This is a genomic window from Rhodococcus sp. 05-2256-B1 (assembly GCF_002258465.1).
GTDB lineage: Bacteria > Actinomycetota > Actinomycetes > Mycobacteriales > Mycobacteriaceae > Rhodococcoides > Rhodococcoides fascians.
In genome coordinates this window covers 403701-461371 of sequence record NZ_NOZA01000015.1, presented here as the reverse complement: position 1 = coordinate 461371, position 57671 = coordinate 403701, and the positions used below count along the sequence as shown (strand labels likewise).

Annotated in this window: 50 protein-coding genes (2 of these 50 cut by a window edge); 31 read left to right on the top strand and 19 right to left on the bottom strand. The window is 65.4% G+C overall.

Going from position 1 to position 57671, the window contains the following annotated elements; translation table 11 throughout:
• The 5 genes from CH285_RS08130 to CH285_RS08110 all read left to right on the top strand — a co-directional run.
• On the top strand, nt 1–1184 hold the 3' portion of the coding sequence (locus tag CH285_RS08130) for an aldehyde dehydrogenase family protein (RefSeq protein WP_032392338.1). It extends 505 nt beyond the left edge of the window; 1184 of the gene's 1689 nt are visible here — the last part of the coding sequence; its start codon lies beyond the left edge, outside the window; its stop codon occupies nt 1182–1184.
• Nucleotides 1185–1226: 42 nt separating this feature from the next.
• Entirely contained in the window at nt 1227–2813 is a 1587-nt protein-coding gene (locus CH285_RS08125; RefSeq protein WP_094643575.1) for a GMC family oxidoreductase, read from the top strand.
• A gap of 155 nt (nt 2814–2968) precedes the next feature.
• Nucleotides 2969–3667 carry a hypothetical protein gene (locus CH285_RS08120; protein WP_032367076.1) on the top strand — a complete coding sequence of 233 codons (699 nt, stop codon included), beginning with the start codon at nt 2969–2971 and terminating at the stop codon, nt 3665–3667.
• Between the two features lie 102 nt (nt 3668–3769).
• Nucleotides 3770–4240, top strand: a complete 471-nt coding sequence (locus tag CH285_RS08115) for a hypothetical protein (RefSeq protein ID WP_027495403.1) — start codon at nt 3770–3772, stop codon at nt 4238–4240.
• The gene (locus CH285_RS08110; RefSeq protein ID WP_032367078.1) at nt 4237–4902 is read left to right on the top strand and encodes a methyltransferase domain-containing protein; all 666 of its coding nucleotides are present in this window, start codon (nt 4237–4239) and stop codon (nt 4900–4902) included. The genes CH285_RS08115 and CH285_RS08110 overlap by 4 nt, the downstream gene beginning before the upstream one ends.
• On the opposite strand, the gene CH285_RS08105 is transcribed toward CH285_RS08110, so the two are convergent.
• A complete protein-coding gene (locus CH285_RS08105; RefSeq protein ID WP_255032225.1) occupies nt 4889–6172 on the bottom strand; it encodes a hypothetical protein in 1284 nt (427 codons plus the stop codon). The two genes, CH285_RS08110 and CH285_RS08105, sit on opposite strands and share 14 nt — an antisense overlap.
• 112 nt (nt 6173–6284) lie before the next feature.
• On the opposite strand from CH285_RS08105, the gene CH285_RS08100 reads away from it, so the two are divergent.
• The 5 genes from CH285_RS08100 to CH285_RS27825 all read left to right on the top strand — a co-directional run bounded on the left by CH285_RS08100 (nt 6285) and on the right by CH285_RS27825 (nt 9773).
• The gene (locus tag CH285_RS08100; protein WP_094622571.1) at nt 6285–7082 is read left to right on the top strand and encodes an S-methyl-5'-thioadenosine phosphorylase; all 798 of its coding nucleotides are present in this window, start codon (nt 6285–6287) and stop codon (nt 7080–7082) included.
• Entirely contained in the window at nt 7079–8137 is a 1059-nt protein-coding gene (locus CH285_RS08095) for an NAD-dependent epimerase/dehydratase family protein (RefSeq protein ID WP_094643576.1), read from the top strand. The genes CH285_RS08100 and CH285_RS08095 overlap by 4 nt, the downstream gene beginning before the upstream one ends.
• A complete protein-coding gene (locus tag CH285_RS08090) occupies nt 8130–8783 on the top strand; it encodes a glycosyltransferase family 2 protein (protein ID WP_167328660.1) in 654 nt (217 codons plus the stop codon). The genes CH285_RS08095 and CH285_RS08090 overlap by 8 nt, the downstream gene beginning before the upstream one ends.
• On the top strand, nt 8780–9436 hold the full coding sequence (locus CH285_RS08085; protein ID WP_032374823.1) for a TIGR04282 family arsenosugar biosynthesis glycosyltransferase: 657 nt from the start codon (nt 8780–8782) through the stop codon (nt 9434–9436). Before CH285_RS08090 ends, CH285_RS08085 begins: the two co-directional genes overlap by 4 nt.
• A gap of 175 nt (nt 9437–9611) precedes the next feature.
• A complete protein-coding gene (locus tag CH285_RS27825; protein WP_167328661.1) occupies nt 9612–9773 on the top strand; it encodes a hypothetical protein in 162 nt (53 codons plus the stop codon).
• 5 nt (nt 9774–9778) lie between these two features.
• On the opposite strand, the gene CH285_RS08080 is transcribed toward CH285_RS27825, so the two are convergent.
• Nucleotides 9779–10213: a MarR family winged helix-turn-helix transcriptional regulator gene (locus CH285_RS08080; protein WP_094643578.1), complete on the bottom strand. Its 435-nt coding sequence runs from the start codon at nt 10211–10213 to the stop codon at nt 9779–9781.
• Between the two features lie 144 nt (nt 10214–10357).
• Here CH285_RS08080 and CH285_RS08075 point away from each other — a divergent pair, with 144 nt between their 5' ends.
• The 3 genes from CH285_RS08075 to CH285_RS08065 all read left to right on the top strand — a co-directional run bounded on the left by CH285_RS08075 (nt 10358) and on the right by CH285_RS08065 (nt 14019).
• Nucleotides 10358–11458, top strand: coding sequence for a DUF4185 domain-containing protein (locus CH285_RS08075; protein WP_255032224.1), 1101 nt, complete (start codon nt 10358–10360; stop codon nt 11456–11458).
• Between the two features lie 22 nt (nt 11459–11480).
• Entirely contained in the window at nt 11481–12104 is a 624-nt protein-coding gene (locus CH285_RS08070; protein WP_094643580.1) for a class I SAM-dependent methyltransferase, read from the top strand.
• A 79-nt stretch (nt 12105–12183) separates the two neighbouring features.
• A complete protein-coding gene (locus tag CH285_RS08065; RefSeq protein ID WP_027495393.1) occupies nt 12184–14019 on the top strand; it encodes an acyl-CoA dehydrogenase in 1836 nt (611 codons plus the stop codon).
• 350 nt (nt 14020–14369) lie between these two features.
• Here CH285_RS08065 and CH285_RS08060 read toward each other — a convergent pair whose 3' ends face one another.
• From CH285_RS08060 to CH285_RS08045, 4 genes are all read right to left on the bottom strand, one after another.
• Nucleotides 14370–15356 (bottom strand): hypothetical protein, encoded by a 987-nt coding sequence (locus tag CH285_RS08060; protein WP_141214954.1) that lies wholly within the window; start codon nt 15354–15356, stop codon nt 14370–14372.
• Between the two features lie 528 nt (nt 15357–15884).
• Nucleotides 15885–16376 (bottom strand): flavin reductase family protein, encoded by a 492-nt coding sequence (locus CH285_RS08055; RefSeq protein ID WP_032369483.1) that lies wholly within the window; start codon nt 16374–16376, stop codon nt 15885–15887.
• Nucleotides 16377–16546: 170 nt separating this feature from the next.
• On the bottom strand, nt 16547–18790 hold the full coding sequence (locus CH285_RS08050; RefSeq protein ID WP_094643582.1) for a VanW family protein: 2244 nt from the start codon (nt 18788–18790) through the stop codon (nt 16547–16549).
• A gap of 229 nt (nt 18791–19019) precedes the next feature.
• Nucleotides 19020–20324, bottom strand: a complete 1305-nt coding sequence (locus CH285_RS08045) for a PucR family transcriptional regulator (RefSeq protein WP_303396238.1) — start codon at nt 20322–20324, stop codon at nt 19020–19022.
• Between the two features lie 184 nt (nt 20325–20508).
• Here CH285_RS08045 and CH285_RS08040 point away from each other — a divergent pair, with 184 nt between their 5' ends.
• The 5 genes from CH285_RS08040 to CH285_RS08020 are packed head-to-tail and all read left to right on the top strand — an operon-like array spanning nt 20509 to nt 25272.
• On the top strand, nt 20509–21294 hold the full coding sequence (locus CH285_RS08040) for an ABC transporter ATP-binding protein (protein ID WP_052073988.1): 786 nt from the start codon (nt 20509–20511) through the stop codon (nt 21292–21294).
• A complete protein-coding gene (locus CH285_RS08035) occupies nt 21284–22006 on the top strand; it encodes an ABC transporter ATP-binding protein (RefSeq protein ID WP_027495389.1) in 723 nt (240 codons plus the stop codon). Before CH285_RS08040 ends, CH285_RS08035 begins: the two co-directional genes overlap by 11 nt.
• A 26-nt stretch (nt 22007–22032) precedes the next feature.
• Nucleotides 22033–22911, top strand: a complete 879-nt coding sequence (locus CH285_RS08030; RefSeq protein WP_032374817.1) for a branched-chain amino acid ABC transporter permease — start codon at nt 22033–22035, stop codon at nt 22909–22911.
• 1 nt (nt 22912) lies between these two features.
• Nucleotides 22913–23956 (top strand): branched-chain amino acid ABC transporter permease, encoded by a 1044-nt coding sequence (locus CH285_RS08025; protein WP_094643583.1) that lies wholly within the window; start codon nt 22913–22915, stop codon nt 23954–23956.
• Complete coding sequence (locus CH285_RS08020) at nt 23953–25272, top strand: ABC transporter substrate-binding protein (RefSeq protein ID WP_027495386.1); 1320 nt, start codon at nt 23953–23955, stop codon at nt 25270–25272. The genes CH285_RS08025 and CH285_RS08020 overlap by 4 nt, the downstream gene beginning before the upstream one ends.
• A 149-nt stretch (nt 25273–25421) precedes the next feature.
• On the opposite strand, the gene CH285_RS08015 is transcribed toward CH285_RS08020, so the two are convergent.
• Entirely contained in the window at nt 25422–26720 is a 1299-nt protein-coding gene (locus CH285_RS08015; RefSeq protein ID WP_032374814.1) for an acetyl-CoA C-acetyltransferase, read from the bottom strand.
• A 139-nt stretch (nt 26721–26859) separates the two neighbouring features.
• Between CH285_RS08015 and CH285_RS08010 the strand changes: the two genes are divergently transcribed.
• Both CH285_RS08010 and CH285_RS08005 read left to right on the top strand, forming a co-directional pair.
• Nucleotides 26860–28206 (top strand): 3-oxoacyl-ACP reductase, encoded by a 1347-nt coding sequence (locus CH285_RS08010; protein WP_094643584.1) that lies wholly within the window; start codon nt 26860–26862, stop codon nt 28204–28206.
• Complete coding sequence (locus CH285_RS08005; protein WP_032367093.1) at nt 28203–29060, top strand: MaoC/PaaZ C-terminal domain-containing protein; 858 nt, start codon at nt 28203–28205, stop codon at nt 29058–29060. The genes CH285_RS08010 and CH285_RS08005 overlap by 4 nt, the downstream gene beginning before the upstream one ends.
• A 115-nt stretch (nt 29061–29175) precedes the next feature.
• Here CH285_RS08005 and CH285_RS08000 read toward each other — a convergent pair whose 3' ends face one another.
• Both CH285_RS08000 and CH285_RS07995 read right to left on the bottom strand, forming a co-directional pair.
• A complete protein-coding gene (locus CH285_RS08000) occupies nt 29176–29778 on the bottom strand; it encodes a TetR/AcrR family transcriptional regulator (RefSeq protein ID WP_027495382.1) in 603 nt (200 codons plus the stop codon).
• A 62-nt stretch (nt 29779–29840) separates the two neighbouring features.
• On the bottom strand, nt 29841–31016 hold the full coding sequence (locus tag CH285_RS07995; protein WP_027495381.1) for a glycoside hydrolase family 3 N-terminal domain-containing protein: 1176 nt from the start codon (nt 31014–31016) through the stop codon (nt 29841–29843).
• A gap of 154 nt (nt 31017–31170) precedes the next feature.
• Here CH285_RS07995 and CH285_RS07990 point away from each other — a divergent pair, with 154 nt between their 5' ends.
• From CH285_RS07990 to CH285_RS07980, 3 genes are all read left to right on the top strand, one after another.
• Complete coding sequence (locus CH285_RS07990; RefSeq protein ID WP_027495380.1) at nt 31171–31638, top strand: universal stress protein; 468 nt, start codon at nt 31171–31173, stop codon at nt 31636–31638.
• 103 nt (nt 31639–31741) lie between these two features.
• Entirely contained in the window at nt 31742–31912 is a 171-nt protein-coding gene (locus tag CH285_RS07985; protein WP_072692026.1) for a DUF2613 domain-containing protein, read from the top strand.
• A 22-nt stretch (nt 31913–31934) separates the two neighbouring features.
• The gene (locus tag CH285_RS07980; RefSeq protein ID WP_094643585.1) at nt 31935–36182 is read left to right on the top strand and encodes an alpha-(1->3)-arabinofuranosyltransferase; all 4248 of its coding nucleotides are present in this window, start codon (nt 31935–31937) and stop codon (nt 36180–36182) included.
• Here the strand turns inward: CH285_RS07980 and CH285_RS07975 are convergent.
• Nucleotides 36160–37305 (bottom strand): acyltransferase family protein, encoded by a 1146-nt coding sequence (locus CH285_RS07975; protein ID WP_176458491.1) that lies wholly within the window; start codon nt 37303–37305, stop codon nt 36160–36162. The genes CH285_RS07980 and CH285_RS07975 overlap by 23 nt on opposite strands.
• A gap of 167 nt (nt 37306–37472) precedes the next feature.
• Here CH285_RS07975 and CH285_RS07970 point away from each other — a divergent pair, with 167 nt between their 5' ends.
• Nucleotides 37473–38597, top strand: a complete 1125-nt coding sequence (locus CH285_RS07970; protein ID WP_027495378.1) for a DUF3068 domain-containing protein — start codon at nt 37473–37475, stop codon at nt 38595–38597.
• A gap of 101 nt (nt 38598–38698) precedes the next feature.
• Here CH285_RS07970 and CH285_RS07965 read toward each other — a convergent pair whose 3' ends face one another.
• From CH285_RS07965 to CH285_RS07955, 3 genes are all read right to left on the bottom strand, one after another.
• Entirely contained in the window at nt 38699–40417 is a 1719-nt protein-coding gene (locus CH285_RS07965; protein ID WP_094643586.1) for a nitrilase-related carbon-nitrogen hydrolase, read from the bottom strand.
• Nucleotides 40414–41856: a purine-cytosine permease family protein gene (locus tag CH285_RS07960; RefSeq protein WP_094643587.1), complete on the bottom strand. Its 1443-nt coding sequence runs from the start codon at nt 41854–41856 to the stop codon at nt 40414–40416. Before CH285_RS07960 ends, CH285_RS07965 begins: the two co-directional genes overlap by 4 nt.
• 169 nt (nt 41857–42025) lie before the next feature.
• Nucleotides 42026–42463 carry a MarR family winged helix-turn-helix transcriptional regulator gene (locus tag CH285_RS07955; RefSeq protein WP_032367431.1) on the bottom strand — a complete coding sequence of 146 codons (438 nt, stop codon included), beginning with the start codon at nt 42461–42463 and terminating at the stop codon, nt 42026–42028.
• A 103-nt stretch (nt 42464–42566) separates the two neighbouring features.
• Between CH285_RS07955 and CH285_RS07950 the strand changes: the two genes are divergently transcribed.
• A complete protein-coding gene (locus CH285_RS07950; protein WP_094643588.1) occupies nt 42567–43643 on the top strand; it encodes a substrate-binding domain-containing protein in 1077 nt (358 codons plus the stop codon).
• Here CH285_RS07950 and CH285_RS07945 read toward each other — a convergent pair.
• Nucleotides 43612–44838 (bottom strand): polysaccharide biosynthesis protein, encoded by a 1227-nt coding sequence (locus CH285_RS07945; protein ID WP_176458490.1) that lies wholly within the window; start codon nt 44836–44838, stop codon nt 43612–43614. The genes CH285_RS07950 and CH285_RS07945 overlap by 32 nt on opposite strands.
• 25 nt (nt 44839–44863) lie before the next feature.
• On the opposite strand from CH285_RS07945, the gene CH285_RS07940 reads away from it, so the two are divergent.
• Entirely contained in the window at nt 44864–46591 is a 1728-nt protein-coding gene (locus CH285_RS07940; RefSeq protein ID WP_094643589.1) for a hypothetical protein, read from the top strand.
• Here CH285_RS07940 and CH285_RS07935 read toward each other — a convergent pair.
• Nucleotides 46526–47758: a glycosyltransferase family 4 protein gene (locus tag CH285_RS07935; protein WP_094643627.1), complete on the bottom strand. Its 1233-nt coding sequence runs from the start codon at nt 47756–47758 to the stop codon at nt 46526–46528. The genes CH285_RS07940 and CH285_RS07935 overlap by 66 nt on opposite strands.
• A gap of 83 nt (nt 47759–47841) precedes the next feature.
• On the opposite strand from CH285_RS07935, the gene CH285_RS07930 reads away from it, so the two are divergent.
• Together CH285_RS07930 and CH285_RS07925 are read left to right on the top strand one after the other, a co-directional pair.
• Nucleotides 47842–48648, top strand: a complete 807-nt coding sequence (locus tag CH285_RS07930; RefSeq protein WP_230591706.1) for a class I SAM-dependent methyltransferase — start codon at nt 47842–47844, stop codon at nt 48646–48648.
• Nucleotides 48649–48657: 9 nt separating this feature from the next.
• Entirely contained in the window at nt 48658–49536 is an 879-nt protein-coding gene (locus CH285_RS07925) for an ROK family protein (protein ID WP_032392103.1), read from the top strand.
• 66 nt (nt 49537–49602) lie between these two features.
• On the opposite strand, the gene CH285_RS07920 is transcribed toward CH285_RS07925, so the two are convergent.
• The 4 genes from CH285_RS07920 to CH285_RS07905 form a co-directional block, all read right to left on the bottom strand.
• Nucleotides 49603–51432 (bottom strand): phosphoenolpyruvate carboxykinase (GTP), encoded by a 1830-nt coding sequence (locus CH285_RS07920; protein ID WP_032392102.1) that lies wholly within the window; start codon nt 51430–51432, stop codon nt 49603–49605.
• Between the two features lie 308 nt (nt 51433–51740).
• Entirely contained in the window at nt 51741–52043 is a 303-nt protein-coding gene (locus tag CH285_RS07915) for a DUF6802 family protein (protein ID WP_052057394.1), read from the bottom strand.
• Between the two features lie 58 nt (nt 52044–52101).
• On the bottom strand, nt 52102–53652 hold the full coding sequence (locus CH285_RS07910; RefSeq protein ID WP_094643590.1) for a hypothetical protein: 1551 nt from the start codon (nt 53650–53652) through the stop codon (nt 52102–52104).
• Nucleotides 53649–54734, bottom strand: coding sequence for a hypothetical protein (locus tag CH285_RS07905; protein WP_141214953.1), 1086 nt, complete (start codon nt 54732–54734; stop codon nt 53649–53651). The genes CH285_RS07910 and CH285_RS07905 overlap by 4 nt, the downstream gene beginning before the upstream one ends.
• Before the next feature lie 226 nt (nt 54735–54960).
• On the opposite strand from CH285_RS07905, the gene trmB reads away from it, so the two are divergent.
• The 3 genes in view from trmB to CH285_RS07890 are tightly spaced (at most 14 nt apart) and all read left to right on the top strand, a layout consistent with a single transcriptional unit that may run on beyond the window.
• Nucleotides 54961–55737, top strand: coding sequence for a tRNA (guanosine(46)-N7)-methyltransferase TrmB (gene trmB, locus CH285_RS07900; protein WP_370878763.1), 777 nt, complete (start codon nt 54961–54963; stop codon nt 55735–55737).
• Nucleotides 55738–55751: 14 nt separating this feature from the next.
• Entirely contained in the window at nt 55752–56438 is a 687-nt protein-coding gene (locus CH285_RS07895; RefSeq protein ID WP_228139387.1) for an NYN domain-containing protein, read from the top strand.
• A protein-coding gene (locus tag CH285_RS07890; protein ID WP_094643592.1) for an MMPL family transporter crosses the window boundary here: on the top strand, nt 56439–57671 show its 5' portion. It continues 2178 nt past the right edge of the window; only the first 1233 of its 3411 coding nucleotides appear in the window; it begins with the start codon at nt 56439–56441; its stop codon lies beyond the right edge, outside the window.

The following is a 57671-nucleotide window of genomic DNA, read 5'->3' as shown; positions in this document are numbered from 1 at the left end:
CGCTCGACGCCCTCTACGAACTGATCGCCTTCAACCGCGTCGTCGCGCTCAAGCTCAACCCCATCATGGACCCACTGCTGCCGGTCTTCGAGAAGATCCTCGCCCCACTGGTGGACATCGGCGCGCTGCGTCTGCTCACCGGTGGAGCCGACGTCGGCACCTACCTGGTCAACCACGATCGCGTCGACCACGTCCACATGACGGGCAGCGCAATCACCCACGACGCCATCGTCTTCGGCCCGGGACCCGACGGTGCCGCCCGTAAGGCGGCGAACCGGCCGATCCTGACCAAGGAGATCTCCAGTGAACTCGGTGGCGTCTCGCCCACCATCGTGTTGCCGGGCGAGTGGAGCCGCGCGGACATCGAGTTCCAAGCCGAACACGTAGCCACCCAGCGACTGCACAACAGCGGATACAACTGTGTCGCTTCGCAGGTCGTCGTGCTGTCCTCGGAATGGAAGCAGCGCGACGAGTTCATCGCAGCCCTGCGCGCCGCACTCGACCGGGCACCGGCCCGCGCCCCGTACTACCCGGGCAGCGACAGACGAGTGTCCGACGCCACTGCCACGTACCCGTCGGCCGAACGGCTCGGCGACGGCGGTGGCCGGGTGCTCATCACCGACCTCGATCCCGGCGAGTACGCACCGCTTCTGCAGACCGAGTACTTCGCACCCGTGATGGGCGTCATCGAGTTGCCCTACACCGGAGCAGCATTCGCCGCCAAGGCCGTCCAGACGGCCAACGAGGAGTTCACCGGCACCCTCGGCATCAACATCATCGGCACGCCGAGCACCATCAAGGAACTCGGTGAGAAGTTCGACTCCATGCTTGCAGACCTGCGGTACGGCACCATCGCCGTCAATGCCTGGACCGCCCTCGGATTCCTCACCGCATCGGCCACCTGGGGCGCGTTCCCCGGCCACACCGTCGACGATGTGCAGAGCGGAATCGGCATCGTGCACAACGCATTACTGATCGACGGTGCCGAACGAACCGTGGTACGCGGACCTTTCCGCCCACTGTCGAGGTCGCTGATCAGCGGAGAGATGTCCATCTCCCCCAAGCCGCCGTGGTTCGTCACCAACAAAACCGCAGCATCGACCGGGAAGCTGCTCACCGCATTCGCCGGAGCACCGTCCTGGACCAAACTCCCGGCAATATTCGCCTCCGCCCTGCGCGGCTGAGCAGCGTCCAACGACAGCTGCCGACGAACCCGAAGGACAATCATGAGCACACAGAACACAACCGCCGACTACATCGTCGTGGGCGCGGGCTCGGCCGGCGCAGTGGTGGCCAACCGGCTCAGCGCCGATCCCCGCAACAGCGTGATCCTGCTCGAGGCAGGCCCGGAAGACAAGAACAAGTTCGCCCACATCCCCGCCGCGTTCTCCAAACTCTTTCGTACCGAGGTCGATTGGGACTACCTCACCGAACCCCAGCCGGGGCTACGCGACCGCAGCATCTACTGGCCGCGCGGCAAGATGCTCGGCGGCTCGTCGTCGATGAACGCCATGATGTGGGTACGCGGATTCGCCGCCGACTACGACGAGTGGGCGGCCAATTCCGACGACTCGTGGTCGTTCCGCAACCTCGTCGGATACTTCCGCAAGATCGAGAACATCGAGGGCACAACAGAACTGGACGCCGGAACCGGCGGGCCGCTGATCGTCTCCCACCAGCGCAGCTCACGCCCGCTCACCTCGTCCTTCCTCTCCGCCGTCGAGGAAGCCGGCTACTCGGTGGAAACCCCCAACCTGCCCGAACCCACGGGCTTCAGCCGCACCATGGTCAACCAGAAACGCGGCGCCCGCTGGAGCACCGCCGACGCCTACCTTCGCCCGGCCAAGAAGCGCACCAACCTCACCGTCCTCACCGAGGCACAGGCCACCCGGGTTCTCTTCGAGGGCAGCGCCGCCGTCGGCGTCGAATACACCTCCGACGGCGTCACCCATACGGTGCGCGCACACAAGGAAGTCGTTCTGTCCGGCGGAGCCATCAACACACCGCAGCTGCTGATGCTCTCCGGCATCGGAGACAAGGAGCAGCTCGCAGCCCACGGCATCACCGTCCGGCACCACTCGCCGGACGTCGGGCAGAACCTCCTCGACCACCTGGCCGCCCTCATCGGATGGAAGACCGAGAAGGACTCCCTCTTCCATGCCGAGAAGATTCCCGAACTCATCAACTATCTCGCGCGCCGACGCGGCATGCTCACCTCCAACGTCGCGGAGGCATACGGCTTCATCCGGAGCCATGAGGATCTGCCGCTGCCGGACCTCGAACTCATCTTCGGACCGGCCCCGTTCTTCGACGAAGGCCTGATCGCCGCCGACGCACACGCCGCGGTCATCGGCACAGTCCTGCTGCAACCCAAGAGCCGAGGCGAGATCACGCTCCGGTCCGCCGACCCCCTGGCCAAGCCCATCGTCGAGCCGCGTTACCTCAGCGACCCCGACGGAATGGACCGCAGGGCCATGATCGAGGGACTGCGCGTATGCGTCGCGCTGTCGGAGACCCCGTCCCTGAAGGGCCAGCTCGGGGACGTCGTACGCCCCAGGGTGGCGTCGAACATCTCCCCGGCGGATCTACTCACCGAGGCCCTGGAGCAGAACGCGCACACTCTGTACCACCCGGTGGGCACCGCGCGGATGGGCAACGATGCCGGCAGCGTCGTCGACGCCGCGCTGCGGGTTCGGGGTGTCGACCGACTCCGGGTCGCCGACGCATCGATCATGCCCAGCATCATCCGCGGCCACACCCATGCACCGTCGGTGATCATCGGCGAACGAGCCGCGGATCTGATCCTGGGCTGAGCCGAACGTGAACATGTCTGGTTTGACCGTTCACACCGTGGGGTAACAGGTCGGCACCGCTTCAATGCAGGCATCGCGATGAAGACCCATCCGATCGGCAAGCAGCGCCGAATAACCCACAACGCTCGAGAGACGAGCACGGAAGGTTGACCGACATGTTCACTGTTCGTAAAGCTTTGGCCGCCACCGCAATCGGTGCACTCACCATCGTCCCGCTCGCCGCGTGCTCCAGCGACGACGCATCCAGCACCACCGACGCAGCCACCTCCTCGGAATCGTCGGCCATGGAGACCACCGAGAGCACCCCCGAGCCCGCAGCCGAGGTCGCCGACCTCAGCAACGGCGTCGACACCGCAGTTGCTCTCGACCCCGGCTTCCTGGGCGCACTGACCACCCTCGGCCTCACGCCGGGCGTAGTCGGAACCGCAACTCTCGCAGACGGTTCCATTCGCTTCCCGATCACCGGTGGCGACGTCAAGTACTGGGAGCCCGGCACGGTCGACCCCTACGTGCAGGGCGAGATCAACCACGACGGCAGCGGATTGTCGCTGACCGCAGGCGAGACCGTGGTCGAGCTGACCAACTTCGACATCGACCCGGGCACGTCGCTGCTCACCGGTGACGTCACGGTCAACGGCGAAGAGGCTGCTGCCGACGCCGTGCTGTTCGACCTCGACGGCCGCACCCTGCAGCCGTTGGCAACCGGCCCCGAGAACACCGCCATCCTGCAGGGCACGCAGGTGAAGATCTCGGAGACCGCAGCCGGACTGCTCAACGACACGTTCAAGACCGACGCTGTCACCCCGGGACTGCTCGTCGGCGTTGCGACCATCACGGTCAAGACCGCCGCATAATCAGCTCCTGAACCCGTGCGCGGGCAGTCACCGACGACGTCGGTGCTGCTCGCGCTCTGGTGCTTTCACAGACGTTTCGTAAAACGCGACAGGGGACCGGGAATGAGAGCCTTCCGACGGATATACGGTGGCCACCCTCTGCATGCCGTCGGCCTGCTGCTCTCTTTCGCGCTGGTCGGCTACGTCGTCCACATCGCCGGGCCGAAAACGTTGTGGAACAGCGACATCTGGTGGCATTCCATCGCCGTCTGGTTCTTCGGATCGGTACTGCTGCACGACGCGGTCCTGTTCCCGCTGTACTCGGCGGCCGATCGCCTTCTCACCGGGCTCGGACGACTACAGCTGACCGTCTCGCCCATCAACTACATTCGCGTCCCGGCCCTCGGCACAGCGCTGACGTTCTTGATGTTCTTCCCCGGAATACTGTCCCAGGGCGCGGAGACCTATCGTGCGGCAACAGGTTTGACCCAAGACCCCTTCTTGGAACGATGGCTGGTTCTGACAACGGTGTTGTTCGCCGCCAGCGCCGTCGTCTACTTCATTCGCTTCACCGTGGTACGGAGCCGAACATGAGCGTCACCGCAGACACCCTTTTCCACCGCGCCGCCGCTGGATTGCCCTGCTGGATCGGCGATTCCGACGGCTCGAGAGAACGTCTGCCCACGGCCCGCTGGATGGGCGGAAGCGCATCCTCGGAAGAGGATCGCCGAGCCGACCACGCCATGATCAGCCGATGTACCGGGTCCACCATCGATCTCGGATGCGGACCCGGCCGGCTGACCGAAGCTCTTGCCCGACGTGGACTCTCGGCGCTCGGCGTCGACACGTCGAAGGCTGCCGTCGACCTGACCATCGGCCGCGGCGGAAACGCCGTTCTCCGTGACCTCTTCGAGCCTCTGCCCGGCACCGGCACGTGGTCGTGTGTGCTGCTCGCCGACGGCAACATCGGCATCGGCGGGGATCCGGTGCGCCTGCTACGCCGAGCCGCCGATCTGCTGGCACCACACGGAGCCATCATCGCCGAGGTGGACGAACCGAGTGACTCCGGTATTCGGCACCGCACCGTTCGCTGGGAAACCGACACCATGGTCGGCGATTGGTTCGCCTGGTCGAGTGTCAGCGCCGACGCCACCGCCGACCTCGCCCGCGCCGCCGGCTTGCAGATGGTGGACGTGGCTCCGATCGACGGCCGTTGGTTCGCGCAGATGACTCCGGCTCCACTCACCAATTCGTGAACAGCAGATGATTGACGGCCAAGGCCCCGATCACCTGCAGCGCCAACCAGAATCGATGTGTTCGACGCGGCAGCACCGCCGGGGCGATCAACATCCACATCGCGAACGGCAGCCAGATCCGCTCCGTCTCCGCTTTGCTCAGCTGACTCAGATCGGCCATCACCACCGCCGCGAGGCCGCCGAGCACCAACAGGTTGATCGGCTGCACCCGCGCGGCGATGCGTGGGAAGGCCGCGGGCACAGCGACGCCGAGCGCGCAGAACAGTGCAGCGAAGTTCGCCCAGCCCCAGTACTCGAACGGACGATCCTTGGCGATGCCCTGGTAGTACCGCTCCTGTACCAGCTCGTACCCGTCGTACCACCAGAATCCGTACGCCGTGAAGATCCCCGCAACGAGCAGGGCACCGATCACTGCACCGACGAACGGCAGAACCTTTCGGCCCGCTATCAGCACCGCGACCGCGGGCAGACCCATCAACACCAGGCCGTAGTTCAAATAGATTCCGAACCCGAGAAGTACTCCCGCACCGATGGATGCGGGCCACAGCCAGCGCTTCGTCGAGACCGCCAGCAGCGCGATACCCCACGCCGCGACCCCGGCATAGAACGCGTCGGCGGAGACGGCGACCCAGATCGCTGCCGGTGCGATCGCCACGAACGGTGCTGCGCGCCTGGCCATGTCCTCGTCGCCCAGAACACCCAGCGTGAGAACCACGGCAACTGCGGCACTGGTTCCCACCAACACGCACAGCGTTGCCGCCCAGGCCCCGCCGCTCAAACCGAGACGGTCGAGCCAGACGAACGTCAGCAGCGCACCGGGAGGATGGCCCGAGACGTGAGTGGTCCACGAATCCGCCTGGTAATCCAGAATGCGCTCGGAGAATCCGCGCAGTGTCGCGGGGATGTCGGTGATGCCGGGCACCTCGTGCAGGTACTCGTCCGTCGAGGCCAACCGGTCGACGAACCCACGCTTCCATCCGTCGACCATCGCCAGCGCCATCGTCCACGCCGCCGACGCACCCCAGACGACGAACAACAGCCGCGTCCAGGACAGGCGTCGAGCCACGGTCGGTCCCCACAGCACGGTCGCCACCGCGATGAGGACGGCGAACGGCGTTCCCCATCCGACATGAACCTCACGAAAACCGAACAGCGGTGCGGCGTCGGCGAAATCGCGCACCTGCTGCGGTGTTCTGTTGATGATCGGGGTGACGATCTCGTTGCCCAGATACGGAACGACGAACGCGACGGCAACGAGCACGACGGCCAGCGCACCGGCGACGGCTTCTCTCCAGTAACGGATAGTGTTTTCTCCCTGCGGACTTGAAGACGAACACGGTTTCGGACCAGCATATCGACCGACGGTGATGGAGGATGGGTAGATGAACACGCACGCGGGGTTACAGGCCGAGATCGCGGTGATCGGCGGCAGTGGCTTCTACTCGTTCTTCGCCGACGACGCCGAAGAGATCGAGCTGGACACGCCCTACGGATCACCGAGCGCGCCGATCACCGTCGGGGAGGTGGAAGGACGACGAGTTGCCTTTCTACCTCGACACGGCCGCGCTCACGAATACTCGCCGCACACCCTGCCGTATCGGGCCAACATGTGGGCGCTGCGCATGCTCGGTGTGAGCCGCGTGTTCGCCCCGTGTGCCGTGGGATCGTTGGTGGCCGAATACGGTCCGGGAACCGTCGTGATTCCGGATCAACTCGTCGATCGGACGTCCGGCCGCACCCAGACCTACTTCGACAACGGCGGCATCCACGTCGAATTCGCCGATCCCTACTGCGGGGAGTTACGCAGCGCGGCCGTCCAGGGGTCCGCGGTCGACGGCGGTGTCATGGTGGTCGTCGAGGGTCCCCGGTTCTCCACTCGCGCCGAAAGCCAATGGTTCGCGCGCCAAGGATGGACACTGGTGAACATGACCGGTCACCCCGAGGCCGTCCTGGCCCGCGAGCTCGAACTCTGTTACGCGCCGATAGCGTTGGTGACCGACCTCGACGCCGGGATCGAATCCGGTCAGGGAGTCAAAGCAGTGGACGTGTTCGCCGAATTCCAGAAGAACATCGAACCGCTCAAGGCGCTCGTCCGATCCGCGGTGCGCGACGCACCGACCGGCGAGTGCCCCCACTGCCGGGTGCACGCCGGAGTCACACTGCCGGTCGAGCTGCCATGACTCGCGTACTGCTCACCGGCGCAGCCGGATTCATCGGGGGCCACATCCTCGACGCAGCGCGCGACACCGATCTCGAGATGGTCGCCGTCGACGCCATGTTGGGTTCCGCCCACGGACCCGGCGCGACAGCCGAGGGCATCACCGATCTGGATGTGCGAGACAAGGATTCACTCGTCGAAGCGCTACGCGGTGTGGATGTCGTGTGCCACCAGGCTGCTGTCGTCGGCGCAGGCGTCGACGCCGCGGACGCGCCGGCATACGCCAGCCACAACGACTTCGGAACCGCAGTCCTGCTCGCGGCGATGTACGAGGCAGGGTGTTCCCGCCTGGTACTGGCATCGTCGATGGTGGTCTACGGCGAAGGGCGCTACCTCAATTCCTCCGGCGAGACCGTCGTCCCCCGACCGCGTACCCGAGCCGATCTGGACGCCGGGCTGTTCGACAACCGAGACCCTGCGTCCGGCGAGCCACTCGATTGGCTACTGGTCGAGGAGGATTCACCGCTGCAACCGCGCAGCACCTACGCAGCGAGCAAACTGGCGCAGGAGAACTACGCCTCCGCGTGGGCACTGTCGACCGGTGGTTCCGTCGTCGCGCTGCGCTACCACAACGTGTACGGCCCGCACATGCCGCGCAACACCCCGTATTCCGGTGTGGCGGCAATGTTCCGGTCCTCGCTCGAACTCGGGAAGCCGCCCACGGTCTACGAGGACGGCAAGCAAGCCCGCGATTTCGTCCACGTGCACGACGTGGCAGCAGCGAACATCGCGTCCATCTCCGCCGAACTGGACGGCTTCACCGCGCTCAACGTGTGCTCGGGTCATCCGATCACCATCGGGGAGGTGGCGTCCGTTCTCGCCGACGCGAGGGGTGGACCAGCCCCCGAGGTCACCGGCCAGTACCGAGCCGGGGACGTACGGCACATCGTCGCCAGTCCGCAGTTGGCAGAAGAGGTTCTGGGATTTCGCGCGCAGATCCTGCCGCAGGACGGTCTCACCGCGTTCGCCGATGCACCGTTGCGCGACGCCGAGGGAACGGGCCCACCCCGTGTCTGAGCCCGGATCGGTCACCGTCGTCATTCCCTGCATGAACGAAGCCGAATCGCTTCCGGCAGTGCTGGATTCGATCCCGCCGGGATATCGAACGATCGTCGTGGACAACAACTCGACCGACGCCACCGCCGCGGTGGCAGCCGCCCACGGCGCTGCAGTGGTAGCGGAAACCGTGCCCGGATACGGAGCCGCCGTGCACGCGGGCGTCCTCGCCGCCGACACCGATATCGTCTGTGTGCTCGACGGAGACGGCTCGATGGACCCGCGCGACCTACCCACCCTGGTGGCTGCACTGAACAGCGCAGACCTGGCCGTCGGCCGTCGCCGGCCCGCCAAGGGAAGCTCCCCGCTGCACGCAAAAATCGGCAATGCCGTTCTGTCTCTTCGACTTCGGACCAAGTACAACTTGCCCGTACACGACCTCGGTGCCATCCGAGCGGTCCGCCGACAAGCACTACTCGACCTCGATGTCACCGACCGACGCTCCGGCTACCCGCTGCAGCTACTCGTGCTCGCGGCCGAGGCCGGCTGGACCGTCGTCGAACACGACGTGGACTACCGACCACGAACCGCAGGCACGTCCAAGGTCTCGGGCTCGGTCCGCGGCACCATCGTGGCCGTGCGCGACTTCTGGAAGGTGCTCTCGTGACCGTCACCGCCCTCGTCGTGGCCAAAGCACCCGTTCCAGGACTTGCCAAGACCCGTCTCGCCGCCACGATCGGCGACGCGGCCGCCGCCGAGGTGGCAGCTGCCGCGCTGCTGGACACCCTCGACGCCGTCGCGGCAGCGGACGTCGACCACCGCGTCGTGGCCCTCACCGGCCATCTTCACGACGCGGCCCGCGGCGAGGAACTCACCCGAGCCCTCGCGTCGTTCACCGTGATCCCGCAACGCGGCGACGGATTGGGCGAACGGCTGGCGAATGCGCACGCCGACGCCGCGCCCGCGGGTGCGGTACTTCAGATCGGAATGGACACCCCTCAGGTCACCGGGCGACTGCTCAGCGACGCAGCTGCGTTGCTGGCCGACACCGATCTACTCGGTGCCGCCGAGGACGGCGGTTGGTGGATCCTGGGTCTACGGAATCCTGCTCAGGCCCGGGCATTGCTGGACGTACCGATGTCTGCCCCGTCGACGGGCGACGACACTCGGGTGGCACTGACCGCTGCGGGTGCCGAGGTCACCATGGTGTCGCAATTGCGAGATGTGGATTTCGAGTCCGATCTCGATGTGGTGTCGAATATGTGCACACCGAACAGTCGCTTTCGCCGAGTCGTCGAACAATTACGCAAAACTCATTGATTTTTGTTTTCGAGAAGGACACGAAAAACAATCCGTCGGGTCTCTACATCTGTTGGGGAACAAGAAGCTTCACTTTGTCGCATTTGCCGGACCGCACGCGATGTATATCGAACAGCAACACTTCATAACCACCGTTTCACGGCGATTTCTCAGACATCAGTGCTACAAAGTGTCCATGACCGGGTTGCTGATAGGCGTAGTCGTCTGGATGGTGTGCGCTGCAATAGTCGCCACCGTCCTCGGCCGCGTCGCGCACCGAGGAGATTCCGAGGAACTCGGATCCACCATCGAGTGGAATATCGACGGTCTCGATCGCGAAGTTCAACACGAGAACTGACGGTCTCAGTCGACTCTATCGACCAAGTCGATCAGGATTGCCGACGCTGCGGCCAACGTTTCCCGCTGCCGAGCCGACAACTCGTCCAACTGTTCGGCAAGAGCGATTTCGCGAGACGCCACCTCGTCGCGAGCAGTCGCAACGCCCGCCTCGGTCAACCGCAGCACCACCTGCCTGCCGTCGGTCGGGTGCGGCTCACGGACAATCAGGCCGGCCTCGACCAACTGATGCGACGACCGCGACACCGACGGCGGCTTGATTCGCTCCCGAGAAGCCAGTTCGCCGGTCGTCATCGGACCCTCACGAAGCAACGTCGTGAGAATCGACAACTGAGCCACCGGCAACCGGTCACTCGAATGCCGCAGACGCAGCCTCCGATTCAGCCGCATCGCACTGACGGACAGATCCCGCGCCAGTTGGGAATCGGGTAGATCACTCACGGTGTCCAGATTACGACACGGAGGTGCATTCGCCCGATTCGCGAAACCGGGCTCGAGTCGATTTACCCCACCTATAACAAACCGCTGCTATGGGTCCGAGGTGTTATCGGGGAAACACCATGAAACGGGGCAATTTTGACACGCGTGGGATCCAGAGTCCTGACAGTCGCAGCACTGACGGTGACCGCATCGGTGCTGGTCACAGGACCAACGGCCCTCGCCGCCCCCAACGCGATCAACCCCATCGCCGGTCTCAACGGAACATTCGGATTACCGCAACTGCACGGCCGCGCACAGGCCGTCGCCCAGGTGACCGGAATGTCGAGCCCGAACATGACCCAGAACGTCAACATGATCGGCACCGACCTCGGCATCATGTGGGACAACGGCCGAGGCGAGGTCCTGACCGCCTTCGGCGACACCGCAGGCGTCGGCGTCCCCAACCTCCTGCAAGGCAGCCTCTGGTCCTGGCGCAGCAACGCCATCGTCCGCAGCAACGACCGAAACCTCGCCGACGGCATGAACTTCGACAGCGTCGTCAAGGACGCTGTCGGACAAACCAAAGAAGTCGTCCCCAGCCCCAAGATCCCCTTCGTCGAAATCAGCCGAATCCCCACCGCCGGAGTCGCCGTGGGCGACACCCAGTACCTCAACCTCATGTCGGTCAAGAACTGGGGACCCGCAGGTACCTGGGACACCAACTTCTCCGGCCTCGCCGCCTCGACCGACAACGGAGAGAACTGGGCCGCACTACCCGAGACCCACAGGCCCAGCGCCGGCGGAGATCGAAACTTCCAGCAAAGCGCCTACCTGAAGGACAACGGATACATCTACCAGTACGGCACACCGCCGGGTCGCTCCACACTCGGCCACGTCGCTCGCGTCAGAGAAGCGGACATCACGAGGCTCGGCGAATACGAATATTGGACGGGTAAGGATTGGAAGATGGGCGATCCCGCAGCGGCCGCCCCCATCGTCGACGGCGTCGGCGAACTGTCGGTTGCATACAACGCCGCGGTGGGCCAGTACCTGATGATGACCACCGACAACGCCAATTCCATTGTGCTGCGGCGTTCTTCATCGCCCGTCGGACCGTGGAGCCCGCCCGAGGTACTGGTCGACACTCGCGAGATCAGCTCGATCTACGCCCCGTACATCCACCCGTTCTCGACGGGCCGCGACCTCTACTTCTTGGCGACGGTGTTCCAGAACTACAACGTGCTGTTGCTGCGGGCCACGCTGTAGCAGTTCCCATTAGGCTTCCGGCGTGGACGCTGCCGAATGGGATCGCAAGTACGAACGCCGAGAACTCGTCTACGGCGAGGCTCCGAATGCCACCTTGGTCGAAGTCGCGACGACAATCCCGCGCGGTCGAGCCCTCGATTTGGCAGCCGGCCAAGGCCGCAACGCCATCTGGCTCGCGACGCGCGGCTGGATCGTGGACGCCGTCGACTTCTCGTCGGTGGCATTGACGCGGGCCAGTCGAGTGGCCGAGTCGGCCCCGCGGTCGGTGCGCGAGCGCCTGACCTGGATACACGCCGATGTGACGAAGCTGGCAACCGAGCCCAACTATGACCTGGTGCTCATGTTCTACCTCCATTTGCCTCCGGACGAGCGACGCCGAGCCGTATCGGCTGCGGTGTCGGCGTTGAAACCTGATGGAATCCTCATGATTCTCGGCCATCACTCGTCGAACATCACCGATGGCGTCGGCGGTCCACAGGAGCCCGAGATCCTTTACACACCAGAGGATTTGGTGACAGACATCGGGGACCGACTCACCGTCACCACGGCCGAGAACCGGTATCGAGACGTGACCGGCGGCACAGCGATCGACGCTCTATTACTGGCGAGTAGGTCCGCCCTTGGCAGCGGAACCGATCGGGGGTAATATCCGTTAAGTTACCGACGAGTAGCTAACTTGGGCGGTACTCACGAGACCGCACCACCGACTGGAGAGCGAACGAGCAATGGGCCATTACAAGAGCAACCTCCGGGACCTCGAATTCAATCTCTTCGAGCTGTTCGGACTCGACGAGACCCTCGAGGGCGACAACTTCGGCGACATGGACGGTGAAGTAGCCCGTGACATGCTGCGCGAGGTAGTACGCCTGGCCGAGGGCCCCCTGGCGGAATCCTTCGCGGACGCCGACCGCAACCCCCCGGTCTTCGATCCCGAGACCCACAGCCTGAAGCTGCCCGAATCCTTCAAGAAGTCCTACAAGGCCCTCGCCGACGGTGAGTGGTGGCGCGTCGGCCTCGACGAAGAGGTCGGCGGCATGGCAGCGCCTCGCAACCTCCTGTGGGGCATCAACGAGATGCTCCTCGGCTCGCAGCCCGCCGCCTTCATGTACTCCGCAGGCCCCGGCTTCGCAAACATCTTGTACCACAACGGAACCGACGAGCAGAAGGAATGGGCCAAGGTCGCCGTCGAGCGCCAGTGGGGTGCCACCATGGTCCTCACCGAGCCCGACGCCGGATCCGACGTCGGCGCAGGACGCACCAAGGCGATCAAGCAGGACGACGGCTCCTGGCACATCGAGGGCGTCAAGCGCTTCATCACCTCGGCCGTCTCCGACGACCTCTTCGAGAACATCTTCCACCTCGTGCTCGCGCGCCCCGAAGGTGCCGGACCGGGAACCAAGGGCCTGAGCCTGTTCTTCGTTCCGTCCATCCTCTTCGACTTCGAGAAGGGTGAACTGGGAGAGCGCAACGGTGCCTTCGTCACCGGCGTCGAGCACAAGATGGGCCTCAAGGCCTCCGCCACCTGTGAGCTCACCTTCGGTGGCCACGGCGTCCCCGCCAAGGGCTGGCTCGTCGGCGAGGTCCACAAGGGCATCGCGCAGATGTTCGACGTCATCGAGCACGCTCGAATGATGGTGGGCACCAAGGCAATCGGCACCCTCTCCACCGGCTACCTCAACGCACTCGAGTACGCCAAGGAACGCGTCCAGGGCGCAGACCTGACGCAGATGACCGACAAGACCGCACCGCGCGTCACCATCACGCACCACCCCGACGTGCGCCGCAGCCTCATGATGCAGAAGGCGTACTCCGAGGGCCTGCGCGCGGTGTACCTCTACACCGCCGCACACCAGGACCCGATCACCGCCAAGCAGGTCTCGGACGCCGACGAAGACATCGCCTACCGCGTCAACGACCTGCTGCTGCCCATCGTCAAGGGCGTCGGCTCGGAGATCGCCTACCAGGTGCTCGCCGAATCGCTCCAGACCTTCGGTGGCTCCGGCTTCCTGCAGGACTACCCCGTCGAGCAGTACATCCGCGACGCCAAGATCGACTCACTGTACGAGGGCACCACCGCCATCCAGGCGCAGGACTTCTTCTTCCGCAAGATCGCCCGCGACCGCGGCGTAGCCCTGGCTCACGTTGCCGGACAGATCAAGTCGTTCATCGACAGCGAAGCAGGCAACGGACGCCTCAAGGCCGAGCGCGCACTGCTCGCCACCGCCCTCGAGGACGTCCAGGCCATCGTCACCTCGATGACCCAGCACCTCATGGGCGCACAGGACCAGCCCACCGAGCTGTACAAGGTCGGCCTGGCATCGGTGCGTTTCCTCATGGGCTTCGGCGACCTGCTCATCGGCTGGCTGCTGCTGCGTCAGTCCGAAATCGCCATCGCCGCACTGGACAACGGCGCAGAGGGCAAGGACAAGGCGTTCTACGAGGGCAAGATCGCAGTGGCCTCGTTCTTCGCCAAGAACATCCTGCCGCAGCTCACCGCCACGCGCGCCATCCTCACCAACATCGACAACGACATCATGGAACTGGACGAAGCAGCATTCTGATTCCCTGAAACCTTCGACGGCCGCACCTGTTCACGGGTGCGGCCGTTGTTGTTCGTGCGCCGTCGGTCTCGCCTCGGTTGACGGCCTGCGTAGCGGCGCAAACGCGCGCGCGTTTGTCAGATGCGCGCGAATTCTGCGGAATACTTAGGCGATTTCGCGCGCGTTCGGCAAATGCGCGCGCGTTTGCGACCTAGCCGGGTCCGATGGACTTCACGCGCCACGGTCACCGAACCCGACCCACGTAGACGCTCCCCCGGTAGACGCTTCCCCCTAGCCCCTGGCGACGCTTCCCCCAGCCCCGGCGCAAACGCGCGCGCGTTTGTCAGATGCGCGCGGATTCTGCGGAATACTTAGGCAATTCCGCGCGCGTTCGGCAAATGCGCGCGCGTTTGCTCGTCACTCGATGTAATTCGCACGCTCCCTCGCGGTGGCGGCAAGGCAGCGGCCCGTTCTACAGCTCGGGCAACGCGCGCCACCAACTCTGCTGGATTCGCCAGGTCCGCCCAGGTCCAGCGCACCACCGGATAGCCGAGATCGCGCACCGCGTCCTCCCGTACCTTCTCCCTGAACACCACGTCGCCGGGGTTCTCATCTTGTCGTAAGTACTTGGTGTACTTGGCTTTACCGTCGAACTCGCATACGACGAGGCCATTGACCATCCAATCGATCCGTGCCACCGATCGCCCACTTGGATCCAGGATCTCCACCTGAGACTCGACGTCGAATCCAGCCTCGCGCAATATGATTCGACTCTGCGATTCCCCCGGGTTCTCGCTGCGCCCGTCCATGAGGTTCACGGCTCGTCGCGCCTGCGCCACACCTTTCCAGCCCCGAGCCCGCTGCAACTCCGCGTCGAGCTCACTCTCGTCACAGCACTTCAACGCCACGTCACCTGCGATTACCGCAGACAGCAGCGTCTCGGTTCGAGCAAGGTCGACCACTGTCCGAGCCAGCGAGGTCACCGAGACTCCGTCGACCGTCACGCTCGATAAGGACGGTGCACAGTGCACGGTCACAGTCGTATTCGTACGACCGCCGCCGCGGCGGTGTCGGGTGATGTGAACCTTGCCCAATCCGCCAGTGGGTAAAGGTAATCCGTGCAGTAGTGCAGCCGAACGGTGACTGACGACGTAACCACCGGACAAGATCGGCAAAACCGCATCGATCAACAGTCTGTGCCGCTCCTGTTCTGTCAGCCCGGCCAATCTCGACGACGGAACGTAGACGCCATTCACAAGACGCTCCCAGCCACCCCGCTCATACATTGCGCGCAACTCGTGATCGGCGCTCCCGTCTGCCAGCGCCTCGGAGCGTCGAATCATTCGGTCGTCCTTCATGCTCCGAGTCTCGGCCATGCGTCGACGGAGTCGAGCTCGAAAGCTGACGACTGTGCACAACTCCGGGCTTGTGGATGAATACAGGTACCGGCGTACCAGTTCGCCTAGCTGTCAGTCCCGCAAACGCGCGCGCATTTGTCAGGTGCGCGCAGAATTGTCGACTATTCGGCCACTATTTCGCGCGCGTTCAGCACGTGCGCGCGCGTTTGCGAAGCAGACGGAGCCGAAACAGGCGGACGTGCAAACGAGGACGCACCGAGCGAAGCGCAGCTGCACCACCAGGAGAACCGGCTCGGCAAAGCGTCGCTGGCCGACTTCACGAGACCGACCCGACAAACGCGCGCGCATTTGTCAGGTGCGCGCAGAATTGCCCACGATTGGGCCACTATTTCGCGCGCGTTGAGCAAGTGCGCGCGCGTTTGCGAAAACCGGAGGGCGAACCGAACAGGCCGAAGGTGGGCGGACAGGGCCGAACCGGTGGGCGGGCCGAACAGGCTGAAGGGGGCCGAACCAAGTCGAACAGCGAGACTACTGCTGAAGTTTGCGGAACTTGCTGCCGTGGAAGACGATTGGATTCACTTCACTTTGCACTTCCAGGGAATGGATGCGTAGCAACACTATTGCGTGATCGCCCGCTGGAATTTGTTGCTCGACGGTGGTGTCGAGCCAGGCGGTGGCACCGACGATGAAGGCCGCGCCTCCGTCGGTGACGGTGAGGTCGAGACCGGCGAAGCGGTCACCGGTCTTCGCAGCCAAAGTGCGGACGGCATCGTTGTGTGCTTCCCCGAGCACGCTGACGCCGATGTTCGGCGCAACTTCCAGCTTCGGCCACGTGGTCGACGTGTTCTGGATGCACACCGCTACCAACGGTGGATCGATCGACACCGACACGAAGCTGCTGGCCGCCAAGCCCACCAGGGCACCATCGATTTTCGCAGCGATCGCCACGACGCCACTGGGGAACTGCGCGTACGCCTCACGAAGTGTCTGTTGATCGAGGACGGTGCGTGTGAGCGTCATGGAGGATGCTCCCTTTCGATCGTGCGGTGCCGAGCGCACCTCTACTGTTGCAACCTCGTCGCGGCGGCATTCGTTCCGGGCATACGTCTACATCCAGCAAACACCCGATCGAGCGTCGACGCCACAGTCCGAATCCGCGTGATTCGAAGTGACACGTCGAGCACAGGACGTCACTCGTCGTCGTTCGGGCGCGGGGGATCGTCGGGTTCGGGGGCCGGAGCCGGACGATCGGGCTGGACGCATTTCACGATCGGGATGGGGTCGTACTTCACGGTTCTGGTGTTGCGCGAGATCTCCCTGCCCGACGCGGCGTCGCTGATCACCCGGGTGTCACTGGCGGTGAATCCCGGTCCCCCGCCGGACGCGACGCAGCCGGCACCGGCCGGCAATGTCACGGTATTGGGCGAAGTGGGCCGCGTCCGGGGCCCGGTGATCGATTCGACGTCGACGGTTTTGGTGCCCCACAGCCGGACGGTGACGCTGGACGAATCCGCGAACGACTCGATCACCACGCCGGTGTCGTTGGGGTTGGTGAACTTCAGGTCGATGGCACCTTCGAAGACCGTCGCCTCCCGGGCCTCGGGGTATCGACTGATGTAGTAGCTGTGCTCGGTGTGGTCGGTGTCTTCCATGCCCGCGAAGTACGACGCGTTGTACAGCGTCGTCGCGAATTGGCTGATGCCGCCGCCGACGGCACGATCGGGTCGACCGTTGTCGATGATTCCCGATTCGACGAAGCCCTGAGCGGTCCCGCGCGGACCCGTGTACCCGTTGAGCGAGAACGTCTCCTTCGGCTTGACCAGCGCGCCGTTGACGATCTGCGCGGTGAGACCGATGTTGACGCCCGACGCGTACTCGAAACCTCCGGTCGTGTACTCCGCGACCACCTCTCGCACGCCGAGATTCTCTGCCGCCTCGGTGGTGAGGGCAGGCGGCGCCGGTTCGTAGACGGCCTCGGTCGAGCGCGGACCGTCCGCAGCCAGCAGGGCGGGAAGCTGTTCGAGGGTCTTGTTCCACTCGACCAGCTCACCCATCACCCCGGGAACGACGGTGGGAGCTCCGCCGGAGAACGTGAACGACGCGTCCTTGGGCGGAACTTCGGTGCGGACCAGTTGCGGAGCAAGAATGCCCGTTGCGATACCGGTGTCGTAGATCGGCGTGAGACCGCCCTGCCCGTCCGGGTCGAAGCGCAGCACCTCACCCACACGGTCCACCGGCAACGTTGCATCGACGTTCTGTCGGCCTTCGATGACCACCGGCTCCGAGACCGCGGGCACCGCGACGTTCGACAAAGACTGATCGACCGCCTCCTGCGTCACGGTGACGGGCGTCGATTCGTAGACGACCTCGGTTGCACCCGTCGACCACTCGGTCTGCAGTTTTCGACGCGTCCCGTCGGCGTCGAGTACCCGGCCGGCCAGCGGTTCGACGGCTACCGGAGTGCTGCCTTCGAAGACGACGTCGCCTTCGACGGGCGCACGGTCCGTCTCCGCTCGCAGGCCGTCCACGGCGACCGCGAGTGCCTGCTCGTCGGTGGTCGAGACGACGCCGATCTCCCGGCTTCCGAACAGCGACGTCAGACGCGTGATCGGGTTGATGGGCTGCGTACCCGCGCGATCGAGCGTCGCATTCCAATCGACTCCCAGCCCGGCCGCGGCAGGCAACACCTCGACCTGCCGGTCGTCGATGCCCACCTGAATCGGTTCCTCCGCCCGAGGTCCCAATTCGGCACGCAGTACGGCCTCGGCGTCGGAATGACTCTTGCCGCCTACCTCGATGCCGGCAACGGTCACACCGCGCGGAACCCGATCGCTGGAGGCAATCCAGTCCGCCGCGTACAGCAACCCGAGGACGGCAACCACCGCGCCGGTACCGATGGCAATCTTCTTCCACGGTGGTGTGGACCCGGATCCGTCGTGCTCCGTGGGACCGCTTTCGGGGGGAGTAGCGGGAGGTTCGGCCGGTGGTCGAGGTTGCCCGGCGTCAGAAGGGGACGGTAGAACGACGGGCTGCGCCACCGTCGGTGATTCGTCTGCCACCGGCGCGGGCTGCGCGTCCGTGACGGGTGCAGCAGACTCGCCCTTGCCGAGCGGGTCGACGTCCGGATCACCGGCGGTATCGAGGTCGGCGACCGGCTCGGATTGCTGCCCGACCTCGGCGGTGGCATCGGCTTCGGTTCCCTCGGCCTGCGTCAGCTCGGCATCGTTCCCGTCGGCTTCGTTCGCATCGGATTCCGCGGCCTCGGATTCCGTGGCGTCCTGGCCGTCGGATAACGGCTGGTCTGCATGCTTCGGCGCTTCGGCGTCGTCCTGGATGGCCCCGAACACCTCGGTCGGCGTGTCGTACGGCGGTACGTCGGGGCGGGGCTCGGCACCCTTCGGCGCGTCACCCGACCTACTGTTGCCCTCGCTCACATTCGACCCTTCCAGGACCGTCGATTCATATTCCGGCCTGTTGCGCGGCGTACCCCGCGGACGAGCTTACGCAAACCGCACAGCACCGCTCGTTCCGAGACCCTCGCATGCGCATTACGCAAAAAGGCCCCGCACTGCTGCCGGGTCGGGGGTCAGGCAGCAGTACGGAGCCACACGGAATATATGCAGACTTCAACCACTCGTTACAGCGAGTTCGGAATTGCCACCGTCATTTCATTCGATTGAATGAACCGTGGGCCGTCGAACCGTCCTCCTGCTCGACGGCCCGCGCCCAATGTCCTGTCCTGACCAGCGCAAGAGTGAGCAGAAGCCGGTCGCGTGCATCGGTCAGATCACGCCCGGTCAACTCCTCGATTCGACGCACCCTGTAGATGACGGTGTTGCGATGGCAGTACAGCGCCTTCGCAGCGTTGGTGGGCGAACCGTCCGAAGCGAGCATGTGCGCCAACGTGTCGAGCAACGTTTCTCGGTGCGGCTCCGGATGCGTGAACAGGGCACCGAGCGCATGGCGAACCAACAGTTCCGACGACTGATCGTCGGCGGCCATGATAACCCTCGGCAATCGGTCCGTCGCCAACGCGACGCCACTGTCTTCGGTGATGGTCTCGGCCGTCAGCGCCGCCAGGCGATACGCCGCCGCGAACGACGCCACGCCCTCGGGCGAATGCGCGACACCCACCGGACCGACCGCACGCGCGGCAAGGGCGTCGATGACCGATCTCCACGATCCGGTCCCGAGGGCAACCAGCGCGAATTGGTGCCCGTCCCGAGTGTTCCAGTGCGACACTGCGCCGATCTGGTCCATCGCATCCTCGGGCGCGGGGAGCGGAGGCGACCCCTGATCGTCGAGCGGACCGACCACGCAGGCGATCTGTTGTGAGGCCGAAAGGCCGAGGGTCGCGCGGGCTTCGATCACGAAAGCCGGATCGCCGCCTCGGCCCGACCGGAGACCGTCGAGAATCACCAGCACATTGGCGAGATCACGCTGCTGCATACGCGCGCTCTCCTGGCGGTACGCCTCGACGAGAGTTTCGTACTGACTGTCCAGCGCTCTCCACAACTGCTGGCCGGCGACGAGGAGTAGATGTTCGTCGATCACGGATCTGCATTGTTCACGCTCGAGCATCAGCTCTTCCCACAGCGTCCGACTCCCGAGCGTGTACGCCTTCAGCACCAACTCCATCGGAATGCCTTGGCGCGCACGCTCTCTCCCGGTGCGACGCCATACCTCTCTGGCGTTGTCGCCCGCGGCCGCAAGCCCGGACAGCGTGCGTAGGCCCTGGCTGATGTGCGCGCGGGTGCTGCGACGAATTTCGCCCGCGATGTCAGGAGTGGAGCTCGCCAGGTACGCGGGTTCCTGCTCTATCAGCGCCAGCGTGATCGAGTCGGCAATCGCATCCGCCCGCGGCAACAGCGCAGCCCAGGCACCGCGAATCTTCTCCTGGTCGGCGGGCTTCACTGCGCCGCGCGCAGCGGAACGCAACGACGAGCGGCGCACTGCAGGAGAAGCCATCCGCTCATTTTTGCGCACAGAGCCCACATCACAGGGTGATTTGACCGTTACTGGTGCCCAGACACCCAAACATTCTGTGCGGAGCGCCCATACCGCGCGTTGTGCTGCACGCCCCATAGTGGAGCCAACAGATTGTGAGGTGCATCACTTGAATTCTCTCGACACGATGAATCCGGTCCTCACCATGACGGACGTCGACGTGTCCTTCGGCGGCATCGTCGCGCTCTCCGGAGTGACCATCGAGGTACGACCCGGCGAAGTCCTCGGCGTCATCGGACCCAATGGGGCAGGCAAAACCACACTCTTCAACGTCGCGTGCGGTCTCGTTCGACCCCAATCGGGAACCCTCGGCCGACACGGCGAAACCTTGAGCCGCCTGCGCCCACACGACCTGCCCCGGCTCGGCATGAGCCGAACGCTGCAGGGACTGGGACTGTTCGATCGAATGACCGTGCTGGACAACGTCATGGTCGGGGCCGACCGAACGGCACGCACCGGAATCCTCAGCGGCCTCCTGGGCCTTCCCTCGAGCGCGGCCGACGACGCGGCGGTCCGCTCGACCGCGATGAACACCCTGGAACGACTGCGCATCGACGGTTACGCGCACCGGCTGCCACCGAGCCTGCCCTACGCGGTGCGCAAACGCGTGGCCCTCGCGCGCGCACTGGTGAGCGAACCGTCGTTGATCCTGCTCGACGAACCAGCCTCGGGCCTGTCCAACGACGAAATGAGCGAACTCGGTGACGAAATCCGCTCTCTCACATCAGCAAACAAGGATTCCCAGCCGGACCGACCGGCAACATCGGTCATGCTCGTCGAACACCACATGGACCTCGTCATGACCGTGTGCGACCGGATCTACGTCCTCGACTTCGGCAAGGTCATCGCCCAGGGCACACCGGATCGGATTCGGGAGGATCCGGCCGTACTGGCCGCATATCTCGGAAACGAGGTGGCACATGACAACTGACGCGACACACCTGAAAATCACCGACCTCACCGTGCACTACGGGCCGGTCACCGCCCTCGATTCGGTGTCGATGACCGTCACCGCGGGCACGATCACCGCCGTACTCGGAGCGAACGGTGCCGGAAAGACCACGCTGCTGCGCACTGTCTCCGGACTCCTGAAACCGACGTCAGGACGTATCGAGCTCGCCGGCGTCGACATCGTCGGCATACCTCCGGATCGCATGTCCCGCAAAGGGCTTGCACACGTGCCCGAAGGACGGGGCGTGATAGCCGAATTGACCGTCGACGAGAATCTTCGCCTCGGCGCGTTGGGACGCAACAGAAGTCACGACGCCGTGACCCTCGATCGGATCTACGACATGTTCCCGCCGCTGACCGGACGCCGAACCTCGTCGGCGCACACGCTGTCGGGCGGAGAACGGCAGATGTTGGTGATCGGTCGAGCGCTGATGGCAACGCCGTCGGTTCTTCTCCTCGACGAACCGTCGCTCGGGTTGGCGCCGAAAGTCGCCGCTCAGATCTTCGAAACGCTGCGCGCACTGGTCGATTCAGAATCGATGACCGTCGTGCTCGTCGAACAGAACGCGCGCAGTGCACTGTCCATCGCCGAACACGCCGTCGTCCTCGATCTGGGCAAGGTCGCGGTGGAAGGCCCGGCCGACACCTTGGCCGGGGACGATGCCCTCCGACACGCCTATCTCGGGTTCTAGAGCAAGCCGAAAGGACGCCAGCCACAGTGCAACAACTGCTCACCATCCTCATCAACGGCGTGACGACAGGCATGGTCTATGCCGCGTTCGCCCTCGCTCTCGTCCTCATCTGGCGATCGACCCGCATCGTCAACTTCGCCCAGGCACCGATGGCCATGATCACCACGTACGTCGCATTGGTCGTCATCGACGCCGGTTACTCGTACTGGTTGGGCTTCGGAGTCGCGCTGCTCAGCGGACTGCTGTTGGGAGCGTTGATCGAACGACTCGTCATTCGGTTCGTCGACAGCTCCTCGCACATCAACCCGGTGATTCTGACGCTCGGGTTGTTCATCATCATCCACGCGGTTGCGGCCATCATCTTCGGGAACCAATTTCGTTCGTTCCCAGCACCGTTCGGTCTCACCGGCCAGAAGGTCGGGGAGATCAACGTGGCCCTGACCGGATACGACGTGTTCAAGATCGTCGCCGTTCTCGTGGTCCTGGGCTTGCTGATTCTGCTGTTCCGGTTCACCGATCTGGGACTGAAGATGCGCGCCAGCGCATTCGAGCAGGAGGTGGCCAAGCTGCTCGGAGTCCGGGTGAGTCGAATGCTCACGCTCGGTTGGGCTTTGGCCGCAGTCGTCGGATCGCTGGCCGGGCTGCTCATTGCCGGTGGCTCGCTGGTGCACCCCGGGTACATGGACTCGATCGTCGTCTTCGGTTTCGTCGCAGCCGTTCTCGGCGGTCTCGACAGCCCGGCAGGCGCAGTGGTCGGAGGCCTGCTGATGGGAGTCGGGCTCAGTTTCGTCAGCGGCTACCTCGGCCAGGACCTCGTGTCGAGCGCGGCGTTGATCATTCTGATCGTCGTTCTCCTCGTCCGCCCGAGCGGGTTGTTCGCCAGCGCAGCAGCCAGGAGGGTATGACGTGAACGCAACTCTCACTCGAATCACGGCCACCCCGGTACGACGCCACTTCCTCTGCGCTGTCATCGGACTCGTCGTCATCGTGCTGGCGCTCGAATCACTGAGCACCTTCCGTCAGAGTCAGCTGACGTCGGTCGCGTACCTGGCGATCGCAGCCGGCGGATTGACCGTGCTGACCGGCCTGAGCGGGCAGCTCTCACTCGGGCACGGTGCGTTCATGGCCGTCGGTGCGTACACCGCGGCATTGATGCTGCGGGCCAACGATTCCGGATGGTCGGTGCCCCTCGTACTGCTGGCCGCCACCGTGATCTCTGCCCTGGTGGGCGTGGTCGTGGGAGTGGCCGCCGCCCGACTGCACGGCCCGTACCTGGCCGGTGCGACGCTGGCGCTCGCCGTCGCCGTACCGGGACTGGCCCTGTACTTCTCGGACTACCTCGGCGGTGAACAGGGTCTCGTCGTCCCGGCCCCGAAAGTGCCGGACCTGATCGACGACATGATGTTCTTCGTCACCGGAAACGAGCTCAGCGGAACCAAATTCGTCGCCTACGTCAGCTGGGTGCTGCTCGTCGTCGTGTTCTTCCTGTTGGCGAACGTCTCGTCGAGCCGGATCGGCCGTCGCTGGCGGGCCGTTCGGGACGACGAAGTAGCCGCCGAGCTGTCCGGGATCGATCTCGGGCGGGCACGCATCCTGGCGTTCGTCGTCAGCGCCGCATGCGCGGGTGCCGGAGGTGCCGTCCTCGCGATGTCGGCGCGGATCGCGGCCCCGAGCGGGTTCACTCTGACGCTCTCCCTGACATTGCTCTCCGCCGTCGTCATCGGCGGGCTCGGCACTCTGTCCGGGGCACTGATCGGAGCGCTGCTGCTCACCTACATCCCACCGGTGGTCACCAACCTCGGACTCGATCTGGAGCTGAGCAGTCTGCAATCCGCCGAACTCGCACCACTGGTGACCGGCATCTTCACCGTCCTGGTCATCCTGTTCGCCCCACTGGGTCTGGTGGGCACGTTTCGAAGGTTGCGTTCAACCAGAAAAGAGATGAAATGAAGAAGTTCGGATCGGTGGCGGTCAGAACGACCGCACTCGTCGCCGTCGTCTCGTTGGCCGCAGCGTGCGGTGCAGGCGGTAGAGACGAGGCAACAGAATCCTCGGAAGGCTCGACGATCGGCATCACCGACACCTCGGTGAAGATCGGAGCCCACTTCCCCCTGACCGGGGTCGCAGCACCCGGATACAGCGAAATACCCACGGGCGCAAAGGCTTACTTCGACTACGTCAATGCCGCGGGCGGCGTCAACGGCAGGCAGATCGAGTACGTCGTTCGTGACGACTCCTACGATCCGACGACCACCACCCAGGTCGTCAACGAACTCGTCCTCCAGGACGAAGTGTTCGCCGTCGTCGGTGGACTCGGCACGGCGACGCACAGCGCAGTCATCGACTTCCTGAACGAGGAGGGTGTGCCGGATCTCTTCGTCTCCTCCGGCGCGATCATGTGGGGCAACGACCCGGAGAAGTACCCGAATACCTTCGGCTGGCAGCCCGACTACCAGGTCGAGGGCAAGATCATCGGCGACTGGGTGACGAAGAACCGGCCCGACGCCAAGGTCGGGCTGTTCCTCCAGGACGACGATCTCGGCAGGGACAGCGAAGCCGCGGTACGCCAATACCTGGACGACCAGATCGTCGAGGTCGTGCGCTATACCTCCGGTAACACCGATGTCGCACCACAGATCGCCGCCCTGCAGGGTGCCGGAGCCGACCTCGTGCTCGGCTTCAACGTCCCGTCGTACACCGCACTGAGCCAACTGACCGCGATGCGGCTCAACTACGATCCCGAGTGGTTCTACAGTTCGATCGGCTCCGACGTCGACCTGGTCGGTTCTCTGCTCGGACGCTTCTCCCAGGGCGCGGTCACCAACGGTGCCCAGTCCCTCGAAGGCATGATTTCGCTCGAATACATCCCCGGCGTCGACTCCCCCGAGAATCCGTGGACGCAACTGTGGCAGAAGGTCTGGGCTCAGAACGGAACAGGTGACCCACTGACCAACTACCGCATCTACGGACTCAGCCAGGCCTACGCGTTCGTGCAGGCTCTTCAGGCGGCAGGCGAGAATCCCACTCGTGAGGGCATCGTCTCTGCGATCCAGGACGGCGGAATGGACTTCCAGGGCCCGCAGCTCGCCCCGTTCCGATACTCCGACGAAAGCCACCTCGGAATCTCCGGAGCCAGTGTCTTCCAGATCCGCGGAGGTGTACCCGAGTACCTGACTCCGGTGCTGCAGACCGACATCGGAGACTCGGCAGTGGAGGAATACACCGGGGACGAATCGACTCCGCCGGAAAGCGGTATACCCGGCTGATCGGATACGAAAAGGCACGCAGAGCGAGCTCTGCGTGCCTTTTCGACGTTGTGATCAGCAGATCCGAAAACCCCTCGTTTGCCGGATCCGCCGACCCTGTGACCCCCAGATCGTGTCCCCGTATCGGGGAGCAGCCGTAGCTGCGGTGATCAGCGCTCGATGATGGCGGTGACGCCCTGGCCACCGGCCGCGCAGATCGAGATCAGGCCGCGGCCCGAACCCTTTTCGGCCAGCATCTTCGCCAGCGATGCGACGATGCGTCCACCGGTTGCGGCGAACGGGTGGCCCGCGGCGAGCGAGGATCCGTTGACGTTGAGCTTGCTGCGGTCGATGGAACCGAGCGCACCGTCGAGTCCCAGACGCTCCTTGCAGTACGCGTCGCTCTCGAACGCCTGCAGCGTCGCGAGCACCACCGAAGCGAACGCCTCGTGGATCTCGTAGTAGTCGAAGTCCTGCAACGTCAGACCGTTGCGGGCGAGCAGACGCGGAATCGCGTACGTCGGGGCCATCAGCAGGCCGTCCTTGAACGATCCGTTGCCGTGGATGTAATCGACGGCGGCGGTCTCGGAATCGACGAGGTGCGCCAGCACCGGCAGGTTGCGCTCGGCAGCCCATTCGTCGCTCGACAGCAGCGCAGCCGACGCGCCGTCGGTCAGCGGAGTCGAGTTGCCGGCCGTCATGGTGGCGTCGCCCAGCTTGGTTCCGAAGACCGGCTTGAGAGTAGCCAGCTTCTCGACGGTCGATCCCGGACGCAGGTTGTCGTCGCGGGTCAGGCCGAGGAACGGCGTCACCAGGTCGTCGAAGAATCCGCGGTCGTATGCGGCCGCCATGTTGTGGTGGCTCGCTGCGGCCAGTTCGTCCTGGTCCTCGCGGCGGATACCGAATTCCTTCGCGGTGATGGCGGCGTGATCACCCATCGACAGGCCGGTACGCGGCTCACCGTTGCGGGGGATCTCGATGCCGAGCATGCCGGGACGGACGTTGCCGAGAAGCTTGAGGCGAGCGGTGGTGCTCTTCGCCCGGTTGAGCGAGAGCAGGAACTCGCGCAGTTCGTCGTTGACGCCGATCGGAGCGTCGGACGTCGTGTCCACGCCGCCGCCGATACCGGCGTCGATCCGGCCCGAGGCGATGGCGTCGCCGACGGCGATGATCGACTGCAGACCGGTACCGCAGGCCTGCTGGATATCGAATGCCGGGGTGTACGGGCTCAGCGCGCTGCCGAGCACGACCTCACGGGTGAGGTTGAAGTCCCGCGAATGCTTGAGCACGGCACCGGCTGCGACGAGACCGAGACGCTCGCCCTGCAGACCGAAACGGGCGACGAGACCGTCGATGGTGGCGGTGAGCATGTCCTGGTTGGACGCCAGCGCGTACTTCTTGTCCGAACGCGCGAACGGAATGCGGTTGCCACCGACGATTGCGACCGGTCGTAGCTGCTTGCTTGTCACTGACGTCTCCAAACATCGTCCCCAGCATGTGGGGAATGGCCCTGGTGGAGTTTCATCTTACTGGCGAGTAAGTTGGTTGTCGACACCCGGTCGTGCGCCTCGCCCTCAGAGCGAGCAGCGCTGAATGAAAGGTACGACAGTGGCAGCCTCCAAGGGAGCCCCAGATCTCTACTCAACGTTCCTCGCGTCCGCGCCGGGAGCCTTCATCGCCAAGCAGGCCGGCCTGCCGCAGCCCGAGAAGCTGCGCCGCTACAAGGCAGGCGAGCCGCCACTGGCCGGACCGGTCCTGATCGGCGGCAACGGCCGCCTCGTCGAGCCGCTGCGTGAGCTGCTCTCGGACTACCCGCAGTCGCAGCCGCACGACGACAAGCACGGCGGATTGGTGTTCGACGCCACCGGCATCGGTAACGTCGCCGAGCTCGAGCAGCTCTTCGAGTTCTTCCAGCCGGTCATCCGCAACCTGGCACCCTCGGCTCGCGTCGTCGTCATCGGCACCACCCCCGAAGAAACGTCGAGCGTCGACGAGCACATCGCGCAGCGCGCCCTCGAAGGCTTCACCCGCAGCGTGGGCAAAGAGGTCAAGCGCGGCGCGACGGCTCAGCTCGTCTACATCTCCCCCAACGCGTCGACCGGACTCTCCGGCCTCGAATCCACCCTGCGCTTCCTGCTGTCGGCCAAGTCCGCCTTCGTCGACGGCCAGGTCATCGTCGTCGGCGACGCCGACTCGCAGGCGCCGGCCTCGTGGGACAAGCCGCTCGCCGGCAAGGTCGCCGTCGTCACCGGCGCTGCCCGCGGCATCGGTGCCACCATCGCCGAGGTTCTCGCCCGTGACGGAGCCACCGTCATCGCTGCGGACATTCCCGCAGCGGGAGAAGCACTCTCGCAGACGGCCAACAAGGTCGGCGGTACCTCGCTGGCCCTCGACGTCACCTCGCCCGACGCCGGCCAGGTCCTCTCGAAGCACCTGCTCGAGCGCCACGGCGGTGCCGACATCATCGTGCACAACGCCGGCATCACCCGCGACAAGACCCTCGCGAACATGGACGACGCCCGCTGGAACTCCGTCATCGGCGTCAATCTTGCTGCGCCGCAGCGTATTACCGACGAGCTGGTGGCATCCGGCGCACTCAAGGAGGGTGGCCGCGTCGTCGACGTCTCCTCCATCGCCGGTATCGCGGGCAACCGCGGCCAGACCAATTACGGCACCTCCAAGGCCGGCGTCATCGGCCTGGTGCATGCATCCGCACCGGTGCTCGCGAAGAAGAACATCACCATCAACGCGGTTGCTCCCGGCTTCATCGAAACCGCGATGACGGCGGCCATCCCGTTCGCCACCCGCGAGGCCGGACGGCGCATGAGCTCGCTGCTGCAGGGCGGCGAGACCGTCGACGTCGCGGAGTTGGTCTCCTACTTCGCTTCTCCCGCATCCAACGCCGTCACCGGGCAGGTCGTGCGCGTGTGCGGCCAGAGCCTCCTCGGCGCATGAGCACCGTCACGCTCACCGAGCAGCCGAAGACATCGCAGATCTACACCTCGGCTGCACTGGGTGCCTTGCCCTTCCTCGGATCCAAGTCGAAGACGGTGCCCAGCACCGTGTTCGAGCTCAAGGGCCTGCGAGTGGACCAGGACAACCTGGCCGGCTACTGCCGCGCGACGGGGCTGCGATTCGGCGATCAGCTCCCGATCACCTACCCGTTCACGCTGGTGTTCCCGACAGTCATGAAACTGATGGTGTCCAAGGGCTTTCCGTTCGCCGCCATCGGTTCGGTGCACGCCGAGAACGTCATCGAGCAGTTCCGCGGCATCTCGGCATCGGAGCCGCTGGACATCCGAGTGCACGCGGAGAATCTGCGCGAGCACCGCAAGGGCTTGCTGGTCGACCTGATCAGCGAGGTCAAGGTGGGACGCGAACTGGTCTGGAAGCAGACCTCGAGCTTCCTGAGCCTGCAGAAGACCTCGCTCTCGGGTGGACCCCGTGAAACACCGCCTGCAGACGAGGTGCCGCCGCCCCCGACCCGCACCCTGCGCGTCGATCAGCGGATCATCAGCCGGTACGCGGCCATCTCGGGAGACCGCAACCCGATCCACGTATCCTCGCTCGGTGCAAAGGCTTTCGGCTTCCCGAAGACCATCGCTCACGGAATGTGGAGTGCTGCAGCGGTACTGCAGACGGTCGAAGGTCGTATCCCGGAGGCCGTGAAGTACAGCATCCGATTCGGCAAGCCGATCCTCCTGCCCGCGACGATCAACGCTTACGCCGATGCCGTCGGCACCGGCTGGGACCTGTCACTGAAGAACCCGAAGAAGGGCTACCCGCATCTGACGGGAACCCTGCGCTGAGTTAGCTCGAACTCGAAGTTATGGACGGATTTCCTCGGATTTCCGTCCACAACTTCGAGTTCGGCTGTGTAGGTGGCGGCAGGAGTGGAGCCTGCGGAACGACCCGGGCGGCCAGCTAGGTAGTGGCAGTTTTCTTGCCGGCGAGTCCGCGCCACGCCAGATTTTCCAGGAGGTCCGCTGCCGCGTCGACCTCGATTTCTCCGCCTGCCACGCGGTCGGCCACAGCCTCACCGGCCCCGACCAGCGCCACGGCCATCAGCCCGAAGTTCTGTGACTGTTCCGGGTCTCGGGTACTCATCGCCAGCAAGCCGGCCGTCAGCTCGATCAACCGGTCTCGGCTGCTCTGCACCTGCGAGGCAAAAGCCTGCTGACCGATCGCCTGGCGGTAGAGCACCATCCACGACTTCCGGTTCTCGCCGACGAAGCCGAGGAAACCGACCAGCGCGCGGCGCAGTTGTTCGCGCGGCGTCAGGGTCGGGTCTGCAGCGGGCGTCAGGGCCTCGACGAACTTGAGGCCCTCACGATGGATGCACGCCGCGAACAGCTCGTCCTTCGAGCCGTAGTACAGATAGAGCATCGGCTTGGAGATGGCCGCCTTCTTGGCGATCGAATCCATCGATGTCTCGTGAAACCCGTTGTCGGAGAACACATCCACTGCCGCGTCGAGCATCTGCTGCTCGCGGACGGCGCGGGGCAGTCTCTTGGTGCCGCCAGCCATGGATCCTCCAATACGTACGAAGCACTAGACGTTACTCCACAGTAAGGTCGAGCGACGACCGATCAGGCTCCGCACGCCCCTTTGAACCGCGCAACCGTCGCCGCTGCCTCGTCCACCTGGGCTGCGGGAAGGCGTCCCGTCGCCACTGCGTCCTCCAGATTGTCCAACACCGCCGGCACCTGATCGGTGGTCAGCCACAACGCCACGTCGGCTCCGGCCACCAACGCCGACTCGACCGCGTCGACGATCCCGAGCCGGGCCGTGATCGCCGCCATGCCGCTGAGGTCGTCGGTGAAGATCGGACCGTCGAAGGGCTTCGCTCCGTATCCGACGCCGTCGCGCAGCAACGCCATGGCCGCAGGGCTGATGCTGGCGGGAACACCGGGGTCGGTCAGTCCTGGCACGTCGAGGTGGCCGACCATGACGCCCACTCCGGTGGTGTCGAGCGCGGCGAACGGCAGCAGATCCTTGGCTTTCAGCTCGTCGAGCGGCGGCGTGGTGACGGCCCCGGTGTGCGAATCGCCCGAACCCGAGCCGTGCCCGGGAAAGTGCTTGATGACCGGCTCGACACCCGCATCCTTCAACCCCTTCGCGTACGCCCCCGCGTACTCGATGACGACCTGCGGATCGTCGGAGAACGAGCGGTCGCCGATGACGGAATCATCGGGCTGAGCACTGACGTCGACAACCGGCGCGAAGTCGACGGTGACGCCGAGATCCTTCAGTCCCCGGCCTCGCGTCAAGGCCTCCTGATACGCCTCGTCTACCGACATCGTCTGCGCCAGTTCCCGCGCCGACGGTGCCGCACCCAACAGATCGGCAACCCGCGACACGCGTCCGCCTTCTTCGTCGATCGTCACCATCGGTGCCACCGCGGACGCGTCGAGCACCTGCGGAACCTCACGGTTGCCGAGCATCGACTCGTCGGTCCAGCTGCCGACGAAGATCCCGCCCACCTGCTCGGTGGACATGATCCGAATCGCGTCCTGCGTTCCGGTGACGCCCACGGTGAGCAATTGAGCGAGACGTTGCCGCTCGGTCAGACCGTCGACGAAGGTGACACACGCGTCGGCCGGCGGAGGCGTCGACTGCGGGACCGTCGTCTGCGGAGCGGTCGTCGTCGAGGACGGGGCCGACTGCGTCGAGGCCACCTGCGACGATTCACTGGAACACGAGACGAGCAACCCCACCCCGACCGTCAGTGCTGCAGCGGACCGAACCGAAAACCGAAGTCGCATGGAATACGACGGTAGCCGAGAAGTTGCGTGTTGCTGACCGCCCTCCGGTTGGGATCAATGCGACTTTGTTGCACTCCGAGCGACTGAAACCCACATTGATCCATGGCAGGGGCGGGGTAATCTGGACGAAAGCGACATGAGGAGAATCACCACCATGACTGCTGACCTCATACTCATTGCCTACGACGGTTCCGACAACGCCAAACGAGCCATCGACTATGCGGGACGGTTTCTCACCACCTCTCGCGCGATCGTCGTCACGGCCTGGGAACCGATGGTGCGTCAAGCAGCGCGGATGTCGGGTCTGTCGGGTGTCATGCAGCCCGAGTGGGTGCCGGACGACGAGGCCGAGGACGTCGCTCTCACCGATGCGAAGGTGACCAACAGCGAGGGCGTCGCCCTGGCCGAGGCCGCAGGCCTGAAGGTGGAAGGCCAGTGCACCGAATGCACCACCGCCATCTGGAGCGCGATCGTGGAGAAGGCCGACGAGATGAACGTCGACATCATCGTCACCGGCACCAGGGGCACCACGGGGCTGCGGGCCCTACTGCAGAGCTCGGTAGCCGAGCACGTGCTGCGGCACAGCCATCGACCCGTGCTGATCGTTCCTCCAGGAAAGTAACGCGTCCACCGGCCGGTTCACGGGGTGCAGGTGATACCGTGATGCCCGCGTGGGGGACAACCTCGCCCACTGCTTCACTGAGCCGACTGACTGGAGAACCGAGATGAAGTTCGCTGTCCCGGGTGTCATTGCCGCCGTCGTCGGAGCCGTACTGGGTGCCGGCGTCGTATTCGGAGTCACCGCCGGTGCAGCAGACAACTCTCGGCCGGACATCGATCGCACCGGAAACGCCGACTCGTCCTTGCTGAACCAGGTTGAGTACGGCAGCCGCTGACGCTGGTCGCTCACGTGGATCGTTGATCTCGACCGAGCCGCTCGGTCGGATTTGGCTCTTCGGAGTCTCCGCTCTCGCATTCCTGCTCACGTTTCTGCAGGTCCCGGGCTTCACCGTCGCCGATACCAAGTACGACCTGGCGCAGAACCCTCTCGGATTTCTCGAACGCGCCTCGCATCAGTGGAACAGCGCCGCTCCGCTGGGCCAGGTGCAGAATCAGGCCTACGGCTACTTCTTCCCGCACGGGGCGTTCTTCGCCGGCGGTGATCTGCTGTCGATCCCACCGTGGATCACCCAACGCATCTGGTGGGCGCTGCTGCTCGTCGCCGGCTTCTGGGGAATCGTCCGGCTCGCCGAGGCACTCGGTGTCGGCAGCCGCACTTCCCGTCTGATCGCAGCGACAGCATTCGTGCTGTCCCCCAGGGTGATCACCACTCTGGCGTCGATCTCCTCGGAGACGATGCCGATGATGCTCGCGCCGTGGGTGCTCGTTCCCATCGTTCGTTGCCTGAACAGTCGGTCCGCAACAAACACGGTTCGGCGTGCGGCGGCACAATCGGCGCTGGCCGTGGCGTTGATGGGCGCGGTCAATGCCGTCGCGACGGCCGCCGCCGTTCTGGTGGCCGTCATCTGGCTGCTGTGCCATCGACCGAACCGCCGCTGGCTGGTGTTCGCGGCCTGGTGGACCGGCTTTCTGGTGCTGGCGACACTGTGGTGGATCGTCCCACTGCTGTTGCTGGGCAAGGTCTCTCCGCCGTTCCTCGACTACATCGAATCGTCCGGCACGACGACCCAGTGGACGTCGCTGACCGAGGTGTTGCGCGGTACCGGCAGCTGGACCCCGTTCGTCTCTCCCGAGCGGGTGGCGGGCGCCGTGCTGGTGACTCAGCCTGCTGCCGTGATCGCGACCGGCTTGATCGCGGCCGCAGGCATTGCGGGTCTGGCGATGCGCTCGATGCCGGCCCGCGGCCGATTGACGGTCATGTTGTTCGTCGGCCTCGTTGGCCTGGGCGCAGGGTTCGTCGGCGATCTCGACGGTCCGTTCGCGGCAACCGTGCGAGTGTTCCTCGATTCCGCGGGCGCACCTCTGCGCAACATTCACAAACTAGAGCCGGTCATCCGAATCCCGTTGGTACTCGGCCTCGCTCATCTACTGGCCCGGGTTCCATTGCCGGGTTCGGTTCCACGGCCGACGTGGCGAGCGGCCGTCGCGCATCCCGAGAAGCACCCGATGATGGCGGTGACCGCGCTGATCCTGGTTGCGCTGACGCTCTCGACGGCGCTGGCGTGGACGGGCAAGCTCGCGCCGCGCGGTGCGTACGAGGCCGTGCCGCAGTACTGGCATGACGCCGCCGACTGGCTCACCTACCATGCCTCCGGCTCGAGTCCCGACGGTTCCGACGCGCAGCGTGCACTGATCGTGCCCGGCGCACCGTTTGCTCTGCAGACCTGGGGCCTGACGCGCGACGAGCCGTTGCAGGCTCTCGCGACCACGCCCTGGGCCGTCCGAGATGCGGTTCCGCTCACGCCGCCCGGTGCCATTCGCGCCCTCGACTCGGTGCAACGACTCTTCGCCGACGGCAGGCCGTCGACCGGCTTGGCCGACACCCTTGTGGGACAGGGCATCAGCTACGTCGTCGTGCGCAACGACCTGGATCCGGAGGATTCGCGGTCCACCCGACCGGCGTCCGTCCACCGCGTGCTCGACGGTTCGCCGGGGCTCGAGAAGGTGGCAGAGTTCGGCGAGGACGTGGCACCGGGTCAGGTGGACGGGGTGGTTCTGGACGGCGATCTACGGCCTCCGTATCCGGCCGTCGAGATCTACGCGGTCGATGCCGCAGCGGACGTACCTGCCTCCGGTCAGTACACGGTCGATGTGGATCGAGTGCCGGTGGTGCAGGGCGGGCCCGAGTCGATTCTGCGATCGAACGAGTTGCGCAACAACGGTGTTCGGCTGCCCGTTCCGGCCGGGCCGACGCTGTTGGCGTCGGATGCAGCTGCTGCGGGCCTGCCCGTCGATTCGGTGACGGTGACCGACACACCGATGAATCGCGAGACCGACTTCGGTCAGGTGGACAATCACAACTCCGCGTTGCGGGCCGCCGACGAGCCCCGTCGTTCGCTCAACGAGGTGCCCGATTATCCGGTGTACGGGGCGCAGACCGTGAACGCGGAGTGGGAAGGCGCGACGTTGACCGCGTCGAGTTCGGCGTCGGACGCGACTCAGATCGGGGGCAGTGTGCCCGGCAGCGGGGTAGCGGCCGCAGTGGACGGCGACCTGGCCACCGGTTGGATCAGCAACGGCATCGAACGCGCTGTGGGGCAATGGCTTCAACTCGATTTCGATACTCCGGTGCGCGGCGGGCTGCTGCACATGCGGACCAGCCCGGGAACGATCGGAGACCCGGTCAAGTGGGTCGAGGTCACCACTCCGAACGGCTCGACGGCGGCCCGGGTGGACAAGCCGGGAGACCCGATGACGGTGTCGCTGCCCGGTGGGGAAACTCCGTGGCTGCGCATCACCGCGAAGTCGACGGTGGACGGCACCCGGGGCAGTCAGTTCGGCATCAGCGAAGTGTCGGTGGACGACTACTCCGATCGAGACAACCCCACGCCGGTCTCCATCGTGCATCGCGCGGTACTGCCACCCACTCCCGCGGGCGCGAGCGTCGACGCGTGGGAGCTGGGCCAAGAATTTCCGGGCCGCTCCGGTTGCCTGGACACCGACGATCGAATCCGCTGCAGCAGTGGACTGTCCAAGTCGCCGGAGGAACTGGGCCGCTTCTCGCGCACGATCGGCGTCCCGATGGGCACCGCGGTGATCCCCGAGCTGACGGTACGCACGCGGCAGTCCCCCGAGCTCGAGGCCCTGCTGGCCCAGCCCGGCCGGCCGTTGGCGAGTGGGGCGTCCGACGTCGCGGACCTCGACGGTTCGGCCTTCGCCGCCACCGACGGCGACCCGCGTACGTCGTGGACGGCACCGGAGAAGTCGATCACCGATCGAGCCGGCACCGACCCCACTCTCACCATCCAATTGCCCGCTCCGACACTGGTCGACGGGCTCGAGCTGAGCCCCAGCCTCGGCGCGCTGCCTGCCCACCCGACGCGGGTAGCAGTGAATCTGGGCAACGGTCCGATGGTGCGCGATGTGGATACCGACGGTTCGACGACACTCGCGTTGGCACCGTACGTGACCGACAGGATCGTGCTGTCCATCGTGGACTGGGACGGCGTACTCGACCGAAACTCGTTGGGCTTCATCCAATCTCAACCGCCCGGATTTGCCGAGGTCACACCGTTGTCCGCCGGTGAGCCGATCGGGCCGCCGTACGACGGTGACCGGCAGATCACGGTCGACTGCTTCGACGGGCCCCTGGTGTCCATCGCGGGGCAGACGGTGCGCACCTCGGTGACGGCCACCGCAGACCAATTCCGTTCCGGCGCAGCTCTACCCGCATCGGTCTGCGACGCGGACATCCCGGTGAACGAAAACTTCGTCAATCCCGTGTCGCTCCCCGAGGGACGCCAGGACATCGTCGTCGAACCCGGAGCGTCGTTCTTCGTCGACGGGCTTCGGCTGCGCACCATGCCCATTCCGGCGTTGTGGCCGGACACGTCTGCACCGCAGGCGGCGCGCACCACAGCATGGAGTCCCGATCACCGCGAAGTGACCCTCACCTCGAGCACCTCGGATCGCCTGCTCGTCATCCCCGAAAGCAACAACAGTGGCTGGCGGGCAACGACACCCGGAGGGGCCGAACTGATCCCGGTGGTCGTCGACGGCTGGCAGCAGGCCTGGATCGTCCCGGCCGGGGCGTCGGGCACGGTGTCGTTGGATTTCACCACCGACCGCTGGTACCGACTCGGGATCTTCGGCGGACTACTGCTGTTGATTCCGCTGCTGATCGCGGCGGTGCGACTGCCCCGCGGCGTCGTCGATCCAGGCCCCGCGCCCAGGCCCTGGCGTAGCACTCCGGTGGCATTCGCGGCGCTGCTCGGCGCGGCGATCGTGCTGGCAGGCGTCGTCGGAGCGATCTCGGTGCTGGTTCTCGGTGTCGGCTCGGCGCTGCTGAACCGCCGTTATGGGTCGGAGCTCACGTCTCGCGTATCGGTGTGCGCAGCAGGTGGATTCGCTCTGCTGGGGGCAGCGCTGCTCTCGCTCGGGCCGTGGCGGTCGGCCGACGGATATGTGGGCGGGTCCTACGCGGTGCAGCTGGCATCGTTGATCGGCATCGTCGCGTTGGCCGTCAGCGCGATGCGGAAGCCGTGACCGCCTTCTTCGGCGCGAACCTGCGCCGGGCCGGCTCTTCCACCAGCGCATAGCTCGCGGCAGCGACCGGAATCGACAGTGCCAGGGTCACCGTCAGCACGAACCACATGCCGCCCGAGAAGGGGACGATGCCGAACACCGGGAACACGACGGTGAGCACGGCCAGGTGCCAGATGAAGATCCCGTACGACCAGCGGCCGAGGGTCAGCATCACCGGATGCTCGAACACCCGATGCCTGCGGGCGGAATCGGCCAGCACCAACGGCGAGAGCATCGCGAACGCCAGCACGGCACCGAAGACGATCTTGAGCTCGAACTGCCACGGCTCGGGCCGCACCAATCCTTGTGGGCCCGCCAGCGGCGTCGCCGACAGAACGAATGCCGTCACCGCGATCGCGGGCATCACCCATGTGCGACGCGCCCAACGATGCACCCACATCTGCGGACCGACCGATACTTCGGCGAGCACCATGCCGGCGGCGAACCACGGGAAGTAGCCGGGCAACCAGTTGTCGTGATGGATGGCTTCCGGTGTCGCGATCGGAATGAACGCCCAGGAGAGCGTCACCGCGGACGCAGCGAGCAGAACCCACACTCGGTACCTCGCCGACGATCCCCGAAGCCGGATCATCAGCCAGGCGAACAGCGGCAGCAACAGATAGAACGCCACTTCGACCGACAACGACCACATCTGCGTCATGCCCTCGGTCAGCGTCAACGGTACGAACACCTGGGTCAGCGACAGGTTGGCCAGCCACACCCGATAGTCCCCGCCTGCGTGCGGCAGAAACAGCAGGACGAGCACCGTGACCACCCAGTAGGCGGGCAGGATGCGCACTGCGCGTGACCAGAAGTAGCGGCGAGTGGGCTGCGCCTGCGTGAGTCCGCGGGCCTGCGCGGCATGCGGGCGCCACAGCAGAAATCCCGACAGCGCGAAGAAGATCGCCACCGTGAGATCGAACCGGCCCCAGACTCGGCCCATCAGCGGGGAATTGGCGGCCCCGGTCTGGAATGCGACGTGGGTGACGACGATGCCGAGCGCGGCAACTGCCCGCATCCCCTCCAGAGCGGGCACGAAGGCACGCAACGGTACGACGGACGCCGAGTGGACTCGAGTGCTCATGGTGGCTCAAGTGTGCCGTGTCGAACCGGCATGGACGAGACCGGTGCCACTGTCGACTGTTACTGTCACCTGCGACGTGTCGTAAGAAATCGGGCAGCGCATCGGGGAATTCGTACGATCCCGCCTGCGGTGTCTTCCAGTGAAGCGGTCGACTAAGGAGATTCAGCATGGCGGAGCGCTCAGGGCCGAGCCGGATATTGGCCCTTTTCCTCATCGGCTTGGGCGCATTTCTGGTGGTTGCCGCCATCCTCATCCCCACCTACACCGTCTCGGCGCTCGAGAAGACTCCACTCGACCTCGAGGTCACCACAGTCTCCACCGGCACCGGAAGCGTCCTCGACGCGCGGTCGCTGGCAGCCGGTCGCGCCGTGGTCGATCAGAACGTTCCGCTGACCTCACAGCGATTCGTCACCGTCGAGGATCCCTCCGACGCCGACATCATGACTCTTCAGGCCGGACAGACGTTGCGCCGCACCGACAAGCAGGCCGACACCGGCCTGCTGACCGCCACGGTCGACCGCGTGAGCATCGACCGCAAGACCTCGATGCCCGTCGAAAGCCCGATCGGCACCATTCAGGTGGCAGGCGACAAGCCGGCCGAGGAAGTGGCCCACACCGGTCTGCAGTACAAGTTCCCGTTCAACGCCGAGCAGAAGAGCTACCCGTACTTCGACGTCAACGCGCGCGCCTCGAAGGACATCGACTTCGTCGAGGAAACCGAAATCAACGGCACGCCGGTGTACCAGTACCAGCAGACCGTCGGACCGGTCGACTTGTCGACCGTGGTGAACCTGCCGACCAACAAGGTCACGCTGCCCGCCGACACCTGGGGCGTCGAAGGTGGAACCGCACCGGTGACGATGACCCGCTGGTACGAGAACACCCGCACCCTGTGGGTCGAGCCCGAGACCGGCGTCGTCGTCAAGGGCGAAGAGCAGATCCACCAGTACTACGGCCGTGAGGCAGGCCGTCCCGAGGTCGACGTGCTGAAGGCCCCGATCACGTTCGACGAGAACACCGTCGAGTACCAGATCCAGCAGGCGAAGGACGGCCAGGACAAGCTGTCGCTCTTCGGCCGCACCGTTCCGATCGTCGCCGGCATCCTCGGTGTCATCTCGCTGATCGCCGGAGTCGTTCTGCTGCTGCGCGGCGGCGGCAACGGTGGACACCGTCAGCCGGCCCGCACCGACACCGGTCCCCGCCCGACCCCCAGTGGCGGCACCGCACCGAACCGCGACTGGACGACCGATCGCACGGAAGAGATTCCGAGGACGAACCTCTCCAAGGAGTAAGTGCCTATGCAGGAGTGGAGCCTGCGGAACGACCAGATAGCCAGTGGCGTGGTTGTGTGCCCAAGCGGGGACATGACCACGCCACTGGCGTTTTCGGCCACTCAGGCCGTCGAGAGAATTCCGTACTGGTGTGGTTGCCGCATCAGTACGAGGTCTTTGCGGCGCACGACGTTGGTGGGGTACGCCCCACCCAGGCTCGTGGTGTCCACGACGCAGGTCGCGTGGCCCGGTGCGTCACTGTCGACGAGGGCTTCGGTTCGGGGGAAGGCGAAGGTGTCGGGCCCGAATACTCCGCTGTGTCCGGCAATTCCGCGGTCGGTGTCGATCGTGTTGGCGAACGCGAAGTACACGTTGTTCTCGCCTGCCCGGACGCGCATGTGATGCCAGTGCGTGGGATCGGCTCCGGTGGGAATCTCTGCTGCATGAGGGATGTCGGTTCCCGGGTGGGAGCCGACGAAAGTGCCGGCGAGTGCGGCCGGGCAAACGATCAGATCACAGCCACGCAGCGCCAGAATTCGGCCGGCCTCCGGCAACAGTGCATCGTGACCGACGAGCATTCCCACTCTCCCGACGGGAAGGTCGACGACGGTCCAGCGGTCGCCCGCGTCGAACAGCGAGGTGTGTTCGACGGACAGATGGATCTGGCGGTACGCCGTGCAGGTTCCGTTCGGCTGAACCAGCACTGCGGAGTTGTACACCCGATCGGATCCGATGTCGCGCTCAGCCACACCGACGACCATCGAAACACCATGCCGGGCAGCGATATCGACGACGCGTGCGAGCGACGTCCCGTCGATCGACTCCCCGACCTCGCGCGGCGGCCGATCCGCGGAGACCGGCCCGGTGACGGACAGTTCGGGAAACACGATGAGATCGCTCGCGCCCGCGAGGCCGGCGGCCCACTGCTCGATGTCGTCGAGATTGCCGTCGATCGACGTCCCCGGAGTGCATTGCACGACGCTCACCGACGAAGTCCGCCCGGCCGGTAAGGGCGAGTGGCCGTAGAGGGTGAAGAAATCGAGCGGGTTCCACGCGTACGTGTTGGTCTGCAGTTCACGGTACAGATTCGGCCTGCGCACGGGCCCGGCCTCTCGTGTGCGACGAATGTCGATGTCGCCGAGGACAATACCGTCACCGACGTCGAGGCGACCGGCCACGTTGCCGTCGGGTTCGATGATGCAGGTGCCGCCGCTGAACTGAACGGTTCGTTCGAGACCCCAGCGATTGCTCTCGATGACGTAGCAGTTGTTCTCGAAGGCACGACTGATCCAGTAGGGGGCAGGAGTGCGTTCGGCGAGCCAGTTGCTGATGTGGCAGATCACGTCGGCACCCTGAAGCGCAACCACACGCGCCGTCTCCAGGAAGTGCAGATCCATGCAGATGAGCAGTGCGATGCGACCGAGCGGGGTCTCGAACACCTGGTGCCCGAGATCGCCTGGGGCCGCCCATTTGGGCTCGGCGATGTACGGATGCGTCTTGCGGTGTGTGCCGACGATTCCCTCGGGACCGATGAGAACTGCACTGTTGTAGAACAATCCGCTCGTCGCATCGACTTCGGGCATGCCCACGACGATGTAGCAGTTACGACGGGACGCGATCTCGGCGAACGTCTCGGTGGTGGGGCCGGGGATCTGTTCGACGACGGTTGCCGCTTCCTCGGTGTCGTGGAAGCAGTAGCCGGTGGTTGCCATTTCGGGTGTCGTGATCAGGCGCGCTCCGTCCGAGGCCGCCTTCTCCACGAGGTCGCTCAGAGCGGCGACGTTCGATTCCTTCGCGAACAGCGTGGGCTCGAATTGGACGGATGCAGCAGTGAATGTCATGACGCCACAATCCTTTCGGCGATGAGGGGATCGTTCGATTTCGGTGGTTCGTAGAACTGTCCGCGGGTTGCCATCGTGAGCGGAACGTAGAGAAGAGGACCGAGAAGCATGGCGATGAACGACGCGTAATACGACGAGTAGAGGCCGAACACGCCGAGTCCGCCCACCGCGACGCCCGCTGCCATGGCGATGATGCCGCAGGGGTTCCAATTGCGCACGCGCCCTTCGCGGAACTCGATGTTGTCGCGGGGTGCCAGGCCGAGCAGTCTTCTGCACACGAAGTAGTCCGCGAGCAGAATGAAGATCCAGGTGTTGGTCATGATGCCGGTGACGGCCAGGAACTTGTCGGTGTATTGCAGAATGTTGACGGGGTAGCACAGCACGCCCACCACCAGTAGCGCCACCATCCACCATTGACGCCCGACCTTCCTGGGCGAGAGCACATCCCACGCGTTGGACAGGGCGAGCGATCCGGAATACAGGTTCATGACGTTGATGCGAACCTGGGTGACCACCGCGAAGATCACGCCGAGCAGACCCATGACGATGGCGAAGTACAGTCCCGGGTCGGTGGCCGAGAGTTCCGGTGTTGCAGTGGTTCCGGTGAAATGACGCAGCATCGTGAAACCGAGGAACACACCGAGAATCATCACGACGACGATCATCAGCAGTTCTGCCAGCATCAGTCCGGCCGTTCCGACATAGCTGACGCTCTTCTTGACGAACCGTCCGTAGTCGGTGGCGATGAGTGCTTGAAACACGACCTGCCCGTTCGCGAGGCTGAACGCCTGCCACAGTGCGGTGGCGGTGAATCCACCGGTCGCTTCCCATTCGCCGGGCCCGACGAGTACGTAACCGCTGGCGAGCATGTACATACCGACGGCGAACAGGATCAGGAAGATGGGCATCCCGAAGCGCTGCAGAATGTTCATCGAGTGCATACCGCGCCAGGAGAAGAACAGCGCCACGAGTGCGACCAGCACGAATACCACTGTGGCCCAGGCGGAGTCGATCTCGATCCCCGCGAGCTCACTGAGCCCGTGCGAGACGATGCTGCCCTCGAAGATGAAGTAGAACACGTAGTTGACCGCGTAGACGAGCGAGGCGACGGCAGAACCCTTGGTTCCGAACCCGAGCCCGCGGGTGAGCAGTGGCAGCGACAGACCCTCTTGGCTGGCGATACGCATGATGAGGCTGCCGACGAGCGTCGCACCGATCACCATGTACGCCACGGGGATCAGGAACATCGGCCATCCCACCAGAAACCCGATCTGGCCGCCGAGGGCGAACCAGAACATCGCGGTCACGTTGCCGGTGAGGACCAGCAGGATCGCCGGCCGCCGCCAGCGTTGGTCGTCGGGCACTCGGGAGGTTGCGTAGCTTTCGATCTGATCGTCGAGGCTGGTCGCTGGCCCCTCGAAGTATTTCTTCATGTTCATGAACGGGTGTCCACTTCAGTTCGCGGCGAGAGCGCTGGCTGCGCTGCATCGGAACAATACTTTCCGTGGACACTATTGCAATGTGAAACATGTTAAAAAGAGATCACGAAAGCGGCCGACCTGGCAGGTTACGGCGGAGACCGCGTCCGAGACCGGACGCCGAGAAAGGTCAGTGGGTGATCGAGGCCGTCTTCGCGTTGGTCTCGAGGGCCCGGAGCAGAGACTGCAACAGCTCACGATCCGACTCCGACGGGAAGACCATCGCCGCGGCGTCGTTCATCATCGGGGCGGCCGCGTCGTGCTTTGCTTTCCCACGGGCCGTCAAGCGGATCAGCACCTGCCGACGATCGACGGTGCCGGTACGGCGGTGCACCAGATTGTTGGACACCAGCCGGTTGACCGCCTTGGTCAACGTCGGCGGGGAGAGCAATGCGAACTCCGCTGTCTCGGCCATCGTGTGTCCCTCACCGTCGGACAACAGCGACAGCACTCGCCATTCTTCGAGGTCCAATTCCCACGGCACGAGGGTGGCGCGCAATCGATCCGACACGGCCCGCTCGACCACGGTGAGCAAACGCGCTGCCGACGCAGCATCCTGGTGATCCACGTGATCGTCCCCCCTGCTCGGTTCCTGCGTCGGCGCTACAGTCTCTCTCGCGATTCTATGGTGAAGCGAACCGCGAAGAGACACCGAGCGGACGGACGGCACGATGAACAGCGATCGGTTCGACACGTTTCGCGTCGGCCTGATCTTTCCGATGTCCGGACCGTTCGGCATCATCGGACCGTCGAGCGAGCTGTCGGCCCAGCTGGCCAGGGACGAACTCAACGCCTCGGCCGGCGTGTTGGGCCACCGCGTCGAGTTGATGTCCATCGACGGCGGCCGCGATCCGGTGACGGTGGCCCACGAGGTCGCGACGCTGCTCGATGCCGGTGCCCTCGATGCGGTGGCGGGGATGCACACCTCGGCGGTACGGCGAGCCGTCATTCCGGTGACGCTCGGACGGATTCCGTACGTGTACACCTCCATGTACGAGGGCGGCGACCGCTACCCGGGACTGTTCATCACCGGTGAGACGCCTGCCAACCAACTGGTCCCGGCGCTGGAGTTCCTCGTTCGCGAATTCGGACGACGCCGCTGGGCGATAGTCGGAAACGACTACGTCTGGCCCCGAAAGAGCGCTTCCATCACGGCAACTCGGCTCCGTGGGCTGGGCGCATCGGTGGTGCACGCGGAGTTCGCACCGGTCGGCACGAGCGACTTCGCAAGGACCGTCACCGCGATCGAGCGATCGGGTGCCGACGCGACCGTGGTCCTCCTCATCGGCGACGACGCAGTCCATTTCCATCAGCAATTCGCCGGTGCCGGGCTGGACGCGCACTGCATCCGCCTCAGTCCACTGATGGACGAGAACATGTTGCTGGCGGCCGGCGGCGAGAACACCCACGGGCTGTACGTCGCGTCCGGCTATTTCGAAACCCTCGCCACCGAAGCAAGTTTGGGATTCTCGGCTCGTTTCGCTCGTTCCTTCGGGGTCGATGCGCCGATCGTCGGCGCACTGGGACAGTCGTGCTACGAGGGCATCAAACTGCTGGGCGCGCTGGTGAACAGGGCAGGCACAGCAGATGTTCGCATCATCGAATCCGTATCCGATTCGGTGTCGTTCACCGGTGCCCGTGGGCACCTGTTTCTGTCCGACGGCCACGTCTCGCAACCGATCTATCTGGCGTTGGCCGGTGCTGTCGACTTCGAGATCATCGGCGAGATCCGGCCCGCGCGCGACTGATTCTGTCGCCGAACAGGACAACGCCGCACACGACGGCCATCGTGACCGCGGCGGTAACGGCTGCGACGGTGACGAACTGGCCCAGGGTGGAGGCCACGAACAGCAACAGCAGCACCTCGACCGCGAGGGCGAACCAGGCGACGAGGGCCAGGCGGGTACGCTCCCCCGCGATTGCCCACAGCAGCGCGCTCTGCAGTACCGCCAGGCATGCCCCCTGCAACACGAAGAGCCACACGTATTGCTGCACACCGGAATACGTGTCACCGACAACCAAAGGAAGTAGCGGCGACGCCAGCGCGCCCCCGAGTACCAGTACCGTGCCGAGTCCGGCGACGACGGTCAGCGCCGATCGCACTGCGGCAGCCGAGTGCAGCGGGTTCGCCATGCGCGGATACAACACCACTCCGACCGCCTGCGGCAGCCAGAACGCCGCTTTGGACGCGACGGCACCGACCGCGTACAGCCCGGCCTCGGTACTGCTGAGCAACGACCGAGCCAGCACCAAATCCAATGCGGACATCGCGATCAGCACCAACTGCACCTGCGAGGCCTGCAGCACCGTCAGAACGGTCACCCTGGTTTCCGACACCGCGTTTACCGGCACTCCAGCGGCCGACCGCGCGCCGACGGCCACCACGCCGATACCGGCCGCCGTCGCCAGCAGCACCGAACCCGGGCCGCCGCCGAGCAGCAACACGACCACCGCCGGCGCCACCTTGCCGAAACCGGCCGCCGCCAACACCACGCTCAGCGCGCCGAATCGGCCACGTCCTTGTAGAAGCCCCTGCTCCGCGGCCAACAACACCAGCACCGGCGCAGCGATCACGGCCGACACCGTGGCCGCTGCGGAGACGTCCATGGCCGCCGACAACGCAGGCGACACAGCGAGAGCCAGCACACCCACGACCGCCGCACAGCGGTAGCCGACACCACGCAGCTCGCGAGAACTGCGGCCGCGCACCACCTCGCGCGCGACGACGGACTGCAACGCCAACGCCGGGACCGCCAGAACCAATTGCACCGCAAGAAGACTCGCGAACTCGCCGTAACCCTCGACGCCGAGCATGCGACTTGCGAGCACCTGCAGCAGATACGCCACGACATTGGCGAACATCGAGCCGGCCGTCACCATCCCCATCCCGGCGACGGACGCACCCGCCGGGTGGTCTGCCTCGGACGAGGCGCGAAACGACATGCGTCCACGGTATAGGGTGCCGATCATGGCGTGGTCGAGGTCGAGGTGGACGCCGCCGCTCTACAGCCTGCTGCTCTCGCTCGTCGTTCTCGGGCCACTGCTCGGACCTGGATATCTCCTGCTTCGCGACGCCGTCAGCACCCCCCGTTCCTACTTCACCGACTCCGCCTGGGGAATCGCCGACGCGGCCGCGCGGGCAGTGCCGCAGGATGCCGCGATCGCGGCCCTGACCACGGTGTTCGACGGTGGCCTTGTGGTCAAGGCCGTTCTGCTGCTGGCGTTGTGGACGGCCGGCTGGGGCGCGGCGGTGATGGCGCAGAAGATGCTGCCCACCGCGCCACTGCCTGCCCTGCTCGTCGCGTCGACGGTGGCCGTGTGGAACCCCTATGTCGCCGAACGCCTGCTGCAGGGACATTGGAGTCTGCTCGTCGGCTACGCCGCCCTCCCGTGGACGGTGGTCGCCGCACTCGCAGTCAGGTCCGGTCACTCCTGGTGGGCCCTCGCCGTCTGCCTGGCCGCGGCCGGGCTCACCCCTACCGGTGCGTTGCTGGCGGCAACCGTCGCGCTACTGGTCGTCGCCCTCCCCGGGGGTGCCCGACGCGGCCTGCGCGTGGTCGCCACCCTCGCGATCGCCGCCGTCGCGTCGGTGCCGTGGCTGGCTGCGACGATGGTGTCGGGCGGTGGCGTCGAACCGGCGGATCCGGCGGGTTGGGCCGCGTTCGCAGCACGCGCCGAACCGGGTCTGGGCACGGTGGGTAGTCTGGCCGGTCTCGGCGGCATCTGGAACTCAGACGCCGTACCCGGTTCTCGGACAGGACTTTTCGCTGTCGTGGGGACGGTCCTGTTGCTGACCGTCGTCGCTCTCGGGATACGGCCGCTGTATCGCCGTCGACGCAATCCGGTGATCGTGGGCCTGGGTGTCGTTGCACTCGCTGCCATCGTGCTTCCTGCGCTGGCAGCAACCGGACCGGGGTTGGCGGCGGCTCGCGTACTGGGCGACACCGTCCCCGGGGCCGGTCTGCTCCGCGATTCGCAGAAGTGGGTCGCGCTGGCCATGCCGATGTACGCCCTCGCCGCTGCGGCCGGTATCAGCTGGTTGGCATCCCGACGCACCCGATTCGGCGATGCATGGCTGCCGGGGGGCGTTGCCGTGCTGGCGTTGCTCGTTGCGCTCCCCGACCTCGGCTGGGGCGTCGGCAACGCACTGAAGCCGGTGACGTACCCGCAGTCGTGGCAAGCGGTGTCGGCGGAACTCGCCGACCAGGACGGCGACGTGGCCGTACTTCCCGCCGGAATGTTTCGCCGCTTTCCCTACAGCGGCTCAGCACCCGTTCTGGATCCCGCACCCCGCATGCTGCCGCTCGACGTCCTGCAGACCGGTGAACTCCTCGTCGCAGGCGGCACGGTCCGCGGGGAAGGGAAACGGGCGACGGACGTGCAGAACGCTCTGCTCGCAGGCGACTCCGCGGACACTCTCGCGGCCCTGGGTGTCGGCTGGGTACTGGTGGAGAACACGACTCCGGGCGAGCTCGGCAATGCGCAGCAGACGTTGGACCGACTCGCCGCCGTGTACTCCGACGAGGAACTGAGCCTCTATCGGGTGCCGGATCCGGCGATGCTCGAACGTCGTTCGGCGACAGCCGTTGTGCTCGCACATCTGGCGTGGGCACTGCTGTTGCTCGGCGGACTAGCGGTAGGACTCCTGAGCCGATTCGGCAGGGGTATGCGCGTCGGCCGCTCCCACCAGGCCTGACGACCAGGTGCCGCGCGTCGTCCCGTCGAGCACCGAGAACACGCCGTCGGCGCACTGGCCCCAGGAGAACTCACCCGCGCGGACTCGTGCCTTCTCACCGAGGCGGGTGCGGGCCTCGGCGTCCTGCAGCAGTTCGGCGACGGCACCGGTCAGCGCGGACACATCGCGGTCCTCGGCTCCGGATGTCGAACCACCCACGAGAACACCGGTGACGCCGTCGATGATCGAATCGGTGAGTCCCTTGGAGCTGCGATAGCCCACCGTGGGAACACCGTGCTGGGCAGCTTCGACGACGGCGAGCCCCCAGCCCTCCTTTCGGGAGGGCATCACATGCACCCACGACCGACCGAGCAGTGCATGCTTGCGCTCCTCGTCGACGTGACCGTGGAAGGTGACGTATCGATCGACGCCCAGGCTCGTGACGTACTCGCGAAGATTCCGTTCCCACCATCCGCCGCCGATGACGTCGAGATGGATGTCGGGAATGCGGCCGCGCAGTGCAGCCACGACGTCGATCGCGTCCTCGATCTGCTTGTGTGGAACCAGCCTCGACAGCACGGACAAGGACGGGTGGGGCGTGCGGGTGTCCTCGCCGCCTTCCGGTACAGACAGTGGGATGTCGTCGGCACCGTTGCGGACCACGGCGATGCGCTCCCGGTCGACACCGAGAGCGATCAGCTCGTCTGCAGAAGGCAACGACACCGTCAGGTACTGATTGCGGCGGTGCACCTTCGGTGAGATCGTCGACTCGAGCCACCAGCCGAGCTTTGCCATCATCGGGCCCGCCACCGGCCACTGCTCGCGGTGACAGTGATGCACCAGCAGCGTCACCGGCACACCGAGTACTGCGCGGGAGAAGAACGGAATGCCGTTCTGGGTGTCGATCACGGCATCCGGGGAGATCCCTTTGAGCGGCCCGAAACCGAGCCGACCGGCGGCGATGGCGGCCAGAGCGCGGGGATACACCGACAGGCGACCACCACCGCGACTGATCCGGATGCCGTCGACGATCTCCTCGGCCGGAGCACCGGGGTAGGAGGCCGTCCGCAGCGTGACACGGACACCGCGTCGAGCCAGGCCCGCGCCCACTTGCTCGAGGTAGCGCTCGCTGCCGCCGCCCTGCGGATGCCCGGTATCGCGCCAGCACAGCAACAGAACCTCGCGCACCGCTCGCTTCACCCCATCCACCGTGCTCGCTTCTCGACCGTCGTCGAATACCGCTGCCACACTAACCGCTAGGGTTCGTTTTCGTGACTTCCGCCGTGACACGACTGTTCGCCTCTCGCGCGACACTGCGTCGCTCGGTGAAACTCCTGAAGGACTTCGGGCACGAGCAGAGTTCTCCGGACATCTTCTACGGTGCCCTGGCCCGTGATTCCGTCGAACTGATCGGAGACCTGTACCGCGGCCTGACCGGCACCGACATGTCGGCGGCGACCGTGCTCGACGTCGGCGGCGGACCGGGATACTTCGCCGACGTCTTCGGCGCGAGTTGCGCGCGCTATCTGCCCGTCGAACCCGACGCCTCGGAAATGCACGCCGCCGGACTGCAGATCCCCGGTTCGGTTCGCGGCTCCGGCATGGCGTTGCCCTTCCGCGACGACAGCGTCGACATCTGCTTCTCGTCGAACGTCGCCGAGCACGTCCGCGAGCCGTGGACCATGGCCGAGGAGATGTTGCGCGTCACCAAACCCGGCGGCCTCACGGTGCTCTCGTACACCATCTGGTTCGGCCCGTTCGGCGGCCACGAGACCCGGCCGTGGCATTATCTCGGCGGTGAATACGCGGCCCGACGCTACGCCCGCACCACCGGACACGAACCCAAGAACAGATTCGGCGAATCTCTGTTCGACATCAGCGCGGCAGACGGCTTGCGTTGGGCGCGAAGCACTCCCAACGCAACGCTACTGGCCGCGTTTCCGCGCTATCACCCGCGCTGGGCATGGTGGATGATGCGTGTACCGATACTCCGCGAGTTCCTCGGCAGCAACCTCGTCCTGGTCCTGAAACCGAACGCATACCCAATGGGTCATTCCGCAGGCTCCACTCCCGCATAACCTGGATCGATGACGGCACTCGCGCTCGACATCGGCGGCACCAAGATGACAGCGGCACTCGTCGGCGACGACGGACGTCCGCAGCACCCGGAGACAGTTCCGACACCGGCCACCGGCGTGTGGGAGGCCTGTGCCGAACTGCTGCACCGGGTCGTCGGAAGCGTCGACGTGACGCGGGTCGGGGTCGCGTGTTCCGGTCCAGTCGACCTCGTCACCGGGTCGGTCGCGCCGATCAACGTCGACGAGTGGAAGAACGGGTTCGGCCTGCGCGAGCACATCTCCGCCGCACTGCCCGACGCCGAGGTACTTCTGGCCATGGACGGCAGCGCAGCAGCATTGGGTGAGCATCGATTCGGTGCCGCTGTCGGGATACCGGACGTGCTCAGCCTCGTGGTGTCCACCGGCATCGGCGGGGGCCTGGTGCTGGGCGGGAAAATCGTCGCCGGGGCCAGTGGCAATGCCGGGCACATCGGCCACATCGTCGTCCCCGGTTCGACGACGCCCTGCGCGTGCGGCGGAATCGGGTGCGTCGAGACCGTCTCCAGCGGCCCCTCGGCGGTGCGGTGGGCTCGGGAGCAGGGCTGGCCGGGGAACACCGGTGTCGAACTGGCTACGGATGCCGCCGCGGGCGAACCGCTCGCCGTCACCGCATTGCAACGCGCCGGAGTGGCTCTCGGTCAGGCCATCGCATCGGCGGTCGCACTGGTGGACGTCCGGATGGTGGTGATCGGCGGCGGCTTCGCTCAGGCCGGCCCGCCGCTGTGGGATCCGATCCGGGAGTCGATCGCCTTGCACGCGCGCCTGAAGTTCCTCGACGGCCTGCAGGTGGTGCCGGCTGCGTTGAGCGGACTCGGCACCCTGCACGGCGCGGCCGCTCTCACTGCCTGATCTCGCATACTTCGAAAGCCAGAACGGGGCCCACCCCTCGGTGAGCCCCGTTCTGTCTCGTGAATACTACGCGCCCAGACGCTGCTTGAGGGCGTCGAATTCGTCCTGAATTCCGGTGGGCAGTTTCTCGCCGACGAAGTCGAACCACTCCTGGATCAGCGGGATCTCGGCCTTCCATTCGTCGGTGTTCACCGCGAGTGCCTCGGCGACGTCGTCGACGGTGGTGTCGAGGCCGTCGATGTCGAGTGCCTCGGCCGTGGGGACGACACCGATCGGGGTCTCGACGCCCGCGGCCTTGTGCTCGATGCGCTCGACGATCCACTTGAGCACGCGCGAGTTCTCACCGAATCCGGGCCACAGGAAGCGCTTGTCGTCGCCGCGACGGAACCAGTTGACGTAGAACACCTTCGGCAGCTTGGACTCGTCGGCGTTCTTGCCGAGGTCGATCCAGTGCTGGAAGTAGTCGCCCACGTTGTAGCCGAGGAACGGCAGCATGGCCATCGGGTCGCGTCGGACGGTACCGACGGTGCCCTCGGCGGCAGCGGTCTGCTCGGAGCCGACGGTGGCTCCCATGAACACTCCGTGCTGCCAGTCGCGGGCCTCGGTCACCAACGGAACGGTGGTCTTGCGTCGTCCGCCGAACAGGATTGCGGAGATCGGCACACCCTGCGGGTCGTCCCACTCGGGAGCCATCGACGGGCACTGAGCCATCGGCACGCAGTACCGCGAGTTCGGATGTGCGGCATCGGTTCCGGACTCGGGCGTCCAGTCGTTGCCCTTCCAGTCGATCAGGTGATCGGGCTTGCCTTCGAGGCCTTCCCACCACACGTCGCCGTCGTCGGTCAGGCCGACGTTGGTGAACACCGAGTTGCCCTGATCGATGGTCTTCATCGCGTTCGGGTTGGAATCCCAGTTGGTGCCCGGAGCGACACCGAAGAAACCGAACTCCGGGTTGACGGCGTAGAGGCGACCGTCCTCACCGAAGCGCATCCACGCGATGTCGTCACCGATGGTCTCGGCACGCCAGCCCGGAATGGTCGGCTGAATCATCGCGAGGTTGGTCTTACCGCACGCGGACGGGAATGCCGCGGCGATGTAGTACGCCTTGTCCTCGGGGGAGATCAGCTTGAGAATCAGCATGTGCTCGGCTAGCCAGCCCTCGTCGTGGGCCATGGCCGACGCGATACGCAGCGAGTAGCACTTCTTGCCCAGCAGCGCGTTGCCGCCGTAACCGGATCCGTAGCTCCAGATCTCGCGGTCCTCGGGGAAGTGGGTGATGTATTTGGTGTCGTTGCACGGCCACGGCACGTCGGCCTGACCCTCGGCCAGCGGAGCACCGAGCGAGTGCAGCGCCTTCACGTAGAACCCGTCGTCGCCGATCTTGTCCAGAGCGGCCTGACCCATGCGGGTCATCACACGCATGGAGATGACGACGTACTCCGAATCGGTGAGCTCGACGCCCAACTTGGGATCGGCAGCGTCCAACGGTCCCATGCAGAACGGAACGACGTACATGGTCCGTCCGCGCATGCAACCGCGGTACAGCTCGGTCATCAACGACCGCATCTCCGACGGGTCCATCCAGTTGTTGGTGGGACCGGCGTCGATCTCTTCCTTGGAACAGATGTACGTGCGCGACTCGACGCGGGCCACGTCCGACGGATCGGAGTTGCCGAGGAACGAGTTGGGCTTCTTCTCGTCGTTGAGACGGGTGAAGGTTCCTGCCTCGACCAGCTTGTCGGTCAGGCGCTCCCATTCGGCGTCGGATCCGTCAGCGAACACCACGGAGTCCGGTTCGGTCAGTTCGGCTACCTGAGCAACCCAGGCAAGCAGTTCTTTGTGTCGAGTCGGCACGCTGTCGGTGCCGCTCAAACCGGGAATGGTCGCTGAGGTCATCTAACTCTCCTGGGGTTAGCCGGAACCGGGAAGAATTCGCACGATCGCTGTGGGCAAGCACGCACGAGTAGATCTCGGTTTTCCCCTCTCGGCGGGGCGCTGCTCGGCCGTTCGAGCTGCAGTACACCATGTTACTGGATACAGCAAGCCGAGGACCGAGCGCCGGATGTCCTGTTCATCAGGTTAACGCCGAGCGACGTGATTCCAGAAACAGGGTGTTGTCCGATTGGTCACAAGACCGATTCAGATAGGGAAAGACCGACGCAAGAAGCCATCCACCAGCGCCGATGCAAATCAGACCGAATGGCCTACAGTCGGCCGGATTCGGACGATCTGCCCTGCCCGAAACCGTTCGCTTCCCGAAAAATCTCCCAGGATTCGTAGTGCCCGTCACGGTCGAAGGCGGTGAACTTGTCTGTCACACCGTCTCCATCGACATCCGTTCCCACCGTCGTTCCGGCCTCCGTCGTCCGAACGGAAGTCTCGTGACGACCGTCGCCGTCGAGATCGAACCAGTCCGTCGAGACATAACCGCCACCATCGCCCGACGCGTCCTCGGCCGGCTCGTTCGTCTCGAAACCGCCCACTGCGAAGCCATCCACCGCGATCATCGACGCTCCTCACTGTCGGGTCCCTGTTCGCCGCCTGCGAACCTGTTCGGACGTGCACCTACCCGCTTCGACGCATCGACGCGCCGATCGGTTCCGGATCGCCGGGAGAGAATTCGACGGGCTTCGACGGCACGACCGAGTCGCGCCCGGACCCGCGAAATCGCTCCAGCCCGCGCTCGAGTGCAGCCAGATCCCGATCGCAGGCCGAGAGCAGCGCCGATCTGTGATCGGCGAGCGTGCGAAGTTCGGCGTCGATCTCGGCCAGCGACAGATCGATACGTGCCGCCGCCTCCCGGTCCGCCGAGGTCAACGCCGACGCGAGTGCGGACTCGGCGTCGAGAATGCGAGAGAGCAGCCGCTGTTCCACGTCCGATTTCACGCGAGCCAGACTTTCCTGGGTCCAGCCGCGAAGGTGCGCACGGTCGGCGACGAGTGCACGTGAGCGGGTCAACCACCACGCGATCGCGGCACCGATGGCCAGTGAGACGATCGTGTTGGCGACGGCCAAGGTAGGAATCAGAGCCAGGGGCGAAACTACGAGCCGACCCAGTCCCACCCCTGCCGAGGCCCCCAGTGCGACCATCAGGACGTCCTCGATCCCGCGTCGCCTGGTCGGTTCGCCGATGCCGATCTCACCGCCTGCAGTACCGGATTCGGGCACCGTGCCGGCGAGCCCGAGTTCGACTTCCACGGCGCGGATACCGGTGGACAAGGCAGCGTCGGCGCGTGCTCGAACTGCCTGTACGGATTCGGCGAGGTGCCCGGGCAGATGGCCGAGTTCGGCCCGCCGCGATCCCTCTATCGTCTGCCGTACCTGCGCGCCGAGCATCCGAACGTCCTCGACCGCAGCGTGAATACAGTCGACCCGAACCCGTTGAATACGGTTGTGCAGCAATGCTCGTCGGTCACCACCGAGACGTTCTCGTTCATCGAGCAGCCGCGCCCGCCTGGCACGCAGAGGGGCGGTGTCACCACCTCCGGTCACTGCGCGAGCTTCGGCCACGATGGCGGCCTTCGCCTCTGCGGCAGATTCCTGCACTGCAGCAACGTATTTGCGCTGTGCCCCTACCGCCGCGGCCTGCATCAGCAACGCGTCGATTCTGTCGGCGACCGCCCCGAAACCCGACTCCGCGAACACGGCAGCATCGCCAATCTCCCTACCGGCTCGTGCCAACCGTGCCGAGACCGGATGAACGGAGTGTTCCACCGCACGCGGCACACGCTCGGCGACGATCTCGATATCGGCGTCGACCACCTCGCGCCACCGGCGATGCACATCGACCTTGTTGACCACCAACACAACCGGTGTCGACTCGAAGGCAGGACGCCAGCGCTCGACGTCGGCACGGCCGACCGGAGCCGACGCGTCGACGACGATCACGACCACCGCGGCCTTCTCGATCGAGTCGGCGAACCCGATCTCCGCGCCGTCGCGCCGGGTGAGCAGATGGCATATCTCGGTCTTGCCGGATGCTGCGGTGCCGGTGACGTGAATGCCTGCAGGTCGGCTGCTGCGTGCACGGTCGATGCGTACGAGGGATTCCGAGTTCCGTCGACGCAGAACACCTTTCAGATCGTCCGGCAGCGGGAACCGGTTCGGATCGGTCACGGTCGGAGCATCCGCACATAGCCGCGGCACAGGGCCAGGGCGGAGCGCCGGACGTCGTCGTCCTCCGAGGTGGCGGCACACCGCTTCCACACCAATGCCTGCTCCAGCAGGGCCTGCTCCGAGCCCGTCTCGATCGGCACCGCCAATCGCGCTGCAGCACAGCGCATATCGGCAGCCACCGCCTCGTCCGAAGCCAGATAGGATTCGACGGCCCCTCGAACGTCACGGTGACGGGCGGATATCTGCAGCAGTTGTTCGTGCAGGTCGTCGTCGCGGGCCGTCGCAGCAGCCGAGACAGTGTCGGACACCACCGTCGTCACGGCGTCGACGCCGGTGGCCTCCCACAGCTCACGCAGTACATCCGCGTCGGACACTTCGCTACGCCGCCGGAGCGCATCGACGAGTAGGGCGAGACCGCGTAATTCCACCCGGTCCAGCAGTGCCTCTCGGCGCGGCGTCGAGAGCGGAATATCAGCACTCCGAAACCGATCGACCGTCATCAGATCCCCAGTACGCAGCGCACCGGCCGCCACGGCCCGCACATCGGCCATGTCCACAGCGAAGCCTCGGGCCGCGCCGCCCAGGCCCGCTGCAACAGATCCCATCACCGGCAGCACTTTTCGCCCCAGTTGCTCGGATGCCGCTGCGGCCGTCGCTGCGGGTTCGTCGAGAGTGTCGGCCTTGTTCAGCAGGATCACGGTGTGTGCCGGCGGTCCGCCGGGTCGAGCGGAGAGGAAGGTGATGTCGTCCGGGGACACGGCACCGGCCAGCACGTGGACGAGAACGTCGACATCGGATGCGGTGCGGCTCTGCTGCACCTCCGCGGCACGCGGGATATCGGCCCATCCGCTCTCGTGCAACCGGACCTCGAACCCGTCGGTATGCAGTCGCGCGGCATCGAGCACCGAGACGATCACCGACTTCCCGACTCCGACGCGGCCGGAAACGTGCACCTCCAGCGGCCGCAGACGCCGCTCGACAGCATTCTCGACAGCCTTCCGGCCTGCGCCGGCCCCGGCCGCGTCCACCTCTTCCGAGCGCACACGCAATCGACCCAGACCTGCCTCGGCACCGTCCATCATCGATCCCCCCGGAAACGACCCACCGAACGGCCACATCGAGATGTGCGATCGGCTCGTCGAGCACGATCGGCCACGTGGCCCGCAGCCCCCTGCTGCGGCACCGATTCTGGCACACGACGGCCGTTCCGGACGGGCCGTCGAGAATTACACCGTTGTAGTTATAGGACGTGGCCCTACCGCTGATCAGCGATGGAACAGCAAGTCTCAACTTCAACTCGAGACCCACCTGTCACACACTCCGCCGATGCGCGACAATGGACCGGTGAACGAGCCACAGGACACCTCTGCCGACACCGGAGACAACTCGGTGCAGACCCAGGAACGGGGCTCGCGGCTGTACCCCAGAGTGACCAGTTTCCGCTCCCGCCGCGGAGCGCTGACCGACGCTCAGCAGAGCACCTGGGACAACCTGTGGCCACGCATCGGCCGCGATGTCGCCGACGAGCAGATCGACATCGACGCCTGGTTCGGGCGCAGCGGTCCGGCGATTCTCGAGATCGGGTCGGGCACGGGCACGGCCACCACGGCAATGGCTATGGCCGAGCCGCACGTCAACCTCATGGCCGTCGAGGTCTACCGACCCGGGCTCGCGCAGACTCTGCAGCAGATCGAGCGCGAGAACATCGAGAACGTCAGGTTGTTCCGCGGCGACGCGATGGACGTCCTCGAGAACATGCTGACCTCGGAGTCCTTGACCGGCGTTCGCGTCTTCTTCCCCGACCCGTGGCCCAAGGTGCGCCACCACAAGCGTCGTCTCCTGCAGGGCCCCACGTTCGCGATGATCGCGGATCGCCTGAAGCCGGGCGGCGTTCTGCACGTGGCCACCGATCACGCCGAATACGCTGAGTGGATTGCCGAGGCCGGGAACGCCGAGCCCGGCCTGACCGTTCTCGATTGGGAGTCGCCCATGACGCACGAGCGGCCGGTGACCAAGTTCGAGGGCAAGGCCCAGCAGGTGGGCAGCTCGGTGACGGAATTGATCTGGGGAAAGAAGACAGCATGAGCGTCAGTACGGACATGCCCGACACCGTGATCGACCCCGCCGAGCTCGGGGCGATCGGTGAGTCCCGCCACAGCAAGCGAGTCCTGCTCGTGTGGGATGCCCCCAACCTCGACATGGGTCTCGGCGCGATCCTGGGTGGCCGGCCCACCGCTGCCTACCGCCCACGATTCGATGCGCTGGGCCGATGGCTGCTCAGCCGCACCGCCGAACTGTCCACCTCGGGCACCGCGACGCTCGAGCCCGAGGCAACGGTGTTCACCAACATTGCACCCGGCAGCGCCGACGTCGTCCGCCCCTGGGTCGAAGCATTGCGTAACGTGGGCTTCGCGGTGTTCGCCAAGCCCAAGGTCGACGAAGACAGTGATGTCGACGCCGACATGCTCGACCACATCGACTTCCGCAACCGTGACGGCGGCCTCGCCGGTGTCATGGTCGCGTCCGCCGACGGTCAGGCGTTCAAGGGGCCGTTGGAGGCCATCGCAGCAACCGGAGTACCCGTTCAGGTACTGGGATTCCGGGAGCACGCAAGCTGGGCTGTCACGTCGGACATCCTGGAATTCCTCGACCTCGAGGACATTCCCGGCGTCTTCCGTGAGCCACTGCCTCGGGTGAGTCTCGATTCGCTCCCCGACGAGGGCGCGTGGCTGCAGCCCTTCCGACCGCTGTCCGCCCTGCTCGTCGGGCGCCAAGGAGTTTCTTAAGTGTTCGCCAGATGGGGAGACATCGTCTACCGCCTGCGGTACACCGTTATCGGTGTCATGGTGGCCGGGCTGTTGGGCTTCGCTGCCTACGGTCTCGATCTCAACAGCCATCTCAGTCAGAGCGGTTGGGACGATCCGACCTCGGAATCGGCCCAGGCTGCCCGTCTGGCGGACACGACGTTCGGACGCGACAAGCAGGGTGACGTCATCGTCCTCTACACCGCGCCCGAAGGGTCGTCGATCGACGACCCGGAATTCCAGTCGAAGGTCGTCTCGAGCCTCGAATCGCTCCCCGTCGACCATCCCGACCAGATCGAGAAGGTCAACGGCACCTACTTCAAGGTGCCCGGCGCACCCAACCTCGCGGCTCTCGGTACCAACGACAAGCAACATGCCATCGCCAGCATCGCGATGAAGGGTGCCGACGACACCGAACTGACCAACAACTTCCAGGCCGTCAAGGACGCCTTCTACATCGACGGCGTCGACGTGCAGGTGACCGGTCTTCAAGCCGTGGCCGGCGCACTGCAGTCGACGATGGCCGGCGACATCCACCGCATGGAACTGCTGGCGATTCCCGCCGTCGCAGTCCTGCTGTTCTTCATCTTCGGCGGCGTCGTCGCCGCGGCGCTCCCGCTGATCATCGGCGGTCTGACTGTCGTCGGAGCCAACGGCATCGTCAAGGTGTTCACCAACTTCACCGAGGTCAACTCGTTCGTCGCGCCCGTGGTCTCGCTCGTCGGACTCGGGTTGGCCATCGACTACGGACTCTTCATCGTCTCGAGATTCCGCGAGGAACTCGGTGACGGACATACGACGCCACAGGCCGTGCGCCGTACCGTCATGACGGCGGGTCGCACCGTCGTGTTCTCCGCGACGATGATCGTCGCCTCCCTCGGTGGCCTGCTGCTGTTTCCGCAGGGCTTCCTGAAATCCGTCGCATACGGATCCATCGCCACCGTCGCGCTCGCAGCGCTGACGGCCATCACGATCCTGCCCGCGATGCTCGCCATCCTCGGCCCACGCGTCGACGCCCTCGGTCTGAAGTTCATGCGCAAGACCAAGTCGAGCGAAGAGATCGAGAACGGCATGTGGGGCAAGCTCACCCGCTGGGTGATGCGCAACCCCGTCAAGGTCACCGTGCCCATCGTGCTCGGATTGGTCCTTCTGACGCTGCCCGTCGGCAACATCAAATTCGGTGGCATCAACGAGACGTACCTACCGCCGGACAAC

Excerpts from the sequence above, each read along its gene's own strand:
- CH285_RS08095 (WP_094643576.1), top strand. The coding sequence starts at position 7,079 with ATGACTCGCGTACTGCTCACCGGCGCAGCCGGATTCATCGGGGGCCAC.
- CH285_RS08040 (WP_052073988.1), top strand. The coding sequence starts at position 20,509 with ATGACGGACGTCGACGTGTCCTTCGGCGGCATCGTCGCGCTCTCCGGA.
- CH285_RS08035 (WP_027495389.1), top strand. The coding sequence starts at position 21,284 with ATGACAACTGACGCGACACACCTGAAAATCACCGACCTCACCGTGCAC.
- CH285_RS07970 (WP_027495378.1), top strand. The coding sequence starts at position 37,473 with ATGGCGGAGCGCTCAGGGCCGAGCCGGATATTGGCCCTTTTCCTCATC.
- CH285_RS07990 (WP_027495380.1), top strand. The coding sequence starts at position 31,171 with ATGACTGCTGACCTCATACTCATTGCCTACGACGGTTCCGACAACGCC.
- CH285_RS07945 (WP_176458490.1), bottom strand. The coding sequence starts at position 44,838 with ATGTCGTTTCGCGCCTCGTCCGAGGCAGACCACCCGGCGGGTGCGTCC.
- CH285_RS27825 (WP_167328661.1), top strand. The coding sequence starts at position 9,612 with ATGACCGGGTTGCTGATAGGCGTAGTCGTCTGGATGGTGTGCGCTGCA.
- CH285_RS07975 (WP_176458491.1), bottom strand. The coding sequence starts at position 37,305 with ATGAGCACTCGAGTCCACTCGGCGTCCGTCGTACCGTTGCGTGCCTTC.
- CH285_RS08125 (WP_094643575.1), top strand. The coding sequence starts at position 1,227 with ATGAGCACACAGAACACAACCGCCGACTACATCGTCGTGGGCGCGGGC.
- CH285_RS08100 (WP_094622571.1), top strand. The coding sequence starts at position 6,285 with ATGAACACGCACGCGGGGTTACAGGCCGAGATCGCGGTGATCGGCGGC.
- CH285_RS08005 (WP_032367093.1), top strand. The coding sequence starts at position 28,203 with ATGAGCACCGTCACGCTCACCGAGCAGCCGAAGACATCGCAGATCTAC.
- CH285_RS08060 (WP_141214954.1), bottom strand. The coding sequence starts at position 15,356 with ATGAAGGACGACCGAATGATTCGACGCTCCGAGGCGCTGGCAGACGGG.
- CH285_RS08045 (WP_303396238.1), bottom strand. The coding sequence starts at position 20,324 with ATGGCTTCTCCTGCAGTGCGCCGCTCGTCGTTGCGTTCCGCTGCGCGC.
- CH285_RS07925 (WP_032392103.1), top strand. The coding sequence starts at position 48,658 with ATGACGGCACTCGCGCTCGACATCGGCGGCACCAAGATGACAGCGGCA.
- CH285_RS08055 (WP_032369483.1), bottom strand. The coding sequence starts at position 16,376 with ATGACGCTCACACGCACCGTCCTCGATCAACAGACACTTCGTGAGGCG.
- CH285_RS07895 (WP_228139387.1), top strand. The coding sequence starts at position 55,752 with ATGCCCGACACCGTGATCGACCCCGCCGAGCTCGGGGCGATCGGTGAG.
- CH285_RS07985 (WP_072692026.1), top strand. The coding sequence starts at position 31,742 with ATGAAGTTCGCTGTCCCGGGTGTCATTGCCGCCGTCGTCGGAGCCGTA.
- CH285_RS07995 (WP_027495381.1), bottom strand. The coding sequence starts at position 31,016 with ATGCGACTTCGGTTTTCGGTTCGGTCCGCTGCAGCACTGACGGTCGGG.
- CH285_RS07965 (WP_094643586.1), bottom strand. The coding sequence starts at position 40,417 with ATGACATTCACTGCTGCATCCGTCCAATTCGAGCCCACGCTGTTCGCG.
- CH285_RS07940 (WP_094643589.1), top strand. The coding sequence starts at position 44,864 with ATGGCGTGGTCGAGGTCGAGGTGGACGCCGCCGCTCTACAGCCTGCTG.
- CH285_RS08110 (WP_032367078.1), top strand. The coding sequence starts at position 4,237 with ATGAGCGTCACCGCAGACACCCTTTTCCACCGCGCCGCCGCTGGATTG.
- CH285_RS07950 (WP_094643588.1), top strand. The coding sequence starts at position 42,567 with ATGAACAGCGATCGGTTCGACACGTTTCGCGTCGGCCTGATCTTTCCG.
- CH285_RS07920 (WP_032392102.1), bottom strand. The coding sequence starts at position 51,432 with ATGACCTCAGCGACCATTCCCGGTTTGAGCGGCACCGACAGCGTGCCG.
- CH285_RS07915 (WP_052057394.1), bottom strand. The coding sequence starts at position 52,043 with ATGATCGCGGTGGATGGCTTCGCAGTGGGCGGTTTCGAGACGAACGAG.
- CH285_RS08000 (WP_027495382.1), bottom strand. The coding sequence starts at position 29,778 with ATGGCTGGCGGCACCAAGAGACTGCCCCGCGCCGTCCGCGAGCAGCAG.
- CH285_RS08120 (WP_032367076.1), top strand. The coding sequence starts at position 2,969 with ATGTTCACTGTTCGTAAAGCTTTGGCCGCCACCGCAATCGGTGCACTC.
- CH285_RS08115 (WP_027495403.1), top strand. The coding sequence starts at position 3,770 with ATGAGAGCCTTCCGACGGATATACGGTGGCCACCCTCTGCATGCCGTC.
- CH285_RS07960 (WP_094643587.1), bottom strand. The coding sequence starts at position 41,856 with ATGAACATGAAGAAATACTTCGAGGGGCCAGCGACCAGCCTCGACGAT.
- CH285_RS07905 (WP_141214953.1), bottom strand. The coding sequence starts at position 54,734 with ATGATGGACGGTGCCGAGGCAGGTCTGGGTCGATTGCGTGTGCGCTCG.
- CH285_RS08020 (WP_027495386.1), top strand. The coding sequence starts at position 23,953 with ATGAAGAAGTTCGGATCGGTGGCGGTCAGAACGACCGCACTCGTCGCC.
- CH285_RS08065 (WP_027495393.1), top strand. The coding sequence starts at position 12,184 with ATGGGCCATTACAAGAGCAACCTCCGGGACCTCGAATTCAATCTCTTC.